The sequence below is a fragment of the Enterococcus sp. C65 genome (genome assembly GCF_040887165.1).
Classification (GTDB): Bacteria; Bacillota; Bacilli; order Lactobacillales; family Enterococcaceae; genus Enterococcus_B; species Enterococcus_B hirae.
In genome coordinates this window covers 1-40,507 of record NZ_JBFOFG010000015.1, presented here as the reverse complement: position 1 = coordinate 40,507, position 40,507 = coordinate 1, and the positions used below count along the sequence as shown (strand labels likewise).

Annotated in this window: 43 protein-coding genes; 4 read left to right on the top strand and 39 right to left on the bottom strand. The window is 34.5% G+C overall.

Annotated elements, in window-relative coordinates; all coding sequences use genetic code 11:
* The 21 genes from AB3I12_RS13060 to AB3I12_RS12960 all read right to left on the bottom strand — a co-directional run.
* The coding region (locus AB3I12_RS13060; protein WP_063627753.1) for a hypothetical protein at positions 1–192 on the bottom strand (192 nt) is incomplete at its 3' end.
* A 145-nt stretch (positions 193–337) separates the two neighbouring features.
* Positions 338–673, bottom strand: coding sequence for a hypothetical protein (locus AB3I12_RS13055; RefSeq protein WP_063627754.1), 336 nt, complete (start codon positions 671–673; stop codon positions 338–340).
* A gap of 20 nt (positions 674–693) precedes the next feature.
* A complete protein-coding gene (gene mobP2, locus AB3I12_RS13050; RefSeq protein ID WP_063627755.1) occupies positions 694–2,286 on the bottom strand; it encodes a MobP2 family relaxase in 1,593 nt (530 codons plus the stop codon).
* 19 nt (positions 2,287–2,305) lie between these two features.
* The gene (locus AB3I12_RS13045; RefSeq protein WP_002332779.1) at positions 2,306–2,728 is read right to left on the bottom strand and encodes a hypothetical protein; all 423 of its coding nucleotides are present in this window, start codon (positions 2,726–2,728) and stop codon (positions 2,306–2,308) included.
* A gap of 17 nt (positions 2,729–2,745) precedes the next feature.
* A complete protein-coding gene (locus AB3I12_RS13040; protein ID WP_002332780.1) occupies positions 2,746–3,024 on the bottom strand; it encodes a hypothetical protein in 279 nt (92 codons plus the stop codon).
* Positions 3,025–3,245: 221 nt separating this feature from the next.
* On the bottom strand, positions 3,246–3,695 hold the full coding sequence (locus AB3I12_RS13035) for a PcfJ domain-containing protein (protein WP_231105556.1): 450 nt from the start codon (positions 3,693–3,695) through the stop codon (positions 3,246–3,248).
* Between the two features lie 85 nt (positions 3,696–3,780).
* Positions 3,781–4,566 (bottom strand): hypothetical protein, encoded by a 786-nt coding sequence (locus AB3I12_RS13030; protein WP_231105557.1) that lies wholly within the window; start codon positions 4,564–4,566, stop codon positions 3,781–3,783.
* Positions 4,563–5,678, bottom strand: coding sequence for a hypothetical protein (locus tag AB3I12_RS13025; protein WP_063627756.1), 1,116 nt, complete (start codon positions 5,676–5,678; stop codon positions 4,563–4,565). Before AB3I12_RS13025 ends, AB3I12_RS13030 begins: the two co-directional genes overlap by 4 nt.
* A gap of 17 nt (positions 5,679–5,695) precedes the next feature.
* Entirely contained in the window at positions 5,696–5,926 is a 231-nt protein-coding gene (locus AB3I12_RS13020; RefSeq protein WP_063627757.1) for a hypothetical protein, read from the bottom strand.
* A gap of 22 nt (positions 5,927–5,948) precedes the next feature.
* Entirely contained in the window at positions 5,949–6,755 is an 807-nt protein-coding gene (locus tag AB3I12_RS13015) for a hypothetical protein (protein ID WP_063627758.1), read from the bottom strand.
* Positions 6,756–6,765: 10 nt separating this feature from the next.
* Positions 6,766–7,410 carry a hypothetical protein gene (locus AB3I12_RS13010; protein ID WP_063627759.1) on the bottom strand — a complete coding sequence of 215 codons (645 nt, stop codon included), beginning with the start codon at positions 7,408–7,410 and terminating at the stop codon, positions 6,766–6,768.
* A gap of 15 nt (positions 7,411–7,425) precedes the next feature.
* Positions 7,426–8,625, bottom strand: coding sequence for a glucosaminidase domain-containing protein (locus AB3I12_RS13005; protein ID WP_063627760.1), 1,200 nt, complete (start codon positions 8,623–8,625; stop codon positions 7,426–7,428).
* Positions 8,625–10,649 carry a VirB4 family type IV secretion system protein gene (locus tag AB3I12_RS13000; RefSeq protein ID WP_063627761.1) on the bottom strand — a complete coding sequence of 675 codons (2,025 nt, stop codon included), beginning with the start codon at positions 10,647–10,649 and terminating at the stop codon, positions 8,625–8,627. Before AB3I12_RS13000 ends, AB3I12_RS13005 begins: the two co-directional genes overlap by 1 nt.
* 162 nt (positions 10,650–10,811) lie before the next feature.
* Positions 10,812–11,405 carry a hypothetical protein gene (locus tag AB3I12_RS12995; RefSeq protein ID WP_063627762.1) on the bottom strand — a complete coding sequence of 198 codons (594 nt, stop codon included), beginning with the start codon at positions 11,403–11,405 and terminating at the stop codon, positions 10,812–10,814.
* The gene (locus tag AB3I12_RS12990; protein ID WP_002295656.1) at positions 11,406–11,738 is read right to left on the bottom strand and encodes a hypothetical protein; all 333 of its coding nucleotides are present in this window, start codon (positions 11,736–11,738) and stop codon (positions 11,406–11,408) included.
* A gap of 51 nt (positions 11,739–11,789) precedes the next feature.
* Positions 11,790–14,174, bottom strand: a complete 2,385-nt coding sequence (locus AB3I12_RS12985; RefSeq protein ID WP_063627763.1) for a pLS20_p028 family conjugation system transmembrane protein — start codon at positions 14,172–14,174, stop codon at positions 11,790–11,792.
* Positions 14,171–16,786 carry a VirD4-like conjugal transfer protein, CD1115 family gene (locus AB3I12_RS12980; RefSeq protein WP_063627764.1) on the bottom strand — a complete coding sequence of 872 codons (2,616 nt, stop codon included), beginning with the start codon at positions 16,784–16,786 and terminating at the stop codon, positions 14,171–14,173. The genes AB3I12_RS12985 and AB3I12_RS12980 overlap by 4 nt, the downstream gene beginning before the upstream one ends.
* Complete coding sequence (locus AB3I12_RS12975; protein WP_063627765.1) at positions 16,786–18,843, bottom strand: hypothetical protein; 2,058 nt, start codon at positions 18,841–18,843, stop codon at positions 16,786–16,788. The genes AB3I12_RS12980 and AB3I12_RS12975 overlap by 1 nt, the downstream gene beginning before the upstream one ends.
* 68 nt (positions 18,844–18,911) lie before the next feature.
* Positions 18,912–19,214: a hypothetical protein gene (locus tag AB3I12_RS12970; RefSeq protein WP_063627766.1), complete on the bottom strand. Its 303-nt coding sequence runs from the start codon at positions 19,212–19,214 to the stop codon at positions 18,912–18,914.
* A 17-nt stretch (positions 19,215–19,231) separates the two neighbouring features.
* Positions 19,232–19,474: a DUF5415 family protein gene (locus AB3I12_RS12965; RefSeq protein WP_063627767.1), complete on the bottom strand. Its 243-nt coding sequence runs from the start codon at positions 19,472–19,474 to the stop codon at positions 19,232–19,234.
* Positions 19,471–19,938 carry a hypothetical protein gene (locus AB3I12_RS12960; protein ID WP_063627768.1) on the bottom strand — a complete coding sequence of 156 codons (468 nt, stop codon included), beginning with the start codon at positions 19,936–19,938 and terminating at the stop codon, positions 19,471–19,473. The genes AB3I12_RS12965 and AB3I12_RS12960 overlap by 4 nt, the downstream gene beginning before the upstream one ends.
* A gap of 188 nt (positions 19,939–20,126) precedes the next feature.
* On the opposite strand from AB3I12_RS12960, the gene AB3I12_RS12955 reads away from it, so the two are divergent.
* Entirely contained in the window at positions 20,127–20,339 is a 213-nt protein-coding gene (locus AB3I12_RS12955) for a hypothetical protein (protein WP_063627769.1), read from the top strand.
* A 113-nt stretch (positions 20,340–20,452) separates the two neighbouring features.
* A complete protein-coding gene (locus AB3I12_RS12950) occupies positions 20,453–22,510 on the top strand; it encodes a CAP domain-containing protein (protein WP_063627737.1) in 2,058 nt (685 codons plus the stop codon).
* 35 nt (positions 22,511–22,545) lie between these two features.
* Here AB3I12_RS12950 and AB3I12_RS12945 read toward each other — a convergent pair whose 3' ends face one another.
* From AB3I12_RS12945 to AB3I12_RS12885, 13 genes are all read right to left on the bottom strand, one after another.
* A complete protein-coding gene (locus tag AB3I12_RS12945; protein ID WP_063627738.1) occupies positions 22,546–24,615 on the bottom strand; it encodes an isopeptide-forming domain-containing fimbrial protein in 2,070 nt (689 codons plus the stop codon).
* On the bottom strand, positions 24,612–24,872 hold the full coding sequence (locus AB3I12_RS12940; RefSeq protein WP_063627739.1) for a hypothetical protein: 261 nt from the start codon (positions 24,870–24,872) through the stop codon (positions 24,612–24,614). The genes AB3I12_RS12945 and AB3I12_RS12940 overlap by 4 nt, the downstream gene beginning before the upstream one ends.
* A 12-nt stretch (positions 24,873–24,884) precedes the next feature.
* Positions 24,885–25,646 (bottom strand): pilin N-terminal domain-containing protein, encoded by a 762-nt coding sequence (locus AB3I12_RS12935; protein WP_063627740.1) that lies wholly within the window; start codon positions 25,644–25,646, stop codon positions 24,885–24,887.
* Positions 25,647–25,661: 15 nt separating this feature from the next.
* Positions 25,662–26,414 carry a class C sortase gene (locus AB3I12_RS12930; RefSeq protein WP_063627741.1) on the bottom strand — a complete coding sequence of 251 codons (753 nt, stop codon included), beginning with the start codon at positions 26,412–26,414 and terminating at the stop codon, positions 25,662–25,664.
* Between the two features lie 14 nt (positions 26,415–26,428).
* The gene (locus AB3I12_RS12925) at positions 26,429–28,405 is read right to left on the bottom strand and encodes a SpaA isopeptide-forming pilin-related protein (protein WP_063627742.1); all 1,977 of its coding nucleotides are present in this window, start codon (positions 28,403–28,405) and stop codon (positions 26,429–26,431) included.
* A 52-nt stretch (positions 28,406–28,457) separates the two neighbouring features.
* Entirely contained in the window at positions 28,458–29,129 is a 672-nt protein-coding gene (locus tag AB3I12_RS12920) for a class A sortase (RefSeq protein WP_063627743.1), read from the bottom strand.
* Positions 29,130–29,214: 85 nt separating this feature from the next.
* Complete coding sequence (locus tag AB3I12_RS12915; RefSeq protein ID WP_063627744.1) at positions 29,215–29,454, bottom strand: hypothetical protein; 240 nt, start codon at positions 29,452–29,454, stop codon at positions 29,215–29,217.
* A 66-nt stretch (positions 29,455–29,520) separates the two neighbouring features.
* Positions 29,521–29,760, bottom strand: a complete 240-nt coding sequence (locus AB3I12_RS12910) for a hypothetical protein (RefSeq protein ID WP_063627745.1) — start codon at positions 29,758–29,760, stop codon at positions 29,521–29,523.
* A gap of 208 nt (positions 29,761–29,968) precedes the next feature.
* Complete coding sequence (locus AB3I12_RS12905; RefSeq protein ID WP_104888407.1) at positions 29,969–30,193, bottom strand: hypothetical protein; 225 nt, start codon at positions 30,191–30,193, stop codon at positions 29,969–29,971.
* Positions 30,194–30,276: 83 nt separating this feature from the next.
* Positions 30,277–30,618 (bottom strand): DUF5406 family protein, encoded by a 342-nt coding sequence (locus AB3I12_RS12900; RefSeq protein ID WP_063627746.1) that lies wholly within the window; start codon positions 30,616–30,618, stop codon positions 30,277–30,279.
* Positions 30,619–30,631: 13 nt separating this feature from the next.
* The gene (locus tag AB3I12_RS12895; protein ID WP_033651474.1) at positions 30,632–30,934 is read right to left on the bottom strand and encodes a hypothetical protein; all 303 of its coding nucleotides are present in this window, start codon (positions 30,932–30,934) and stop codon (positions 30,632–30,634) included.
* Between the two features lie 590 nt (positions 30,935–31,524).
* Positions 31,525–31,857, bottom strand: coding sequence for a type IV conjugative transfer system protein TraE (traE, locus tag AB3I12_RS12890; protein ID WP_010776886.1), 333 nt, complete (start codon positions 31,855–31,857; stop codon positions 31,525–31,527).
* A gap of 835 nt (positions 31,858–32,692) precedes the next feature.
* A complete protein-coding gene (locus AB3I12_RS12885) occupies positions 32,693–33,739 on the bottom strand; it encodes a replication initiator protein A (RefSeq protein ID WP_010726528.1) in 1,047 nt (348 codons plus the stop codon).
* Between the two features lie 469 nt (positions 33,740–34,208).
* Here AB3I12_RS12885 and AB3I12_RS12880 point away from each other — a divergent pair, with 469 nt between their 5' ends.
* Together AB3I12_RS12880 and AB3I12_RS12875 are read left to right on the top strand one after the other, a co-directional pair.
* Positions 34,209–35,165: a ParA family protein gene (locus tag AB3I12_RS12880; protein WP_010726527.1), complete on the top strand. Its 957-nt coding sequence runs from the start codon at positions 34,209–34,211 to the stop codon at positions 35,163–35,165.
* Positions 35,166–35,177: 12 nt separating this feature from the next.
* On the top strand, positions 35,178–35,486 hold the full coding sequence (locus AB3I12_RS12875; protein ID WP_010726526.1) for a hypothetical protein: 309 nt from the start codon (positions 35,178–35,180) through the stop codon (positions 35,484–35,486).
* A gap of 92 nt (positions 35,487–35,578) precedes the next feature.
* On the opposite strand, the gene AB3I12_RS12870 is transcribed toward AB3I12_RS12875, so the two are convergent.
* The 5 genes from AB3I12_RS12870 to AB3I12_RS12850 all read right to left on the bottom strand — a co-directional run.
* Positions 35,579–35,872, bottom strand: coding sequence for a hypothetical protein (locus AB3I12_RS12870; protein WP_010726525.1), 294 nt, complete (start codon positions 35,870–35,872; stop codon positions 35,579–35,581).
* Between the two features lie 288 nt (positions 35,873–36,160).
* Complete coding sequence (locus tag AB3I12_RS12865; protein WP_010726524.1) at positions 36,161–36,856, bottom strand: super-infection exclusion protein B; 696 nt, start codon at positions 36,854–36,856, stop codon at positions 36,161–36,163.
* 190 nt (positions 36,857–37,046) lie between these two features.
* Positions 37,047–37,946, bottom strand: a complete 900-nt coding sequence (locus AB3I12_RS12860) for a bacteriophage abortive infection AbiH family protein (RefSeq protein WP_010706225.1) — start codon at positions 37,944–37,946, stop codon at positions 37,047–37,049.
* 62 nt (positions 37,947–38,008) lie between these two features.
* Complete coding sequence (locus AB3I12_RS12855) at positions 38,009–38,608, bottom strand: tyrosine-type recombinase/integrase (protein ID WP_010706226.1); 600 nt, start codon at positions 38,606–38,608, stop codon at positions 38,009–38,011.
* Positions 38,609–38,810: 202 nt separating this feature from the next.
* Positions 38,811–40,507, bottom strand: a 1,697-nt coding sequence (locus AB3I12_RS12850; RefSeq protein ID WP_368015664.1) for a DUF6119 family protein, incomplete at its 5' end; no start/stop codon positions are given.

Sequence of the window (40,507 nt, the reverse complement as noted above, 5' to 3'; positions counted from 1 at the left end):
AACAAATGGATAATCTTCTGCCGCATCGACGAACGTCTTCGTAGTCAGATTTAACGTTAAAATATCGCCACTTTGATACGCTTTTGCCGCTTTGTCTGTGACGACAAAAGCTCTGCCTGTTTGAATTTCTATCACAAAAACGAGATTGTCTCTGCTTTTTTCAACAACAACTCCAATCGTTGAATAAGCCATTTCTTCTTCCTCCCTTCTCTTTCTTTTGATATAATGTAGTCGCAAATCGCACCACTCATTGAATTGGCGGAAAACAATTCATTGAAAAAAAGAGTCCTGGACAATTACGTTCAGGACTCTTTTACTTCTTTTATTCACTTAACAACTAACATTCTGTGAGTGAAATAGACTCTTCAATGCTTTTACACGGGAAGTTATTGATCTCCTCTTCATTCATTTCCCAAGTAATATAATAAGGCGCTAACTTGCCCTCATATTCTTGAATGATAAAATATTTTTCACCCTTCACATGATTACAACAGTACACACCAGTAGCTGGGTACTCAACGACTAAAAATTGATTTGGATCAAACTGTTCGTTTCTCAACATTTCTCTTATCTGAAACAAATGCTCTTTTTCTAAACAATCGGGAAGTTGTTCGATTCGTTCTTCTCTTAATGATCCTTCTATAACTTTCCATTGATCTAAATATTGTTTCATTGCTATTCCTCCTACTGTCTTTACTGTCTTTCTTGTTCCATTTGAATTCTTCGTTGTTGCTCTTCGTAGGCTTTACTTGCGTGGTACTTTTCTTCATGGGCATTAATCGTTCGATTTAATTGACGCAAACTCCGTTGCGTGACAACTCTTTGTTGGAATTGTTTCCTGCGCTTCATGAACTCTTCGTAACTATATTTGTATTCATTCGTTGGCAACTGTTTAAGTGTTCGAAAGGATCGTTCATTGTAAATAGATTGCATCTGATCCATACTTTCTATTAAAGGTTTTATTTGACTATCCTGTTTCTTCAGTTCTGTTAGAATGGCATTTCCTGTGCGCTTTTTTAAATCAAAGAGAGCGTTTTTTTCTGCATCCTTTGATTCTCTCTTGCTTTCCCCATAAAGACTTTTTGCTTCTTCTTTCAATGCTTTTGAAATCTGTATATATTCTTGGTATTCAGGTTCTTTTGTTAACACATATTTGGTTAACTCATCGAGTTTCTCTCTTGTGTATGGTGAAAGTTTGGTTCGTTTTTCATCCCCGTAATTCCATTCCGAACGTTTGTCAGGTAGGGTTTTATATACTTCATTTAATAAGTTCATTGCGTGTCGATCGTAACGCGCTGGCTCTTTTACCACTTTTGTTAAGGTGTTACGCAAATCACTTTTCCGCGTCAATAAATTTCGTTTCTCCATACCAATCATTCGATCCTTTTCATAAGAAAAACGTTCTAACTCATGTACATAATTGGTCTTCATTGCGTCTAATGTTGCTTGTCTTCTCTTACCTTTCGGTACGATATAACTCACACCATTTTCAACCTCCGTGTAAGGTTTACGCGTATTTTCTTTTTCAACAACAGCAAAATGAATATGGATATGTTTGGTATTACGGTGAATCGTTGCCATCCAGTAGCCTGTTTCGTTCAGTTGCTCTTTCTCGAATAATGTCTCCATCATTTTTCTTCCAGCTGCTTTTAATCCTTCTTCATCTAAAGTATCTGTTTTGGGATCGTACAATCCTATTTTTTCAAGATACGAATTATCATGAGAGACAACATCTTGATAAATGATTGAGCCTTTTTGTTGTCCTCTTTGGAAGATTTGCTTAATCTCCTTCAGATCACTTCCTTTCACTTCGTCTGAAGCCATAGAAAAAACTCCAGGAAGGTTTCCTGAAGCTTTTTTGTGTGGCTCTGTTTGATATTTTTTTATTGCTTGGTTCAAGCGTTGGTATTCTTTTTGTTCACTTTGCGTCAGTTCTTTCTTTTGTTCTAACGCATAGTGACGGGTCATATAAGAAAGATATTTGGTAAAATTTTGTTCCTCTAACTTGTCAAAGTTGATTCCATTTCCCATCAACGATTGCGCTTCATTCGCCGTTTCACTGAATTCTTTATCCTTCTTACTCTCCGAAAAAGTTTCTCCTTCAGGAATATAAAAATCCTCTAAAGCATTCTTGATTCGTTGCAGTTCCTGTTCTTCTTCAGGCGTACGTCGTTCCATTTCTTCCAGCGATTTTTCTCTTGTCATATAATCAATGTATGTTGAAAAAGATTTTTTATTGGGCAAGGTAAATTGACAAGTGAGAATGACTGCAGGCGATTTATTCATCATGTTCCCCTTCTACTTTTTATCTTTTTAAAAACTTTGTTGGATCAAACGGGTCTACTCTGGCATGAACAGATTCATTTATTGGTTTCTTGATCTTAGGAGAATACTTTTTCGTTTGATTCGCTTTTATTTTCCCTTCCACACGCTCTTTTGCTTCTTGATAGACAGTTGAATTTGTACCAATTAGTATTCCTGTATCTTTCAAATGAAGATCCGCAAACTCTGAAACCATTTCGGTTAAAATAGAAATTTCCTTTCCCATTGCATTCAACTTTGCGTTCGTCATATTATTATTTTTTTCAATTTCTGGATCGTAATTCATACATAAAAATCGAATGGCTTCAGAATAATTTTTTACCGTAGGTTGAGTTTCCATAATATGTTTTAAAACTTCATCGTGCGCTTCATAAAATGTAATATGCTTTTCTATCGCTTTAACCATAGAACATTATCTCCTTCCTAATGTGTGATTAATATTTCAATTAAGTTCTTGACCTCGTTCGTGTATGCTTCCAAAACTTTTGTATTATGCAGCTGAACATCTGTAAATTTTTCCAATAAACGATCAAATTGATCTTTCTTGTAGTCCATTAAAGGACGCTCAAAGTCGTTTTCAATCAATAATTTTAAGTAGTCATTTCTGCTCCATTTTGAGTCTGTTTTTGTCCTTAACTCTTCACAACGTTTATCAATTTCATTAATGTACTTGGTATTAATATCTCTGATAATGATATCCATATGATTCTCCTTTTTACATTATGGATAGTCTATGGATGGTATCCATAAGCTATCCATAATATGGTTTTTTGCTATCCATAGACTATCCATGAAACTCAATTTTTGATATCAGATTTTTCCCTTAGAAACGTGGTAGGCACAGCCTACCTAGCACCTTTCGTAAGAAAGTGATATCACGTTTCCTTATGCTCTTTAAAAAATAAGAAAAACTTGCTGTTAAATCATTTGTAAGGAATAGCTGCTACAATTTTTCTGATTACCTGAAGTTCTTGTTCATCTGGTAATGAATCGTATTTCCCATAGCATTGGACCACTTCATAATTTCCATATTTTCTTTTCTCTATTTCAACTGTATAACGATGCTTCCGTCGTTCATACTTCCAAATAGTTGAACCACCTCTTTGTATTTTTTCTAAATAGCTATACACACAATGGTGCATAGTTGATCCTTCCAGAAAGAGTTCTTTATTTGTTTTAATCAATTTAAAGTGAGGATGACTTTGTAAATGTTTAACAAGCAACCTATATTTACCATGTTGTTTTAATTTGAATGTTTTTAATCTTCTAACTTGCTTCAAATTATATTCTTCAACAATTTGATTATGTTGTCTTGATAATCCGCGTTCTGTTTTAAAATTGAATTCGAGTTTCTTATTTAAAGAAAAACTCATGTCGATTAAATCAGATAAAATAATTGTTGCAAAACTTGGTAAAATGCACGTTTGAACATAACTGATTAATAATACTTTTATAAATTCACGGCTGTTCTTCTTTGCTTGTTACCCTTGTTCTTATCTTCATCAACGCATACGTATAACGTAAAGGATATTTATTTACTTTTTTAGTAAATCTTTTTGTTGGATACTTATTACACAATAACTCATATTTATTTTTTGCTTTTATAATTTCAGCCCAAGTGAAAGGCAATGAATCTTTTTCTCCCATCATTTCTTTAATAAACGGATTGATTTTTTTTAATATTGATTCACAGGAACAATCCATGAATGTGAGGGAACTCTCGTAAGATAATGCAATTTGTTTCGTCTTTCTTTGCTCTAAAATGGTAAATCCATTTGATTCATCCTGTAAAAACAAATGTTGAGAATCATTATATCGGATATAAAATGGCTGTGACTGAAAATAAATAGAACGCCCAATACTTTCAAATTTTAACTGAATAAATTTCAGACAATCATATTCTTCACCACCATTAATTAATTCTCCTTCATCATCTATTATCAGTCGGTGATTTTTTTGATATTCGACTCGTACTAAATATTCTAAGTTTGTTGTTCCATCAAATTTTATTGCTGAAATAGTTTCTTTATTTTTATTGATATAGTTCTTGAATCTCCGTAAATGGGAAATGATCTTTGACTCTTTGGGATCAATAATTCTTCCTTCAAGACAAATAAATGTCAAATAATCGTATTTTTCTTTTAATTGGAATAATCGCATCAATTCTTCGTTATCCTCAATTGAATAGTGTTGAAAATGATGACTGATATCTTCAAATAAATGTTTTAAATTGATCGAATTCATTGAATCTCATCTTCTTTCATAGAAAGCTTTTTACTTACTTCTAAAGCATCACTTTTCCATCCAATGTATGGTTTGTTTTGTAGAATATGACTTCCATCTAGCCACACTTTTCCGATACTATACCGTAGGAACGCTTCGACTTCATAAAAATTGTAGACCTCTTTTCTTCGGTCAATAAACTTCCTTTTTTGCTCTCCTTGAATAGAGTCTTTGATTTCCTTATTCGTAAATTCTTGAATACTCGTGTGAACAGTATTCGTATGAAGCAACCCGTCATACTTCCCATAGTCAACATAGTACTCATAACCAAAAAGTGTTGGTATCAAATCAATATCTATTTCTTTTTCAATTGAACGTTTAATGAATTTTGTAGAAACATACCCGATTAATGCAAGAACACAACCAAGCACAAATAAATACATATATTCATTAATAAATTGAATGAACGTTGTCAGAAAGTCCTTCAATCCCTCTATCGTTCTTCCTGAGTGATCTATACATTCTATTAGAGCCGTTAGAATACTTCCTAAAACAATGAAGTCAAATAAACTTTTAAAAAGTTTGCTCATTGTTAATTTTTGTTTGATAATTTGTAGAAGTAAGTGACTTAAAATAAACGCGAATACTATAACAATCGATGTCATTAGCACTGTAAAAATATCTGACGGCGAAATCCAATTTGGATCTCTTATCAGGTAATAGGTTGTTCCAAATATCCCAAACAAGTAAATAGCTAAATCGAAAACAAGACGAGCAACATAACTACAAATTTTTCCAAATGGCCATAATTGTAATGTCCAAAATTCTTTTCGCTTGATATTCGATTTCAATGAAAACCAAGTGTGTTCCATCCAGTCATTGGATTGTATTTCAATTTCTTCTTTAAATTCCTTCTTCATTTCTTGCCAATGTGACGGCATAAATTTGCGGATCTTTAAACATGAAATCATCAACACAATGCACGATAGGAAACTCATAAACAAAAATGATAAATCTTTATTGATAAACCAAAAGAAAATTGGAACGACAATCACAGCGAGACTAAAGAAAAAAACAGCTATACCTACGGTGATATAGCTGATCCATAAACATTTTTGATATACTTTTTTCACATAAAATCCTCCTGTTTTTATTTACTGTCAGCTGTAAAATATTTTTTTGCAGCTAAATATAGAGTTTCAAATGATCTGAATTTTAATGTGTCTAAACTCTTTCTACCATTCTTCAACTCAGATATTGTTGTGTTAGATAAATTCACTTCTTGACAAATGTCTTTAGCTTTTACAACTTTTAGATAGGCTTTAATCAACACTTTCTGCTCAGCGAAAGTATCTTTTCCGACCAAATTCACTCGCTTCATTTCTTTCACTCCACCTGTTTTACTAAATATTTTCTTTTGTCATACGATCAATTTTTTCTTGAAGTTTTTGAATGATCTCTTCTTGATCTTTCATTTGCGTTTTCGATGTTTCAATTTCTTGCTGATAACCATTAATCTTGTTTTCAGTATTTTCCTGATCCTCTGCGATTTGATAAGGCAATTGATCTTTTAATTTCTTCACTAATTCTTCATTTAAATCAATGGTTGCTTGGAAGGATTCAATTTGTTTTTTTGCTGCTTGTTGTTCTTTCTTGTATCCTTTCACTTTGTAATTGATCGCATGTTGTTCATAATCCTCATCTTTCACTCGATCTTTGACCTTATCTTCGTGAACATAATAAATCAGATTTTGCGGTTCCTGCATATCTACTTTTGGATCAATTTTCTCAGGAATAATGGTTAAACGCATAGCGATATATTCTTCTGGTACATGCGTTAACTTCACTACAAAATAATCATCAGACACCTTTATTACTTTTACTTTTATTGCTTGATAATCGCCTTTTGCTGTCTTTACTTCTACCTGATAATTAAGATTAGCCAGTTCTTTTAACAAGCTTTGATCTTCATCATCGATCGCAAATTCAAAAACTAATTGCTGGTTCGCTCCTTTTTCTTTCGATACCATTGTCAGTTCTTTCGTGTTTAAAAATGCGTTCGTGCTTACCTCATCTGGTATGTCTACCTTCTTGTGCGTATAAATCGGACTAGCAATAATCAAAAAGCCGAGAATCATAAAGATTCCCAGCCATTTAAGATAACTTTTCCGTTTTTTGAAACGTTGTCTTGCTCCTTTTTTCTTACTCATTTTCTTCCTCCTAACGAGTGAAATAACTAAAGTCTGTGACTTTCCATTGCCCATCGACTTGTTTTTCAGTGACAGTTAATCCACCTTTTATTTTTTGCGGTTTGACATCTTTGAATTGAGGATTGCCGATTGTATAATCAACAAATACCACAAAGTTTTGTTGCTCTTTTTCACTGCTTGTTTGAGCGTAAGTTTGCACGTCACCTAATGTAAAGGAGTAACTTCCGTAATCATCATGTTGGTGATTATCGGCTGCAGGACTTAATTTATCGATCACTTCCTGGGTTGCGACATTTTTTAGTTTTTCCGTTAATTCATTTCTGCTTAATGATTTATCAATGGCCAATTGACCGAACTCTTCTGCCGTCTTTCTTTGTGCTTCAGTGACTTCCTCTTTTGCTTTTGTGCCATCTTGTTGCTTCAGCTGATCGATTTCTTGGTTTTTCTCATTGATGGTTTGATTTAACTTGTCGATCTTCGCCTGTGCCTCAGAGGAATTTTTTTTGAGCTTCTCAGACGCGTTTTTAGCCACTTCTTCAATTTTATAGGTATTTGTCGCTTGTTCCTCTTTCAGCTGCCAAAACAACGCGATATTACCGATTAAACTAATGCTAATTACACTTGTTAAGACGATTTTTAAGGTTTTATTTTCCATATTTTTTCTCCTAAATTATTTTTTACTGCTGTTTAAAAATGGTAATGGATCGATCCATGTACCATCATCAATGAATGCGTGCCCTTGTGCTTGACGCCAATCCATTCGCGTAAATCCTAAATGCAAGTGTGCGGTATCTCGTATCCCGATTACTTGACCAACTTTCACTTGATCACCAACCTTCACACGAGAATTTCCTGTACTATTCGCAAATTCTTGATACACCATATTCAAACCGTCGTAATTAATCACAATCACACATGCCCCTAAACCTGAAATACCAGGATTGCCAACGTACACGACTTTTCCTCCATGCACCGCGTGAATTTCACTTCCTGGATGATCGACTGAACCAAAATCTAATCCATCATGGAAACCATTTGGTCGGAACTCACCTCCTGGATTCGTTCCAAACAATTGCCCACCGCTAAAGGAATTTTTATCTAAACTGCTGCCAGGGAATGGGCTCGTCCACTCACCAGTTATTGTTCCGTTATTATTACCACCTTCACCCCAATGTTTGATCGCAAATTCATCATATTCTGTTAATTTATTTTTATTAATAATAGACATACAATTTTTATAATACGCACTATCTTCAGTAATTCCTGCAGCGGCATAACCACCTCGTCCTAAGATCAACAAGCTTGCGCCAGGGCTTTTATTTCCTACACAAGCATTGAAATTTGATTGTGTGGCTACCATAAAACCGTAATATGAGAAGGCTGCTTTAGAGTTAGGAAACTTCATGTACCAACCACCTTCAATACCACCAATTCCTCGTGCAGTTCCTTTTGGAAATAAACAGCCATCGAACCACGTAATCCCAAAATAATTGAGATCATTTCTTGCGGATGCCGATGTACCAAACGCTGATTCATAACCGTATTGCGAAAGAATTACACTTGGTAATAATTTATATTTCACGGCTGCACCTACAGCGTATTGTGCGATTTCATCTGAAAATTGTCCTCTTCCTTTGATTTCTTTATAAATGGGTAATCCTTCCGAATATTCTCCTGTAAAAGCTTCGCCACCACTACTTGAATCAGAATTATCAATAGAACCCGCGGCAAGTATTAGAAATAGGGTCACAAACACAGTGATCAAAATAGTAATCAAACCTGCAGAAGTACCAAACAACCACAAAAATAAGCGCCGCTTTGCACGACGCTTAACATACTGCTTGATTAAACTTTCGTTTTGGTTTTCCATTATTTTCCTCCATCAAACAATTTTAATTGACGTTTGTTCGGACTAAAATGAACACGAATGGTTTCTTTTGAGCCAAAATTGATCACAGCGTCTCCTTGATTTTGTTGAGGAATGGATTCTAGTTCTGAGTTCGTCATTGATTTACCAACTAATCCCTCTATATGATGTAAAATAGATTCGTCCATACGCATGAAAATCTTCGTAGAAGAGAATTCAAAGACTTTCTTCAGTTTCGAGAAGTTATCAGAAGACATATTTTCTGGTACCATTTCTTGTGGGGATTGTGTCGCTAAAACAGTCATTGCTTCTACTTTACGCATTTCTCGTTGGAAGTTTGTGACATAATTTACTGTTTCAATAAAATCTGGATTGATCGCGTTATGGCACTCATCAATCATCGCCAAGAAGCGTTTGAAGTCCTGTTCTTCCATTTGTTTTTCTTTAATCAAGCGTCGTTGTCTTCGGCCTTGAATCAATGCCTGATTCCAAATCAACGTCATAGCCATGTACATTTGACATTGTTGTACCCCACGATCTAAACCTGTAATAGAGTCAATGTCAAAAAAGACCAACTGTTGTTGGTCAAGGTGTCGAATCGTACTATGACCATCAAAAATCATGCCATACGTCTCACATAAGGATTCTACGATGGATTCCATTTCTTCTTTTCGATTCTTTTTCTCTTGAGAAGCACCTGGTAATTCCAGTTGTCCTAAAAAGTCTAAAAATTCTTTGAACGTCGGATAAGCTTCTGGATCTTTCCCTGTTACTTGCGTCTCAGTATTTGAACGCGAGTTTGAGGAAGTAAAGCCGCGTGGTACTGTTCCGTACTCTTCATAAAAACGATTTAAATAGGTCTTAAATTCTGCTTTCATCGTTCCTTTTAGCTGAGGACTCACTAACTGTACCTGATAGACCACTTTGTCTAAGTGCGTTTGATAGGACGCTGCTTCATTGATTTTCAAATCTTTGACTGATCCATCGTCATATAAACTGGATGCTTCATCATACGTCCGTGTGGCAAATATCTCTAAAGGATTGATCATCCCGTCAGATCCGTCTAAACGCACCATAATGCCGTTATATTCCTTTAAGAAAGGAATAAAGTCTTTTCCCTTTTCAAAGCCCCAAATAAAGTCACCTGCAGCTAAATGGGCTTCCGCGATCATTTTAAGAACGGTCGATTTACCAGCTCCCATCATTCCTAGAAGCAAGGTATTAGTAGACAACCGTACACTATTTTTATACGTCGCATTCCAGACAAATGGGCCGCCTGTCATGGTTTCCCCATATTGTGTACCTCCTGGATCTTTTAGCGTTTGGTGGTGGAACGGGAAACCTCCGCCAATGTTTAGCGATGGTAGTGATTGCCCTTTGATATTTCCGAACCATTCAGCTTGTTCATCGAACATGGTAAACATCGATTGCCAATCTCGTTTGGTTTTATGCAGATAGGTCACCGCACGATAATCCATCCCTTTGAGATTTTCAATCAGTTCCTGCGCTCGTTCATCTACTTCTTGAATCGTGTTTCCGTAAACATGTACTCTCACTTTGACTTGTTTAGAAATTTCCCCATTAGAAGTCAATTTTCGGGCATATTCCGCTAGTTCCAGGTATTCTTCTGCGCTTTTATTTCGGTCAGTCGCTTTTCGTTCGTTATCTGATCGATCATTTAATTCATCTAAGGCACGATTGATTTGATCAATCACTTTTTGCTTTTCATCTGTGCTAACATCTAGTGTGGCCACTGTATGAGGATTGTTCATGAGATTGGCCAACCAAAAAAGCGTTGGATTTTTTGTGTAGTGATAAACTGTCACACACCGTGAATAACCATTTCCATAGGTCACATACTCTTCATCGAAATTTAATCCACCTTGTGGCATCACTTGTTTTAAAAAATCTAAATCATACCCTTTGGATTTTAAAATTTCTATTTCCCGATTTCCTAGTTGCTTTAATGGATCAAGTACTTTTTGATCATTTTGTGGTGAAAAAGCTGTTTTAATCGCTTCTAACATGTACAGTCACCTCTTCTTGTTTGATTCTTTACTTGGTTAAAAGATTGCCCTTTTCCCAACTTACCCAAGCTTAACGTGTGAGGAAATTTTCTAGTGGGCTCTTCCTTCGGAACATCTTTTTCTAACCATATCAACGGATATTTCATTCTCTCTTCTCCATTTCTACTCATCATTCATATTGTTCATTCGATAAAGAATCTTGATCAATTCTTTTTTGTAGAGTGGTTTTAACCCTAAAATGCCACTAGATCGCATTAATTGACGGTTTCTGGTTTGTAACTCCTTGATTGTCTTTCCTTCAATGATGAAAAAGAAGCTTAAATCAGGACGTTCTTGTTCTGCTCGTTTCAATTCCTGGATTTCCTCTACTAATTTCTTTTCATATTTTCTTAATCGCTGTAGATTTCTTCCTAAGGATTGTTCCATACGATTTTTATCTAATAACTGCCGCTTTTGCACGATTTGTTCCGTTAGATCCGTCTCTGTGGTCAAACTAACTAACTTAATCGTTGGCACATACGTACGCATGACGGTGGTCAACTGATTCATTCGTTCCAGTTTCTCTTGTTCATTTAATCCTTCCACATCTGTTGAAACTATACGATAATAACGTTGAAAATGATCTTCTTTAGTAATTAAGACTCCCTCTTCTGTACACGATTTATAAGGAAATAAGTCCAAGATAGAGCGATCTTCTGGTTTTCCAAACTGCAAAATGGATTTTCTGTCAACTGAATTTTGACCTTTGACTCGCATTTATTCATCCTCCTTATACGTACCATGATAATTTCGGTTAGGATCTAAAGCATGATAATGGTTCTTGTCCGTAAAAAAAATAGACTCGATAATCGCAAAAATTTGTCGTTGACCAGGATTATTATAGGGGCGCCAAACAATCACTAAAGCTATCGCAATCCATAAACCATAATTCAAGAGTGCAAAAAAGAGTGGTAAGTGGACAAGATTATTGACTATTTTCGCCCAAAAAAAGCAACCACCCAGCGTTAATAGATCTAAAAAGAAAAAGGCGAAAAACTTCCATTCCCCACTAAATCTTGGAGGATTTTTCATATTTATATATTTATCCATAAATGATTTCTCCTTTTCATACATAGAAAAAAGGCCTAACTCGTAGGCCTTTTATGGTTTGATATCCTTCAATAACTGTTCTTTCAATTCATTGTTCCTGTTTTTAGTTTCTCTTGTTACATTTATTTTTGTTGGTGTAGTAAATGCCACATTTGCTGGCTTGTAACCTGTGTGAACTTTTTGAATAGGTTCTGGTGCAGCTTCTCTTGTCACAATATTTTGAACGGACGCATTCCCTGTCTCACCACTTTCAGCTAAATTGTAAGAAACAGTTGTCAGATTTCCATTTTCAGGCAAACGACTTGGTTTCATTTGAACAGTACCTGCAGGTGATTGGTGAACAAAGCTTTGATCATTCTCTTTGAATTGATTCAAACGACTATCTTTCATTGATAAATTTTGTGCCTTAGGTAAACCAATTTTCGTTGATTTTTCAGTTCCAACTTCGACTCCATTATCATTTGGCAGATCGATGGAATCATCATCCGTTTGTACTTCTTGATTTCGTTTTGGTAAATCTGAAATGCGTTTTTCGTTTTCAGAATTAATGTTAGATTTATAACGATATTGTTCTGGATCGGTTTTTGGTAACTGACCATGTTGTCCTTCTTCTGAATCTTTTTCTCCGATCGAATTTTCGTTAGAATGTAACTCATCTTGGTGATCTTTGGCTGAAGGAATCGCTGCACCTTCTTGATTTTCTTTTTCACTTGTTGTATTAGCTTTTACTGCTGCACTGACTTGTCCTTCACCATACGCATCTTTTAGTCCTTCTTTGACTTCTGAAGCTTTTTCTTTTTGTTTTTCTAGTGCTTCGGACGGATTCTTCACAGCTTCAGCCAATTCTTTGGCTCTCGTGCCATCTAATTTCTCTTCTAAGGTGTCTTTGGCTTTTTCTGTAAGATCTTCAGCTGTTCCTTTTAACCCACGTTCATTGACGTAACCAAGACCTTCTGCGTCTTTAGAAACACCATTTTTCGCTTTCCCGAACATTTCGGAAACTGTTTTCTTACTATTAGGTACAGTTGTAGCTTTATCGTCTGATTGTTCTTCCCCGTTATCAGGGGTAACATCTTTTCGATTGCCAAATCCATTTTTACGAATATCATTTAAATTGCTTAAACCACTCTTACCAGCACTTGCAAGGTTTTTAGCTCCGCTACCCACATTTTTCGCAATATTTCCTAAGGCAAACATGCTAAGAAGAGAATTGCTGCCGTTTTTCAGGCTTGTATCAACGCCGAAAATCTTCGTAACCGATTGAGAGCCTTTGAATAACGCAATGGTTAACACAATTAAAGCAACAACATACAAAAATCCGTTGATCTTTCCTGCTGCATGCAAATCACCGATACCTGAAAGCATTAATGTATAGATTCGTAATTCTAAAATTGTAAATGCCAATAACAAGAAGGATTGAGAAATATCTTCTATCGCACTTTTCATCCGTTGGCCTGTCTCAAAGTCCGTTGACGCGGCAATCACTAAATAGAATTTTTTAAATACCAGCTCAATAATGCAAGTAACGATCGTAAATAGGATAAATAAATAGGCCACCGCCAAAGAAGATTCACCAGCTAAAATAATCCCTGGACTACTAATGTATCGGCGATACCCTGAAGTATAGACATATTTTGCTAAGCCTTCATCACTGATTTGCACAGGTATTTCTTTTCCATTATCATCCAGTTCCAATCGATATTGTAATGCCTTTAACCGATCCTTTTGTATATCTGATAACCCACTTTTATCATTACCTGCCATGCCTTTAGCTTGTTCAGGAGTAATAATCCCATTGATATTCGCTGTTTTAAAATTTTTAGCAGTCAAGGCATTTCTTTTGTCTGTTGGTAAGGATTCTACTTTATTCGGGTCAGTCGCTAGTAATGTACTGACATCGATCACATTATTTTGAATAATTTGAAAAGCAGGTGAACCCGTTTTATCTGCTTTATTTGCTGCAGTGACGTCTCCGTAAAAACTTTTACTGATATTTAGCCCTTCATCGATTAAAGAACTACCACCAAAAATCAAAATCATGGCCATGACTAAATTCACCAAGATATTTTTGATTTTTGGTGGATGTTTACTCATAAAAAATTTCAAACCTAAATAAATTAATGTGACAACACAAAAAAGAGCTAATACCTTACTAATCAAACTTTGAAACAGTTCATTCACACCAGCAGCGTTCAATAAGTCTTTTAAATCAAAGCTTTGATAAATGGTTTTTTCTAGTAAAGTATTGAGATTATATAACCCTTTGATCAACCCCCATAAAAAAGTATTACAAATCCAACTGAACACATCTTGATACTGCAGATAATTACTATAATCTTGTAAGACTTTCGTTACAGCTTTTGGACTTGCATCCCCTTCTCCAAATAAGCCTGACCACCAGTCGGCTATGCCAGAAAAAATTCCTCCAATGATCATTCTTTCACCGCCTTATCAGCTTCTAATAACAACCGTTTCCCAATCATTTCTGAAATTTCTTGATTCTTGATCAACTTTTCAACATATTCTTGAAGACGATCCGTTGCTTGTTCTTCGTAAAATTGAATTAACAATTTTTTGGCCGTCTCATTTTCAAGAGATTGAACGATTTTATAAAACATATTATCTTCGATTTTTTCTTCCAATTGTTCATGCAGTCCATGATAGAGATCTCTAGCATCTTCATCTGGTAAGAAATAATCATAATCAATCTGTAATGCCTTTAAATCGAGATCTGCGTGAGTACAATAAATATCGATATCATGAATAGTTCGTCCTAAGGTATCGAAATCTTCAAGATACTGATAAGCATAAGGACTATTTGTTTTTTCAGAATTAAAAATAGGATAGGGTCTTATCTTGTTTCCTTTAAGATCTTCACGCTTTAACGGTGCAAGAACAATGGTCTCTCCTTTTAAAAGACTCCTAATTCGTTCGGGAGGCAAAATACGATCTGAATCAACATTACGATTGATATGTGTGTTCATTCCCAAAGCATTGATCGTACTATTTTCTTGTTCCACTGTTTTGTTACCGACGTTTTGAGAAAATTCTTCAATCGTATCTGTATTTGAAGACATAATATAAATATGTGTTTGACAATTTTCTTTGATGATATCTGCATTATCTTCACCATATTTCGCACGTAGTTGTTTATATGATTGAATAAACAGATCCCATAACATATTACGACCTGCCGTAACCGTCATGATTCCTTCCATGTTGTCCATCGGTGGCATATTTCCAAATTCATCTAAAATAAAATGAATTCTACGGTGACATTTATCACCTTTGGTCTTAACACACTGTGTAGATAATTCTTTATATAGCTGACTAAGAAAAATGCTAACAATGATATGGTTAGATGGATCAAAATCTGGCGTCAACATAAAGATCGCCATCGGTTTATCGGTATAGTGCATCCGAATAGACTCTACTAGTAAGTTACTTTTACTTTCATCCAGTTTGAGAACCGCTTCTTTTTCCCATTCTGGCAAATGGGTTTCTCCTCGTTTTTTTCGATAGACGATTTTTCCCTTTTCATCTTTCAATACTTTTTGAGAGAACTCATACCAAGCCACATATTCTTTTCCTTTGTGATCATATTTTAAGCAAACTTGATCCCCTTGTTCTAAATGACAGTCAAAATTAATTTCACAAAATCCTTTATAGCCTACTTTGACACGTTCTTCATGAAATTTTTTGTCCTCATGATAGAACTCTATACTAATTCGTTGATTTAATAGACTTTCGTGTAATTTCAAATCTAAATATTTGGGAAACCCAACCGATTTATATTCGATGGTTGATTGAGAAGTCATTTTCGCAATTTTCGTTAAGGTAAATGGGTTCAATCCTGTGATTGCCGTCGATAAAATATTCCCTTTTGCTTTATCAGAGCCAATTTTCGTTGCCCCATATTGTTTTTTCGCTAAATTTCCAGGTGGCAACTGATTCATGAACTCATCTAAGGCATTGAGCTGCTTGAATTCATTCTCAGGATCTGGATAATAATTAAAACCGCCAATTTCTGAAAGTAGTTCAACGAGATTATTGGGTGTTAATTTGGAGTAATCACCTGTTTGATCCGCTTGTTCTAACAACGCAAAAATAAGCGCATTGACAGCTTTTTGTGCATTTTCGTTGAAATATTTATTATCAGAAGCATTCGCGTCATAATAAATCGTATTTGTAAATGTATTTGCTAGCTGTGTCGCAGTATCTACGTCTCCTCGTTGCCAATATTTCACAATTAAAGCCAAAGGATTATCACTCATAGACTGTAACGGTTCAGTCAAATTATAAGCATAAACATCATAGCCTCTGGCTTCTAACTCATCTTTGCTGGCTACATACAACTCATTTTTAGGATCATTGACGACCAATGAACTTTGTTTTTCTGCACGAGATAAATTATCAATAGTCGCTAATACTTCAATCTGCCCTTTCCCTGATCGAGAAGTACCAATAATACAGGTATTGACGGTATCCGTTTGGATATACCAATACTTTTTATAGTGAGTGATAGGAATGCCACCATATCCAGGAAAAGAACCTTTCGTATCCGGTATCTGAGGATAGATCTGTTGGATTTCTTTTAGCGTCATTAACCGATTATCTCCTTTTTGTCCATCGGCTAACGGACGAAACCACATATCCATTTTCAAGCCCATAAGTACAGCTGGAACAACGCAAATGGTGGAAACAACTAATCGTGTACCTAAACTTGTTGTTGGGGTCAAAGGATTCCAAAAACCAGCTGAATCAAAATGAAAAATCTGCGGCATTTCCTGTAACTGAAAAAGATTCATTCCTTGTAAGCTTCCTTGAATGATTTCAAATCGACTGAAAGCTTCAGGTATTCTTGTCACTAAATAATCTAAAGGGAGATAGACTAAGCCACTATACATTAGTTTTTGTTTGACTCGCTTATCATGTTTACCTGGTAATCTTTCACCTGCTGGTGCATAGCGATAAAAATGTGATAGATATTTCTTTTTTTCTAGATTAAAAGGTTTGTTTTTTCGTTTCGTTGTTTCTCTCACACGCATTATTTCACCTCATTTGATTCTGAACTTTCGGAAGTGTTTGATTGTACAGTTGAATCGCTTGATCCTTCTTTAGCCTTACTAGAATCATTCTCTTTGCTATTTTCCATACTTGACTCTGCTGTTGACTGATTGGTACGATTCAATAATTCTTCTAATTGTTGTTCATACTCTTTTCTTGCTTGTTCCTGGGCTTCTTCCTTGATTGACGCCGTTGTGGCTACAGAATCTGCCTGTGAAGATTGATTGATATGATTAAAAGCAAATACTGTTCCTCCACCTAGAAGCAAGCTTAAACTTGCAATACATCCCACCATCCATCCGTTAAAGGAACGCTGTGGTGAAGGAGTTAAATTTGCTTGGTTGTTCACTGGCATTTGAACAGCAGCTACTGAAGGCGTTGGTTGAGGTTGTGCTAGATAATTTAACTGTGCTTGTCGCAATGTATCCATTTGTTCTTGACGTTCCTTACGAGCAGCTGCTTCTTTTTCCTTTTCTTGCTCTAACCGTTGTTTTTCTATCGCCATTTGTTGTTCCGCAAGATCCTGTTCCCGTTTTTTTATTTCTAATTGTTCGCGCTCTTTTTCTTTTTGTCGTTGTTTTTCTTCTTGTTCTTTTAATTCTTGTTGTTGAATGGCATACTCTTTTTTCCATTTTGGAATTTGTACTTGTAATTCTTGCTGGATCTGCTCGTGTTTTTCCATAAGAACTTCAGTTGTTGTTTGATATAGCTTATTCAGTTGCTCATTTAATTCTTTACTAATCTTTAGCTTATCGGTACGCAAACCTCGGTAGAATTCTTCTTTCCGTTCTCTTATACGTTCTTTTAACAAGTTATCTTTTTCTTTCGATAACGCTTCTTGATTCGTCTGAGTAAAATTGTTGATTTTTTCTACACACAAGGAATACGCATTGTCGCGTTTCTTTTCGTACCGCTCTTTGATTCTTTGTACTTCTTCTTCAATCATTCGCTGTTCTTCTTTATTTAGTTCCTCTTTTGCTCTCTCCCAATTCGACGACTGTTCCGTCGCATACTCATTTATTTCTTGGTCTGTTTCCTGTTGGCGTTCTTCAAAAGTAGCTAATAAATCTTCTTGTGCAATCTCATGCCAATTGGTTGATTGAACAGACTCTAACTGTTCTAAAAGTGTACCTTTCCCCTGTGAGATTAATTCTTCTTTACTCTCTAAAAATGCTTGATAGGTTTGGGGTAATTGATATTTCGAATAAAGCTCATTTAAAAATAATTTATTTTTTTCTTTCATCCATTCATACTCTGGCGGATATTGATCCAAAATATAATCTAATACAGTTGCCTTTTGTATCTCTGTTTCGTTTTTCTCTACTTCTTCACTGATAAGTGGTTCAATATATTCCTGAGAATCCCCTTCAGTCCATGTTGGCTCTTCATTCGCTTCGACTGGATCAATCTCTACTTCGATCGTCTCTTCCGTTGTTTCTTCAAAGGGATCGCCATCCAATTGATCCATTACCTCGTTCTCTTCCTCAAATATCGATTTCTGAGTCGGAATATCAGCTTGTTCGGCAACATTCACTGGCTCTTTTTCTTTTGATTCCTTCTTTGGAAAAATTGGTCGTTCCCATGGTACTTCTTCGTTTACTTCGACTTCACTCACTTGACTCACTTTTCTTTGGTCGTTCTCTAGCTCTTCTTCTAAAACTTGTAGAAGTTTTTCGTTTCGATAAGACTCTTCCACACTCATGGTTTCATCCGTTTCCTTAAACACATCAAGGCGGATCAAATCCATCAATGTAGGATAGAAACCTTCTGAAATTTGATAATCCAGCGGGCCAAAAACGTATTCTGTACCAGCTTTCTCTATTTTTCCTTCTGTGTCATGTAATGTGAGAGTCAACTTAACAGAAGATTGACTCTCTTGTTCCAGTACTTTACCTAACGCATGTAGTTGTTCTTCCGTTTCAATGACCGAATATTTCATTGTTTTTGGTAAAAAAGAAGTCCGCTTTCCTACTTCTTTCGTTGCTTTTTTTATTAACTCTTTATCTTTTTTGGTATTGCCTAAAATAGTAAAATACATGAATATTCTCCTTTCATAAAAAAGGAGTAAAAAGTAGGATTGTACTTTTTACTCCTTCGATTTGTTTTTTACAGTCCTTGTGGCATTTGTCCAAACATTGAGAACATTGAGAACACGATAGAAGCAGCAGCTAAAATAACTCCTACCCCCATCAATACATAACCGACGTGCATCTTCCCGTTTTCAGCTCCTCTTCGGCCAAAGAAGAAGAAAATACCCCCAAGAACAATGGAGGCAACGGCAGCTACAGCCGCAAAAATCATCAGATTGTTTTTTAAGCTAGTAGCTGCACCTTGTAATGCTCTAAAAATATCAACCGCAGCTACTACTTTCGGTTGAGTTAAAAAGTACATTGTAATTGATTCAAACATAAGATTGTTCGCTCCTTTTAATGTTTAATAATTTCATCGAAAACAAGTTTTTCGCGTTCACGTTGATAGATATATCCTTCCAAGTCCTTATCTTTTCCTCTTAATAGGTCAAATTGTGCTTTTTCAAGTACTTCTTGTTTCCACTGTGCTTCAGAAACACCACGACGTTCTAAGATTTTAGACGCGGCTTTTTCAAATGGCGTTTTCGCTTTAGCCACTATAATTCCTCCTTTAGAGTAAATAAAAAGACTAGCCATCACTCGCTAGTCTTTTGTAATTTGTATTTATTTAACTCTGATCCATCATGAATCAATTTCTCTTTCGTTCGCTTCTCATCCTTGCTAGATCCAAGAAAAATTATTTTTTTTACGCCATCCTTCTCATAGGGAACAACAATAAATAAAGAATCAGGCTTATTTATAAATTCCCTAATACCTGCAGAATCTACTATTTTGTATCTTTCTAAACCTTCATAATCCTTTTGCCTCTTAACTGTTATTTGTACAGGATCTGGATGCCATACACTTTCAGAATATTCCCAGGTAGTATTATCTATAATTTTTAAATTATGAATAAGACCACCTACTTCTTCTTTCCAAACAGTTCCTGGTTGCAATAAACTATTATCTTCTTTAGCTTCAGATTTCTTATTACTTGAACATCCACTTAAAATAATAAAAAATATTGCAAACATAGAGACAAACCATAGTTGTTTTTTTTTCATTTTATTCCTTCTTGCGTCGTTTATTTTTAGTATATCAAATAACGAAAGTAGCAACAAACCACATTTTTGCACACGGGGAACGGATACTCATAATTTTCCACCTTTCTAATAGAAACTTTTTCTCTTAATATTGTGATTTATTACAAAAAAGAGATATAATAGAGAAAAAATCAAGAGGGAGCATTGAAATGTACGCTGATAAAAAGAAAATCGAATGGTTGCTGTTTGATAGTGGTAAATCAGTTCGTTCTATATCCATAGAATCTGGCGTACCTTTAACTACCGTCAGTGACCTCGCCAATAAGCGCTCTAGTATAGATAATATGAGATTCTTAAATGCTGCGAAATTAAATAAATTAGCTGAAAAAACCATTGATACTACTACATCGAGTAAGGAATAAAATAAGAAAAGCCACATTTTAACGAGGCTTTTCTTATTTTTTGTTGACTATATCGGTTTACCGATATATAATGATCATGTAAACAATTTTAATTAAATTTAGGAGTTGAAAACATGAAATTATTAAACCCAAAAACTATTATAGCTATTGGAACATTTGCTGCCACACTTGCTCTTGCTGGATCTGTTGACGCTGCATCAACTAACGTCATGTATCGCCTTTACAATCCTAATAATCATGAACATTTCTACACCTCTAGCAAAAAAGAACGCGATCACCTGGTAAAGATTAAGTGGGGTAATTATGAAGGCCCCGCTTGGGAAGCACCGACTAGCGGTGGCCATCTTGTCTATCGCTTATACAATAAAGGCCTTCGTGATCACCATTACACAGCTAGTTGGAAAGAAGTACAATGGTTGACCAAAAATTACGGTTGGACTTATGAAGGGCCTGCATGGCGTTCTGCCGAAAAAAATAATAAACCGATCTACCGCCTTTTCCTTCCTGGTGTAAAATCTGGTTCACACCATTACACAGCCAGTTGGAAAGAAGTACAATGGTTAACCAAAGACTACGGTTGGAAATACGAAGGAATCGGTTGGTATGGAGCTGACACCTCTAAACCCAAAGTGAATAAATCAGCTTTAGAAGCTCTTTATACGAGCGTTAAAGGAACGAAAAAAGGTGACTATACCGACAATACCTGGAACGCATTCCAAACCGCTTTAAACAATGCTAACAAAGTGTTAAATGACTCAAAAGTGACTCAAAAACAAGTGGATAGTGCAAAAAACACATTAGATTCTGCTTACAAGGGATTAAAGAAAAAACCAGCTCCTACTGTGAACAAAACGGAATTACAAGCCTTGTACAACCAAGTAAAATCAACTGCTAAAGGAGATTTTACAGAAGAATCTTGGAAAAATTTTCAGACTGCTTTATCCAATACTAGAAAAGTACTAGACGATTCTAAATCTTCTCAAACACAAGTTAACAACGCTAAAAATAGCCTTGATTCAGCGTTTAAAGGGTTGCAACACAAACCTAAACCTTCAGAATATGCGGTAACCGTCCGTCATATGAATCGACAAACTGGAACGCTGCTAAAAGAAGAACATGTCTCAGTAAAAGCTGGTACAAGTTACACTGCAAAAGCTAGAACCGACTTGACTAACTTTGAAGCACCACAGTACCAAGTAAATGGGAATGAAACACAAACACAAACGATTAACACAAATACCACATTTACTTTTTACTATGACGAAGTCTTTCTAGTTGAAGTGAAAGCTCGTCCAAATAAAGTGTCAGATACTGATCCGAATATCCAAGAACTCTATAATTATAGTAAGAGTTATCCCGTCGTTTATGGACAAAGCATCACAATTGAAGCACCTACGTTCACTAATTTTGTTCTTGACCCTAGAGAAAGCTCTAGCAACACTGTGACTTTAAACAACGTTACAAGCAACCAAGGAATCAATTTTGCCTATACTCATCAATACAAAGTCACTGTGAACCATATAAACGTTGACACCGACGCTGTTTTATCTACTGAAACCCAAACGGTTTACGAGGGAGACAATTTCTCAACTCCTTGGAAAAATATGACCGATCAAAACTACTTCTTGTGTAGAAATGACGATTCATCTGTTGCCGTTGATAAAAATGGACAACGTATAATTAATAATGTTGATCAAAATCGAACAATCACTTTCAAATACAAAAATATCTCATTAAGTGATTTAAACAATTATGTGCGTCAAAAAGAACTTGCTTGGTTAAATAGCTACCGTCAACAAAACGGTGTTGCCCCAATGCAGTTCAATGATATTGTTCAACAAGCTGCAGACATTCGTGCAAAAGAATTACAAGTAAGCTTCAGTCATTATCGCCCTGGTGGTGGTACTTTCCAAGATCTCTTAGAAAGTTTAGGTTGCTATGGCGGTAAAGGAGAAAATATCAATAGTTTCTACCTTTACGTTGACGATATCCTTTCAGATACGGGAGCAGTGAATGCCATGATTATGTGGAAAGACAGCCCTGCTCATAACGCAAACTTGCTTTACAACAATCAAAGCATCGTTGGTTTATCCCATGCTTATGAAGTTTCTGCAGACGGATCACTTTCTTCAGACAACGTATTTATTAGTGCCAATCCAATTTTCAAATAGAAAAACAAGGCTGAAAATCAGCCTTGTTTTTTTGCTTAATTAAACTTAAGAACCACATAACTAAAAGTAGCTAACACAAGTAATAGTAAGCTGACCACTAAAGTTGTTACTAAATGTGTAGAACCTGTTTTAGGAACAATAACTTGTGGCAAGTTAGGATCAACACCAATTGTCACAACGTTTGTTTTATTAAAAATATTATCTACTGCTACTACGGCTTGGTTATCAATATTTTTTTCTGATTGTAGTGGGGTTTTAGCTGTAAATATCAGTTGGATTTCTCGTCCGTCTAAAAGATTGTTACTTAAGAAATCAGCGGAAGCTTCCCACTTCAGTGTTCTTGAATTGCTATCATAGGTTAGTGTGCCTTCAGAAGTAATATCTTTACCTGTACTCTTATCGATTACTTGCGCAGAGCCTTCTTTATACGTCAAACGATCTTCAATCGGATCTTGAATACTAAATTGTTTGTAATGATCTGACGCAGCGTCTACGCCTTTTGTGTGCCATTTTTGTATGACTAGATATTGTACTTCAGATCCTGCATTTAAAGGAGCTGTCGGTGTACCCTTCTTACCGTCATTTCGTCCGTTTACGTCTTTTCCACCTTGTTGCACTTCTTTCACTGGAATTTTAGGGAAATAAACGGTAATGATATTTGTATCCTTTTCTACTTTATTAATGATCGACGTTCCCTGATTTTTAGCCACACTATTTTGATTGGCCAATTCATTGACTTTTACATTGATCACCAATTCGTAAGTTTCGCCGCTATACTTCATTCGATTTTTTAATGTATCAGCATTCGCTACATATTTTACCTGGTGTTTTGTTTTGTCATAAGTTACTTCACCAGAGATATCGAACTTTTTATTTGAATCACATTCTACATGTGCATCGATATAATCTACCTCTTTTGGTAAATTATCAATTAATTCAAATCGATCATAAACTTCTAGTAAGTCCACTCCCAATCGATTCACCTTCTGTTTGATTCGATATTGAATCGTGTCTCCTACTTGTAACATCTTTTCATTTACATTGTTTCCATCTTTATCAATCCCTGTTTTTTCAGGTTGATCAGGAACAACACTAAAAAGAGTTGCAGATGATAAACTTGACCATGTAGCAAAATTTCCACCTACAACAAATAAAGGATTCGATCCTTTTATTCGGAAAGATACTGTCGCTTGATTGAACTTTTCACTTCCTAATTCATCATAATGATCATTCCAATAAAGCCCTTTATCAAATGGAGCCTTGTTATTTCCGCCAACTACAGTCAAATTATTGTAATAGGATTTCTGTTCAGTTAACACGGTATCTTTCGTTACATACCAATCAGAATTATTCATACCATGATAGTAAGCGTATTCCCCTCTTTGAGTATTATTTGAATTTTTCGCAATTGGATTTAAAGAATTAAAGCTAATAAACGTATCTCCATCAAATATTACTGGTGAACCGTCATCATGTGTAACTACTAGTTGTACGTTCATTTGTGAAGCATGATAATGAAACCCACTATATAGATTATCTGAGATATAGAATAGTAGTCTTTTTTTACTTTTACTAATTGAACTATTCGCATTATTAAACGCTGCTTTATAAGGATTACCTAAAGTGGCAAAAGGAAATTCATCAGATAACAGTTTAATATCAGAAAAAACAAGCTTTACATTAACCTTTTCTCCTTTATATGTTGCAATTTTTCCGTAATCTGCTTCAATTCGAGTTTTTGAGGTCACATTATCAATAATTAATGAAGTTTGTCCATAATTCTTTTGAAAAGAAGGATAACGCGTGTTTAGAGCAACATTATTATCAGTTAAATAGTTGATATTACCCCAAGCACTGCCCTGATTTGCTGCTAAATGCTTTTTCTGAACAGATCCTGAATCATAGACTTTGATTGTTGTGTTAGCATTAGGTACATCTTTTGGAATAATAAAATTATTCTTTACGTTCTGGATTGGATTTGACGGATCAACAATAACTTTTTCAGCAAAGACATTGGTTGTTTTTAATCCAAACAATGTACCTAACATCATCATTATGGGAAAAACATATTTTAACCGTCTTGTCCACGAGTGTTTAAAATTCATTCCTTCATCCCCTCTTTTTTATAAATGACTAGTGAAATTCCGACAACAACGATCAAATTGATCGTTGTAAATAATGGATTCCTAACGAGCTTTTCCATAATATCTAGCGGCATAGAAGCAGCTGGTATGTTTAAAATTCTCATTAGGTATGGTTGGTAACTTGGTAAAATAGATAATTGAGAAAATAATAAACCGCAGTACAAAAAGACTGCGGTTAAACAAGAAAGATTGAATAATAATAATTTGATCCATTTCATCTTATTTCTTCCTTAATCCCTAGAAAACAAGTGAGTAACAAAATCCCAACAATGTTCAAAGAAATTTTTCTTTACGCCAGTAGAAACGATTTTTTTCACTTCTTCTTTAGGTTGCGAAGCTTCTGATTTAGGATAGATCCACACATCCTTTAAGAATTCACCGTTTTTATCAGAAACAGGTGTTAATAGAAAAATATCCTCGCTATTAGAAATGTTTTCAGGACTTGATTCATTGACAATATAATAAGCTTGTTTCTGATTTGCCTGTACTTCTACCGAGAATTCAAAGACACCTGTTTGTTGATCAATTGTCTTTGTTTCTCCATTAGAAACTAGCTTCAATTGATCACTAGATAGTTTTTTCACTCGATCTTTTAATCGGGATTCAATTTGATCAGTTGAGAGATCCTTAACATCCATCTTTTGTAAAATGTCCGATACATCATAAACAGAAAACTTCGCGCCATTTACTCCTTCTTGTTTTTCAAGCTTTTGCCCCTGGTTGTCTAATTGTTCGGAAGAAATAATCTTTTGAACGTGAATGGTCTGTTTAACTATTTGATCGTCTTCAGCAATTTTCGGTTCTTCTGAAGAATCAACTGTTGACGAATCGACGGTTTCATCGCTGCTTTGAATCGTGCTGCTATCTGACGTTTGGATTGTTTGTTCTGTGCTATCCGTGCTTTCTTGACTGTCTGCAAACGTTAACTGTGTGTAGGCAGTGAAAGAAAAAAGAGCGGCTGCACAAACAAATAGCCATTTTCTATTTCTCATGTTGGTTACCCTCCTTTATTTTTTCTTTTTATAAACAAATAGCGAACCAATAATCATGACTGAAAGAAAAACAGTACTTCCTAAAAGCCATTTCCAAGATAATTTTTGTTTTTTATTTTCTTCATCTTTTAATTCTGATTTTGTAAAGGATACTCGTTTCCCATACACTAGGAAACGGTGTGTGTTGATTCCCTTAGGCGTACATGTCATTAGCGTTACTCGATCTTCATTGGGATTTGGTTCTAAGTAAGTGACAAAGTTTCTTTGTAGTTCATCTTTTTGCACTTCCTCAATCCGATCGATTTGATAAGCGTGCTGCTCACCATCAACTTTGATATAAAACTTTTCTCCTTTTTTTACTGAAGGTAAATCATCAAAAAGATTATCTTTATAAAGTCCACTATGACCTGCAATTAAAGGATTTTTACCGTTTCCTCCTGTAATGTCACCAGTTCCTTCCGTAATACCTACACCATTTTCTAAAATTTTGTCGGACGTTCCGTCATAAATTGGTAGTTTTAAAGAAATACTTGGAATTGTAAGAATACCAACGGGATCACCTAACTCAATCTTAGCAACATCCAAAGAAGAATCCGTACTTGCTGCCGTTCCTGTTCGATCGATTGCGACAATCTGCTGATTTTGCTGGTATTTCGCCACGCTCGCTTCAGCAGGCATCAAAAGTAAGACACCTGCAGCTGAAAGTAACCAGAAAGCAATGATCCATTTACCCATGATTCGCTTTTTCTTAGGCTTCCTGATAATCATTGGTTTTGATCCTTCTAGGCTTTCTTTTTAAAGTAAACAACTGCAGAAAGTGCCCCTGCTCCTAGCAACAAGCAAGAGACCAATACATACGTTTGAAAACCGTTGCTACCAGTCATTGGTACGGAAGCTTTTTGATTGTTTTTGATCGTGATTCGGTTTTCTTCTTTGTATGAATCTTTGTCTACTTTGAAAGAGATCTCTTTCGTTAATTTTTGATAGTTTTCAGGCGCTTTTGTTTCTTCCAGTGAATATTCACCCTCAGTTAAACCAGTGATTTCAAAGTGACCTTCTTTATCTGATTTTAGGATCGCTGCATTTGCTACATCGTCCACCCATACTGCTTCTTTGACACCGTCTTTATCCGTATCAACTAATCCACCATAATATTTTCCTTCTGCGTTTTTAGCAGCAAATTCTGCGCCTTCAAGCGGTGTTGCTTTGATTCCTGTTCCAAATAGTCCGCTATCGACTTTTAAGAATTTTGCACCATAAGTCACAACGTCAGCTTTCGTTTTTTCGTGGTGTTCTTCCTGATTAAATGGATTGTTGTTATAAACGAAATCCACGCTATTTGTTAATGGATTGGCAACAGCTGCGCTGTCATTTACATACATGTTATAAGTCATTTGAAGATCTTGTCCGTGTAAACTTGCGACAGTATCACTTACTTGGCCATTATTCACGATAAAATCGATCACAAAGCCATTTTCTGAATTTTGGATCTTATAATCTGTATTTTCTTTTAATACCACTGATCCATCTTTATTTGTTACTTTGATATTTGCTTTAGCAGCGACATAAGAAAGTCCTTGTCCTGCTGTATCCCCCCATTTAAATACACTGTAAGGAGAAGTTTCGCTTTTCACGCCGTTTACTGTGATACCGTCTGCGCCACCTGCAATGTCTGTTGGAATATGAATCGTTCCTTGATAATTCACTGCGTCACCAATTTGGAAAGAATGTTCGGCCCCTGTTCCGTTGGTTACTGTCTTATCGATTATAGGAGCTTTGTAATTTACGTAGGAAGCTTTTAAGTCACTTGTCACGCCATCATTCGTAATTTCGAAGGTTAATTTATTGTGCGCATCGTTGCGAGCGTCAGCGCCCAATAAATACTGATCAGCAGTAGGTTCTTGATCTGGTCCAACTACTACGTCTGAAGGAATTTCTACAAAATAGTATTTACCCAACGTTAAATCTGTTGCAGTCAGCTTTCCTTGATCGTCCGAAACAAGATCGCCTAGTTTGGTTCCTTTTCCAGGTTCTCCTTTATACAATTCGAATTTAGCGCCTTTAAGAGGGGTTTGTTTGCTTTGCTCTGTACCATCATCACCGAATTTGGTTAATTCAAAACTCAACTTAGAAACAATATTTTTAGGATATAAATGAATATCTTTTAAAAATCCTGATCCTGTGTTGTCTGTCATTGGTGCAAGCACAACCATTGGTTTTGCTTTTTGTTTAACTAATCCAGCAGCCGATTTACTCTCATAAATCACATAGACATTTCCCTTAGAATTGACATAAGCTGGTTGATTAGCAAAAGTGATCTCACCATTTTCATCTACAGCTGAAGTAATTTTGTTGGTTGCATTCTTGACGTACTCACTGTTAGATCCCTTGTCTTCTACATCTTTAACGATTTCGTCCACTTTCGCATTGGTTAGATCAGAATCTTCCCTCGGTAATACTTGATCCGTAATATTTCCTAACGTAAACTCAACATCACCATAATCTGCTTTGTTGTATTTCGTTACACCTGTAGGGTATTGATCGTGCGTATAACCATCGTTTTTAATCCCGTCAATATCCGCGTTCAATTGCGTTCCTTGATCGTACATCAATTTATGAACGGTAATATTTACCTTCTCTGGGGGAGTTTTTTGGGTAACATCATCCGCGTAGACATGAGAACCTTGGAAACAGCCTGCAATTATTCCTAACATCCCGAAAAACATTCCAGCTTTTTTTACATACCGATTGATTGCCATTTTTTTATCTCCTCATTTCAAATTTCAACGACCCGCGTTGATTAAAATCTTGTTATTGTAGCTCTCCCTGCACCACGTATCTTTCTTTTCCTTGTGACGTATAAACACAAGTAAACAACGTTAATAAGGGTTTCTCTCCTTTCTTCGGCAAAGACAAGAAAGAGCTTTCTTCAGGAACGCCATCGATTAATTTAAAGTACTCAGGTACGATAAATTTACGCGTTACCTTATAACGATAGACACCATCGTTACTGACTAAGTCCATCACCTCCCCTACTGACAGCTTTTGAATATCTGAAAATAAAACACCTGGCATTTCCATATTGTGTCCTGCTAAGACATAGTTTCCTTTTCCCATTTCGGCATCCTCATAGAAATAAGTAGCTGCACCAAGACTCAAAGTGTATTGATTTGCACCTTTAAAAATTGGCAATGTTAAACCAAGTACAGGAATCTGAATTTGTGCAAATACTTGTTTATTGACGCCCATTTCGATTGCTTCTTTTTGTATAGACAACATTTGCCCCAAAGACAAGTCATTATTGACGTTCGCTGCATTGTCCTTATAACTCTTTGCATGTGTATTGATTTGATCTACGGGCATCTTTTTTTCGATATTTTGTTTAAACACCTCTCCTTCATGTTTTTGATAGCTAATATAGCCAAACACACTGCAAAAGACGATTAAAGCAACGCCTAAAAAACCAAATAACCATTTTCTCATCCATCTCCCCCCTTTCAGACAAAACAAAAAATCTTTTTCTCATTTCCATAAAAAAAGTTTTAAAAATGAATTCTATTAATGAACGTCATGAGACTTCTAACAATAATTGACAATTAGAACTTGTTTTCACATAAGTTCGTCTCAACTGTTCAAAGTTTTTCATTGAACCTAACAAACAGGCTTTCTCCTTTCCTGTTATCTGCATGTCATTGATATATTGCATGACAGATAATCTTTTAAGGTGTTTTTGTTTCATCGTTTTTAGCAACTTTTCTTCCATTTCTTTCGACACTTTTTTTCTGTTTTCGATTTTTTTTAAATTCATTAGTTTTCCTACCTTCCTTGTTTTTGATAAAAATAAAAAAGCCTATGATCACATACGCTCTACACTTCAATCTTGGGTTATCTTTTTCTTTCGTTTAATTACTGGACGTGCTGGTTTCAATTCCTTGATTCCATTATGGGTTCTCCAATAATCAAACTCTTTTCGCAATCTTTCTTTTTCCATATCTGTTCCTTTGGATAAGGCTTTGAATACATCTTTAGGTGAATAACCACGAGCTAACAGCTGTACATACCTTCCTTTTGTCAAAGTATCCATATCCATCGCTTCTAAAGCTGATCGCGCCATCTAATTTGCCTCCTAAATAAATTCCTTATTCAATGCCTAAGGTAATACTACCTTTTTATTAATCGTCATGATTCCTTCCAAGCCTTTATCGGTAAAATCTAATTTGTAAAAAGATAAATGTTCATTGGTTATTTTTCTAAGTAATTGGCCTGAGAGTCATTACCAAATTTCTTTTTACTTTGAAAAACATCATCGAATCTTGAATCTATTAAACCAATGTAGAATCAATGCTTAATACACAAGATTTTTGTTCATCAATAATTGTAAAAATGTCTTTTGTAGCTTCCTCCATACCGATCGGTTGTAACGTTTCTTCACTAATTGTTTTCGCACTCTCTTGCATTGCTTCATTTGTATTTAACTCATGCAAACATCGAATAAATTCTTCGTGATCCTCGATACCTGCTACTAATTGTTCATAAAATCTGCACATTCTTCTTCATTCTTTGCTGCGATTAACGCATAATAGTATGGTGATTTTACTTTGAAAAATTTCATAATCTATTTCTCCAGTTTTTATTCTTTTTTATCAGCTACAAAATCAATGATTTCAACGCTGACGATATAATCACTCAAATATGACCAAGTATCTTCAACAGATAATTCGTCTCCATTATCATTCGTAAGTGTCATTTTAAACCATTCATTGCCTTCATCATCTTCAGGTAGTAAGCCGAATCCAATTGGATTATCAGTCAATGTTTGATCGTATAAATCATCCTCGTCTAATACTAAAACATCTAATCCTTTACAATTTCCGCCTCTTCTAAACGTCACAAACCCTTTGTACTCCCAACGTTGAAAAGAAACTTTGATCGTATGTGTTCCCCTTCGCATATTTGGATCATAATTTTTCATTTGTTGTATCCTCCTAATAATAAGTTAGTACTACAAAGCGATCCTTATTTTTGTTCAAAAATTCTAATAAATCTTTTGTAGAAGATATCTCTTCATCAACTTCACCATATAAAATACCTTCGATAATTGTTGTTATATCTGAAAAACTAATTTTTACTGGACAGTTATCGTCTATCGCATTCAATACAGATAAAATCGTTTCTTTTTCTGCAATCTCTCGTTTGAAATTCTTCGGAGCTAATCGCATGACATTCAAGTCATTTTCAAGCTTTTCAATCCATGCAGTTTTACTCATTTTCGCAAATTTTTGAATCATTCCTCTACCACCTTTGCTATCTACTAAATTAGTTTTACTTCATAACGAATATCTTTATCGTTTTTCGTTCACTCAAAAATATATAAAATAAATCGACTCGTTTATGGCGTCCGAAACGAGAAACCCTAGTAGAAATCGGTAAATGCTCGATTGATCCAATGACCAACGTCCTCGCAAGTATCTACATGTACTGCAGCACACGACACAATTTCTTGTGCGTCCTCCCCATTACGAGAAGACCTACTCCTTATTCCATGAGTTTGCGTCAAAGCCTAGATCCCTTAGTAGCTGCTCATGATTAATCTAGGCGCTATTCTAACTTGTCTAACTTCTAAATTCCCTCTTGTTTACTCTGTGCATATTATTTACACAAATTCATTTCACCACTATCCAAACAAGGGCATTTACTCGATTGACCAATTTTTTACGTTACCAATCGTAAAAACCTACCCCGTCACTCCCCGAAAGGAATTGTTGATAGATCAAGTCTACTCCTTATTTTTCTAGTGATTCTAAGTTCTTTTAGAAGTCTCGACAATATTTTCAAGCAAGCGAAAAACGATAAAATACAAGTTATGAGAATGATCAATTCAGCTGATTAAACGCCCCATCCCTTTTGCTGTACAACGCAAGACTCCATTTTTTCTTCGACCAATCAGTACACCGTTTTGGTCATAAACATGTTTGATTGCTGGATATAGCTCTTTTAAAGGGATAGGATCTTTTAAAATTATTTGCTTTTGTTTACCAACGTAATAAATCATTTCCTCTGAGACTTTGTCTTTTTGGATTATATATTTCTTACACTGCACAACGGTTTTATTTTGCCCAGTTGATAGTTTCTTCGTGATTTTCTCTGTAGCGGTACACCGTTTACCGTAGTGATAAATATCTTCGAGACTCAAAATTCCTGTATATGACATAAAATAATCCACCCACTTACTTTAAATATTTTTAACAAGTTTTTCTTGTTATTTTTCAAAAATAGAGAATTGATTTTCGTTCATGACAAACAAAAAAGAGGGAACGCATCCAAACATGCGTTCCCTCTAATTTCAGCGTTCGTCATACGGCAAAGAGCCACACAGACATTTTTATAACATTATGCCTTGACATAATCCATCGTAATATCACGTATTTTTAACCTTAATAAAGCCAAAAAAAGTGGTATCACTTTTGAATATCTGTTATACTAAAGTCCGTTGCGGGTAGTACCGTAACACTGAAAGGTAAACGCATTAAGGGGCAAGTCTTAATGCCACCTGTGGACGTCGACGAAGGTTACCAGCCTTCCGAGTCACACAGGGCCTTTCTTTTTTTTGTATTTTCAATTGTCCCAATTTATCGTCCAAAAGTGCAGAACGAAAATCAATTCATCACAAGCGTAGCAGACAATTAAATTTAAAACAACTAAAAATATACAGAAAAGTGTAATCGAATTTAAGCAGCACTACCTGAAAAGAAGTAATATCAGGCTTTTCAGCTTGGGGAAATAAGTGAATTACCTCTTTTCATGAATTATTATAACTCAAAAAAACAAATATGCAAACACTAGTTCCCTTTGTTTTTGAATGAAAAATAACTAAAATATCTAACGATTATGAATTTAAAACCTACGATTGTGATTCTTTTCATAAACTTTTAATCTTAAAACTTCGGAACAATAACTATTTATTTGTAATATTTGTAATTAAATTAAAATTATAAAAAAGTTGTAATTTAAAATTGATCGTTTTTTTAGTGATTGATTTTCATCAATTATTCTAGCCAATTTTCTGTATTAACAGTTGGTAATTCGTTAAATGTTTCTTTTTGTTCGTTTGCAAGCTTTGCCGCAATAGCTTTTTCAATAAACCAGTTTTTTACATACACAAAAATCAAATTTTGCAAATTATTTACTTTCTCAGTCTTTTGTTTTTGATAAGCTTTCAGCAACGTCATATATAATCCTTTATCCGCATCAATTCCGTAAGATTCAAGTTCTTCATACACAACTACCGTCTTCTCAAGTCCCTCGGCTTTATGTTTTGCGTTGTGTATTGTGGTGACGGTTTGTTGGGCTTCTTCGTAAGTGTTAGAAAATGTTTTTATTAAGCTTAATACCTTTTCTGGTAAAAATGTGTTTATGCTGTCTTCTTTCATGATTTCAACGAAGTTGTCTAGCAAAACTTGATTTTGTAATTGGTCAGTTTCAGTGTCTATATTGTGTCTATTAGTGTCTAAAGTACTAGAAGAATAGAATAGATTGTCTCCTTTTTTCCCACTTTCGAAAGAAAACTGATTTGAAGCCTTTTTATTCGAAAGTGGGTTTTTCCCACGTCCATAAGAATCCTTTTGTTTCAAAGGTTCTTTCGAAGGTTTGTTTTTCCCACTTTCGGAATTAGGTTCTTTTGCTTTATCTTTGGTATGCACAAAGACGTCTTCTGCTGTAACTTCTAGCTTTCCCAAATACAGTCTATTTGGGAAATTTAGCCATTCTCCATTTGGTAGTTTTTTTGGAGGCGTACGTTGCTCGAATAAAAGATTTTTGGATTTCAATTCTTTTTTTATCTTAGATATTTTATTTTCCTTACATCCTAAAATGTCCATTAATTCCGCTCGAGTAAAAATAAAAAATATTCTGTTCTGCTCATCAATCCAGTTATTCTCAATAGACGCTTCACATCTATCCTGTAACATTGCATAAGCTATTTTTGAATCATTACTCATGTCTTTATAAAGGGGAGAAGTAAATAGGACTTTTGGTAGCTGATAATATAGCGCACGATATGTTTCTTGGGCAGTGATAAAATTGAATTCTTGCATTTAAATCTCCTCGGTTCTATATATATTTCTTTCTTTTCGTGGTAGTCATATTAACTATACTTGGTTAATCTATTAATTGTAAACGGTATAAAGCAAAAAAGATTTTAGGGGAAAAAGAGAAAAAGAGAAAATACCCCTTGAATATTGTTGTTGTTTAATAATTATAACTAGGAGAAAAGTCTCTTAGGAGAAAAAGAGAAAAAGAGACTTTTCTCTTTTTGGAATCGCAATACAACAGCTCTTTAGATAAAAGAGAAAAAGAGAAAAAGAGAAATTTCTCTTAATTTATTAATATACTTTTCCAAAAAGAGAAAAAGAGAAAAAGAGAAAATACCCCTTTTTAATTTTTTAGCTTAACATTAATAATAAATTGAAAAATTTCTCCTAAATACATTTTACTATAGATTTAAATGTTTAACCATGATAAAATGATTTTAGGAGAAAAAAAACATTTTATAGGAGGCTAAGTATGAAAAGAAAAGGAACTACAATAATTAATGCCAATCAAAAAGGCGGGGTTGGTAAAACTACATCTACAACAGAAGAAGCATTAGTTGCAACACTTCCAAATCCTCAATTTAATAAGAAGGTTCTTATCATTGATTGGGATATTCAAGCAAATGCGACAAGTTTAATTGGGAAGACATTTAATAAAAATTTTCCAGCAACCATTTATCAATCTATTAAAGATTATTCGAATGGAGATAAAGAGGCTTTAACTAAAGCAACAGTTAAGCTTACAGATAATCTTTATATGATTGCTGGTGGGCGGGATATGGCTGATTTTGGCGATTTATTAGAAGATCTTTATCCAAAAGAAAATGACCCAATGTATAAGAAAAAAAGAACATTTCATTTTTCCAATATATTAGAAACGATTAAATATGATTATGATTATATTTGGATAGACGTTGGTCCTAGTACTGATATCAAAGTAGATAATGCAATGGTATGTGCGGATTATTTTGTTATTACTCAGGAAACTAAGACTTATTCTTTCGAAGGTTCGCTAGATATTATCAATGAATACTTACAGACGTTGATTGACGACTTCGGTAGTGATTTTAAAGGTGAAGTATTAGGCTTGCTACCATTTTTACTCCAACCAAAAAGAGAATTACATGAGTCTATTATCAAAAATACGAAAGAAGCATTTGGCGAGAATTTCACATTTAATGCAATAGTAAATAATCAAAAACGTTTAGAAGAATATCCAGAATACGGTGTTTCAGTTGTCGATTATCATGATAGGAAGGTATTTGCACTTTTTGCTGATATATTTACCGAAATTGAAGAGAGAATTCAATTATTCGAACAATATGGAGATATACCTGAAGACTATGTTTATTCTCCAAAATATTTGAACGGAAACAAGTTAACAAAGCTTTCAAGAGAATTAGACTTAGCACAATTTGAACTAGCGTAAGGAGGAAAAGAAATGGCACTAACTAAACGTGAAAAAAAAGAACGCCCTAAAGTAGAAAGGATCGTAGAAACTTCCAGAGTTAACAATGAAGATAATGTAGCATCTACTGAGCAAAATAAAAAAGAGTGGACTGCTAAAGATAGAAGAACAATTAAGATAGATCCTGATATAAAAAGTTTAATCGAAATATTCAGTGATTTTGACGGTACTAAAGAATATGAAACAGTAAGACAAATGGCAGAATTTTATCTTAAAAATAACTATGACGAACGAGCTCAAAGAATTATTACAAACATTCAAAAAGAAAAATTTATTAATTAAAAAGGAGAAAATTCTCTTTTTCTCTTTTTCTCCTTTTTAAAGAACCGTTTTCTATATAGGTAAAAGGTGTATTTAACCCTATAAAATCAATATTAACTTATATGTTTTTTTTCTTTTTTATTTTGCTTTGAAGTGAATTGATCATATTCATTTTCTAGCACTAATAACTTTTCGTAAACATCGGTCATATTCATACTAGAAGCAAGACTTAAATCGTATATGAAGGAAGCAGGTAGTGATTTGATTCTACGTTGTCTGGTTATCCAGCTTGCAACCGTTCCTTGTGGGTAGGCATATAACTCACAAAATTGTTCTACAGTGATTCCTAAATACTTGATAATGTAAACATTGATCGGGTGCGAGTAAACAAATGTATTGATAGACATGGCGTGTAAGCCTACTTTCTTTTATTATTGCGTTTGCAATAATAGTTTAACACACACATTATCCTAGTATCTACTCCTATTTGTAGAAAACAAAAAAGGATTCATAGAGATAAATCTATAGAATCCGAAAAATACCTTATATAAATAACGGGAAAATATAAAACCTAAAATTATGATACCCTGCTACAGCTTCTAAAAGAGGAAAGAGAATAAAAAGAAAAAGGTCAGACACAAATGTCTGACCTTTCTAGGATTGTAATTCTATTTATTTAATGACTATATAGAAATCTATTTTGAATCATTGTTATAATTCTCAAGAAAATTATTATATTCTTCTAATTTTTTTTCAAGTTGTTCAATCGTTTCTCTCTTTGTCATACTATCATAGTCAAATTGATATAAATCAGACATACTTTTCTCTAATTTATCAAGTTCTGTTACTAAACTTTTTTTACATAATTTTGCATGTTCCTCAAGATAATTGGGATTTTCATTCAAATACTCTCTTGCCATTGGTTGAAGTCCACATGAGAAGCCAGTTATTTGATTACCCATATTCGAATGAAAAATAATATCTTGATTTTTTAGCTTTTTCACCGCCGCATCTTCCAAAACATTAAATCTATAATTATCATAAATAAAAATCTTATAGACAATATCTTTTTCAGTTTTTGTTAAAGACTCCATATTTTTCGCAAGATCTCTCTTTAATTTTTTTGAATTATAAATTGAAAATAATATTGTTAATAATTTTTGAAGCATATCAATAATTACTACTGAAATACAAATCCAAAATGCTACCGAAATCCACATCCCGAATGTAGAATTTTTTATTGATAGAAGATTCATGTGTTGTAACCATGAATCTGGAAAAAATGTAGTTACTGCTGTAGGAATAACAAGATACTTCGAAAATTTTACTATTGCTTCGAGTGCTGTTGTAATATTGGCAGGTAGGTCCTTTATTTTTGTAATATCCCCCATACTCTTACCTCCTTTGACTCAAATACATATTTCTTCCTTGTTTTTTTATTACTTCTCATCTAATTTGTAATTCCAGATTTCATTCTATATTCTAAGCGACTTCAATTTATGATGTCTGTTCTTCTACCTTTTAGCTGATTGTTATACTTTTTAGAGCAAAAAACTAAAATTCTTGCACAAGTGGGTTCTCTTAAATTTGGTGTTGCTCATAATTGATTATTTTTAACTGACAAACCATACTTTTTAAGTTTGTTAGATCATTATCCGTTCTGTAATTTAATACCCATCGAGTATTACTGCTAAATGCATTATTTAAAAGGCTAAAATATGGCAAATCATATCGATTGTAACTGTGACCAATCACTTGTACTTCGTAAACATCTGCAAGTTTTTCAAAAAATACAGTGCTCTCAAATTTTTTTATTTGCAATGGAACATTTTTGTTTAATGAATCATGAAGATCACCAACAATTCTTGCAGCTTCTGATTCTCTGACATCGGCGTTCTCATCATATGGATCTCCTATAAAGTTATCAAAATTCTCGGAGTGACCGACTATTATATCGTCATAACTGCCATGAATATGATATATGTTTTCTTTCGGTTGCTTATATAGAATTTCCAAAACATTTGTATAATTGAATGTAAAGAATAGTACGTCAGACGAAAATTGGTATTTTGGAATTTTATGTTCTATTGTCGTCTGTATTTCTTTGCGTATCCATTCCTTGAAAAGCTGTTGTAATTTTTTTAGAGAAACAACATAATCATAAACCACATTTTGAAAATCATGATGGGCAGAATCTGACCAATCTTCATGCCCATAACCTATGAGATAATCTTTAGACTCTTCTACATGATCTTCAAAGACTGGACTTTGAATTAACTCATGCAAACTACTCTCAAAATCAAACCAACCTATCTTATCATCAGCTGTACTTCTCACCTCATTATTCTCATTTATCATTGTGTCTATTTTATCGAATATTTCACTATGATTTTTTTCAACCCATTTTGAAAAATCAGTGTAACTAGTTTTTAAACCATGACTTAAATCAAAACCGTTTCCTATAATATATAGCGTACTCATTCTTTCCTCCCAACACTCAATCTACTAATTTAAAACTATCCATGTTTAACTTTACTTTTATATTATAAATCTAAGCTTTTTACCGCTGTATCTTTGTCTTCTTGTGTAATGCCGATATAGCGTAGTGTCTCACGCTGCGAAGAATGATTCAACAAGGACTGAATGATTTCTGTTTTGGTTCCCTGCTTATAGAGAAAGTAACCGAACGTCTTACGCATGGAATGTGGGCCAATATCTTTCAATCCAATAGCTGTGCCAGCATCATGAATAATTCGCCATAGACTTTGGCGGTTAAGTGGTTCATTCGTCCCTTTTCGACTAGGGAACAAATAGCCATCAAAATCTTGTCGAAGGAGTTCCTCAGGAAATTCCTGTTGGACGTACTCCAAAATCGTTTTTCGCAATTTGTTGGAAATATAGACCGAATTATGTTTGGCCGTTTTTTGTTCCTTCATCGCGAGTCGATCTTTGACCACTACACGACCTCGTGAAATTTCCAACACGTCGGCCAATTTCAATTGACGCAAATCAGAAATTCGATAGGCGGTATTGATCCCGATCGAAAAAAGCACCAAATTTCGTTGCCCATATTTTCCCGAAGCTAAGATCGCCTTCATCGCATCGATCTTTTTTTTGTCTCGAATCGGTTCTACCGTCTTCATTTTCTTCGCCCTCTCCAATGATACTTAATACCATTATAACATATAATAAGTCTTATTCAAAATCGATATAAGAAAAAAGCCCCAAGCAAAAAGCCAATTCTGCTTAGAGCCACGTGGGATTGAGTGATTTCCTCGAATGAGACACAACTAGGTTGTGTCTCATTGGTTTTCAAACTACCTAAAATCTAAGTTTTCTTTGTTTTTACTTTTTATCAGGTATTTTAACCAAAGATACTTCAAATCCTTCTAAGGATAATGCGTTCACTAATGCTACCAAGTTTAAAGAAAAAAGGACAGGAAATACTTTTGAGTTTTTAAAATGAACTTTTTTTTCTGGAATAATAATTCCTAGAATTATTTTGGAACGTTTAAGGTTTGTTTCATTTAGAAAAATTGCTTCTGACTCAGACAATTCAGTTTTTATTACTGAATTAATATGATTTACAAAGTCTTCCGATTTTTTAATTAAGATACACGAGGCTCTCGCCTGTGATAATAAGTGCGAGAGTCCTGAAGTCGCTGTTCCTCTTTTTACATGACAAAAAAATGCGCTATTTTCATTTACTTTGAGAATATCACATGGTTCGATTTGACTCCTCCCATTTATTTCGTATAAGGGAAATCCACCATCCAGATTTTGGTTTCCGAAATTTTCTTTATCAACGCATATCAACCCCTTATTTGAATCTAGTTTGGATATCTTGATGTTGTAATCACCTTCATCAGCATCCTCATTATTAAATTCATTAAAGTCTATACCATGAGCTTCGGAAGATATACTATTAACAAAATCTCTAGTTTCACGCCAAACGTTCTTATTTACACTAAGCCAATCCCCTTGATACAAAATATATTTTTCAGAATCATGATTTAACTCCATATACAGACAGGAAAATAGATTTCCTATAGATGTATCTTTCGATGAATCGGAATTCCGATTTTTTATAGATACATTTATAGATTTTAATTTATCAACAAACTCTTGAACGTTGTTTTTTAAAAAGAATGAAAATATTTTAGAAAATATTTCTTCCTGAGTATTATCGAAAAAATTTAAATACTCACCTGGCCTAAAAATACTGTGAACTCTAATTTCTAAATCTTCAATATTAAACTTCACTTTATTTAAGGGTATATCTAAAAATAATTTATCTAGATTATTGACTTTAAATTCATTGCTATTCTTTTTGAAAGTGACCATCAAATTGGATAGATAATCATCAAAATGCTTATTAAGATACTCTTTCTTTCTAGATGATACCGCTAGGATTTCTTTATCCAAAAACGTTCTATCTGATCTCCTTTGTCTGTACGTATTACCTAATTGTTTTAAAATTGGAACGAGATCTTCTTCTATAGAAAAATTACCATTAATCTTGATTGAATCTTTGCTACTCGCAAATATATTTAATTCTTTTATATTGTTATTTCCATCTGTAAATCTAATTGTCATTTCCCCCAAGATCTCATCAACTATGTTTGGAATGGATTGTGAAGTGGAAATTTCATTTAAATTAATCTTATTATTGCTAGAAAAATTACTTACATATAGTGTGTCTGAGAAGTTCGTATTCTTTACACGCTTTATAGTGTGTAACTTTAGTTCTTTTCTAGCGATATTTAATCCAAAATCAGGTACTACGTGTTCTCTATTTAATAGAGTATATCCATAAGAATATGAAATAGCATAGATACTACTGCTAGTAGTTTTAATAATAATTAATGGTTTATTAAGTATATTAGGCGTAGTAAAATCTATTTGCTTTTCAGAAAATGAATTGACGTTCTCTAACCACCTTACTTCTGCTTGTTTCTCTTGAAGTACAAATATTTTTCCGGTTACATTATGATTTTTTCTCAACTGATTGTCTAAAGGAAATATAGCTAAATTAAACTCAT

Excerpts from the sequence above, each read along its gene's own strand:
- AB3I12_RS13055 (WP_063627754.1), bottom strand. The coding sequence starts at position 673 with ATGAAACAATATTTAGATCAATGGAAAGTTATAGAAGGATCATTAAGA.
- traE (WP_010776886.1), bottom strand. The coding sequence starts at position 31,857 with ATGTCATATACAGGAATTTTGAGTCTCGAAGATATTTATCACTACGGT.
- AB3I12_RS12955 (WP_063627769.1), top strand. The coding sequence starts at position 20,127 with ATGTACGCTGATAAAAAGAAAATCGAATGGTTGCTGTTTGATAGTGGT.
- AB3I12_RS13045 (WP_002332779.1), bottom strand. The coding sequence starts at position 2,728 with ATGGTTAAAGCGATAGAAAAGCATATTACATTTTATGAAGCGCACGAT.
- AB3I12_RS12925 (WP_063627742.1), bottom strand. The coding sequence starts at position 28,405 with ATGGCAATCAATCGGTATGTAAAAAAAGCTGGAATGTTTTTCGGGATG.
- AB3I12_RS12915 (WP_063627744.1), bottom strand. The coding sequence starts at position 29,454 with ATGAATTTAAAAAAAATCGAAAACAGAAAAAAAGTGTCGAAAGAAATG.
- AB3I12_RS12920 (WP_063627743.1), bottom strand. The coding sequence starts at position 29,129 with ATGAGAAAATGGTTATTTGGTTTTTTAGGCGTTGCTTTAATCGTCTTT.
- AB3I12_RS13010 (WP_063627759.1), bottom strand. The coding sequence starts at position 7,410 with ATGGAAAATAAAACCTTAAAAATCGTCTTAACAAGTGTAATTAGCATT.
- AB3I12_RS13035 (WP_231105556.1), bottom strand. The coding sequence starts at position 3,695 with ATGAGTTTTTCTTTAAATAAGAAACTCGAATTCAATTTTAAAACAGAA.
- AB3I12_RS12875 (WP_010726526.1), top strand. The coding sequence starts at position 35,178 with ATGGCACTAACTAAACGTGAAAAAAAAGAACGCCCTAAAGTAGAAAGG.
- AB3I12_RS12940 (WP_063627739.1), bottom strand. The coding sequence starts at position 24,872 with ATGAAATGGATCAAATTATTATTATTCAATCTTTCTTGTTTAACCGCA.
- AB3I12_RS12970 (WP_063627766.1), bottom strand. The coding sequence starts at position 19,214 with ATGTTTGAATCAATTACAATGTACTTTTTAACTCAACCGAAAGTAGTA.
- AB3I12_RS12930 (WP_063627741.1), bottom strand. The coding sequence starts at position 26,414 with ATGATTATCAGGAAGCCTAAGAAAAAGCGAATCATGGGTAAATGGATC.
- AB3I12_RS12855 (WP_010706226.1), bottom strand. The coding sequence starts at position 38,608 with ATGAAGACGGTAGAACCGATTCGAGACAAAAAAAAGATCGATGCGATG.
- AB3I12_RS13000 (WP_063627761.1), bottom strand. The coding sequence starts at position 10,649 with ATGTTAGAAGCGATTAAAACAGCTTTTTCACCACAAAATGATCAAAAA.
- AB3I12_RS12865 (WP_010726524.1), bottom strand. The coding sequence starts at position 36,856 with ATGGGGGATATTACAAAAATAAAGGACCTACCTGCCAATATTACAACA.
- AB3I12_RS13015 (WP_063627758.1), bottom strand. The coding sequence starts at position 6,755 with ATGAGTAAGAAAAAAGGAGCAAGACAACGTTTCAAAAAACGGAAAAGT.
- AB3I12_RS12895 (WP_033651474.1), bottom strand. The coding sequence starts at position 30,934 with ATGATTCAAAAATTTGCGAAAATGAGTAAAACTGCATGGATTGAAAAG.
- AB3I12_RS12990 (WP_002295656.1), bottom strand. The coding sequence starts at position 11,738 with ATGGATAAATATATAAATATGAAAAATCCTCCAAGATTTAGTGGGGAA.
- AB3I12_RS12995 (WP_063627762.1), bottom strand. The coding sequence starts at position 11,405 with ATGCGAGTCAAAGGTCAAAATTCAGTTGACAGAAAATCCATTTTGCAG.
- AB3I12_RS12985 (WP_063627763.1), bottom strand. The coding sequence starts at position 14,174 with ATGATCATTGGAGGAATTTTTTCTGGCATAGCCGACTGGTGGTCAGGC.
- AB3I12_RS12910 (WP_063627745.1), bottom strand. The coding sequence starts at position 29,760 with ATGGCGCGATCAGCTTTAGAAGCGATGGATATGGATACTTTGACAAAA.
- AB3I12_RS12860 (WP_010706225.1), bottom strand. The coding sequence starts at position 37,946 with ATGAGTACGCTATATATTATAGGAAACGGTTTTGATTTAAGTCATGGT.
- AB3I12_RS12945 (WP_063627738.1), bottom strand. The coding sequence starts at position 24,615 with ATGAATTTTAAACACTCGTGGACAAGACGGTTAAAATATGTTTTTCCC.
- AB3I12_RS13040 (WP_002332780.1), bottom strand. The coding sequence starts at position 3,024 with ATGGATATCATTATCAGAGATATTAATACCAAGTACATTAATGAAATT.
- AB3I12_RS12885 (WP_010726528.1), bottom strand. The coding sequence starts at position 33,739 with ATGCAAGAATTCAATTTTATCACTGCCCAAGAAACATATCGTGCGCTA.
- AB3I12_RS12980 (WP_063627764.1), bottom strand. The coding sequence starts at position 16,786 with ATGCGTGTGAGAGAAACAACGAAACGAAAAAACAAACCTTTTAATCTA.
- AB3I12_RS12960 (WP_063627768.1), bottom strand. The coding sequence starts at position 19,938 with ATGAAAAAAAAACAACTATGGTTTGTCTCTATGTTTGCAATATTTTTT.
- AB3I12_RS13005 (WP_063627760.1), bottom strand. The coding sequence starts at position 8,625 with ATGGAAAACCAAAACGAAAGTTTAATCAAGCAGTATGTTAAGCGTCGT.
- AB3I12_RS12935 (WP_063627740.1), bottom strand. The coding sequence starts at position 25,646 with ATGAGAAATAGAAAATGGCTATTTGTTTGTGCAGCCGCTCTTTTTTCT.
- mobP2 (WP_063627755.1), bottom strand. The coding sequence starts at position 2,286 with ATGAATAAATCGCCTGCAGTCATTCTCACTTGTCAATTTACCTTGCCC.
- AB3I12_RS12950 (WP_063627737.1), top strand. The coding sequence starts at position 20,453 with ATGAAATTATTAAACCCAAAAACTATTATAGCTATTGGAACATTTGCT.
- AB3I12_RS12880 (WP_010726527.1), top strand. The coding sequence starts at position 34,209 with ATGAAAAGAAAAGGAACTACAATAATTAATGCCAATCAAAAAGGCGGG.
- AB3I12_RS12905 (WP_104888407.1), bottom strand. The coding sequence starts at position 30,193 with ATGTGCAGATTTTATGAACAATTAGTAGCAGGTATCGAGGATCACGAA.
- AB3I12_RS12900 (WP_063627746.1), bottom strand. The coding sequence starts at position 30,618 with ATGAAAAATTATGATCCAAATATGCGAAGGGGAACACATACGATCAAA.
- AB3I12_RS12975 (WP_063627765.1), bottom strand. The coding sequence starts at position 18,843 with ATGTATTTTACTATTTTAGGCAATACCAAAAAAGATAAAGAGTTAATA.
- AB3I12_RS12870 (WP_010726525.1), bottom strand. The coding sequence starts at position 35,872 with ATGTCTATCAATACATTTGTTTACTCGCACCCGATCAATGTTTACATT.
- AB3I12_RS13020 (WP_063627757.1), bottom strand. The coding sequence starts at position 5,926 with ATGAAGCGAGTGAATTTGGTCGGAAAAGATACTTTCGCTGAGCAGAAA.
- AB3I12_RS13030 (WP_231105557.1), bottom strand. The coding sequence starts at position 4,566 with ATGAATTCGATCAATTTAAAACATTTATTTGAAGATATCAGTCATCAT.